At 74.0% G+C, this 44,177-nt stretch carries 40 protein-coding genes; 29 read left to right on the top strand and 11 right to left on the bottom strand.

The window, feature by feature from the left end; genetic code table 11:
- The 4 genes from ABT015_RS35120 to ABT015_RS35105 form a co-directional block, all read left to right on the top strand.
- Positions 1–96: acyl-CoA dehydrogenase family protein (locus tag ABT015_RS35120; RefSeq protein WP_157849844.1), on the top strand; the 96-nt coding region annotated here is incomplete at its 5' end.
- A gap of 73 nt (positions 97–169) precedes the next feature.
- On the top strand, positions 170–838 hold the full coding sequence (locus ABT015_RS35115) for a class I SAM-dependent methyltransferase (protein ID WP_350886542.1): 669 nt from the start codon (positions 170–172) through the stop codon (positions 836–838).
- A 122-nt stretch (positions 839–960) separates the two neighbouring features.
- Positions 961–2,553 carry an alpha/beta hydrolase gene (locus tag ABT015_RS35110; protein ID WP_350886539.1) on the top strand — a complete coding sequence of 531 codons (1,593 nt, stop codon included), beginning with the start codon at positions 961–963 and terminating at the stop codon, positions 2,551–2,553.
- An 88-nt stretch (positions 2,554–2,641) separates the two neighbouring features.
- Positions 2,642–3,091, top strand: a complete 450-nt coding sequence (locus ABT015_RS35105; RefSeq protein ID WP_063349108.1) for a MarR family winged helix-turn-helix transcriptional regulator — start codon at positions 2,642–2,644, stop codon at positions 3,089–3,091.
- A gap of 94 nt (positions 3,092–3,185) precedes the next feature.
- On the opposite strand, the gene ABT015_RS35100 is transcribed toward ABT015_RS35105, so the two are convergent.
- Positions 3,186–3,578 carry a MerR family transcriptional regulator gene (locus tag ABT015_RS35100; protein ID WP_350886535.1) on the bottom strand — a complete coding sequence of 131 codons (393 nt, stop codon included), beginning with the start codon at positions 3,576–3,578 and terminating at the stop codon, positions 3,186–3,188.
- Between the two features lie 152 nt (positions 3,579–3,730).
- Between ABT015_RS35100 and ABT015_RS35095 the strand changes: the two genes are divergently transcribed.
- The gene (locus ABT015_RS35095) at positions 3,731–4,225 is read left to right on the top strand and encodes a peptidylprolyl isomerase (RefSeq protein WP_350886533.1); all 495 of its coding nucleotides are present in this window, start codon (positions 3,731–3,733) and stop codon (positions 4,223–4,225) included.
- A 226-nt stretch (positions 4,226–4,451) separates the two neighbouring features.
- On the top strand, positions 4,452–5,009 hold the full coding sequence (locus ABT015_RS35090; protein ID WP_063349113.1) for a hypothetical protein: 558 nt from the start codon (positions 4,452–4,454) through the stop codon (positions 5,007–5,009).
- Between the two features lie 172 nt (positions 5,010–5,181).
- Here ABT015_RS35090 and ABT015_RS35085 read toward each other — a convergent pair whose 3' ends face one another.
- Positions 5,182–6,114, bottom strand: coding sequence for an LCP family protein (locus ABT015_RS35085; RefSeq protein ID WP_350886530.1), 933 nt, complete (start codon positions 6,112–6,114; stop codon positions 5,182–5,184).
- A 911-nt stretch (positions 6,115–7,025) separates the two neighbouring features.
- On the opposite strand from ABT015_RS35085, the gene ssuE reads away from it, so the two are divergent.
- The 6 genes from ssuE (at position 7,026) to ABT015_RS35055 (ending at position 15,482) form a co-directional block, all read left to right on the top strand.
- Entirely contained in the window at positions 7,026–7,580 is a 555-nt protein-coding gene (gene ssuE / locus ABT015_RS35080) for an NADPH-dependent FMN reductase (protein ID WP_350886527.1), read from the top strand.
- Between the two features lie 330 nt (positions 7,581–7,910).
- Entirely contained in the window at positions 7,911–8,699 is a 789-nt protein-coding gene (locus ABT015_RS35075; RefSeq protein WP_402456351.1) for an ABC transporter ATP-binding protein, read from the top strand.
- Between the two features lie 18 nt (positions 8,700–8,717).
- Positions 8,718–11,285, top strand: a complete 2,568-nt coding sequence (locus ABT015_RS35070; protein WP_350886524.1) for an ABC transporter permease — start codon at positions 8,718–8,720, stop codon at positions 11,283–11,285.
- Between the two features lie 208 nt (positions 11,286–11,493).
- Positions 11,494–13,494: a hypothetical protein gene (locus ABT015_RS35065; protein WP_350886521.1), complete on the top strand. Its 2,001-nt coding sequence runs from the start codon at positions 11,494–11,496 to the stop codon at positions 13,492–13,494.
- 236 nt (positions 13,495–13,730) lie between these two features.
- Positions 13,731–14,771 (top strand): glycosyltransferase family 2 protein, encoded by a 1,041-nt coding sequence (locus ABT015_RS35060; RefSeq protein ID WP_350886518.1) that lies wholly within the window; start codon positions 13,731–13,733, stop codon positions 14,769–14,771.
- 96 nt (positions 14,772–14,867) lie between these two features.
- A complete protein-coding gene (locus ABT015_RS35055; protein ID WP_350886515.1) occupies positions 14,868–15,482 on the top strand; it encodes an acyltransferase in 615 nt (204 codons plus the stop codon).
- 7 nt (positions 15,483–15,489) lie between these two features.
- Here the strand turns inward: ABT015_RS35055 and ABT015_RS35050 are convergent, their stop codons facing one another.
- The 3 genes from ABT015_RS35050 to ABT015_RS35040 form a co-directional block, all read right to left on the bottom strand.
- Positions 15,490–17,139 (bottom strand): LCP family protein, encoded by a 1,650-nt coding sequence (locus tag ABT015_RS35050; protein WP_350886512.1) that lies wholly within the window; start codon positions 17,137–17,139, stop codon positions 15,490–15,492.
- A 192-nt stretch (positions 17,140–17,331) separates the two neighbouring features.
- Positions 17,332–18,696 carry an LCP family protein gene (locus ABT015_RS35045; protein WP_350886510.1) on the bottom strand — a complete coding sequence of 455 codons (1,365 nt, stop codon included), beginning with the start codon at positions 18,694–18,696 and terminating at the stop codon, positions 17,332–17,334.
- A 36-nt stretch (positions 18,697–18,732) separates the two neighbouring features.
- On the bottom strand, positions 18,733–19,524 hold the full coding sequence (locus tag ABT015_RS35040) for a TIGR03089 family protein (RefSeq protein WP_350886507.1): 792 nt from the start codon (positions 19,522–19,524) through the stop codon (positions 18,733–18,735).
- 104 nt (positions 19,525–19,628) lie between these two features.
- Between ABT015_RS35040 and ABT015_RS35035 the strand changes: the two genes are divergently transcribed.
- Positions 19,629–20,741: a peptidoglycan recognition protein family protein gene (locus tag ABT015_RS35035; protein ID WP_350886504.1), complete on the top strand. Its 1,113-nt coding sequence runs from the start codon at positions 19,629–19,631 to the stop codon at positions 20,739–20,741.
- A gap of 14 nt (positions 20,742–20,755) precedes the next feature.
- On the opposite strand, the gene ABT015_RS35030 is transcribed toward ABT015_RS35035, so the two are convergent.
- Positions 20,756–21,247, bottom strand: coding sequence for an SgcJ/EcaC family oxidoreductase (locus ABT015_RS35030; RefSeq protein ID WP_350886501.1), 492 nt, complete (start codon positions 21,245–21,247; stop codon positions 20,756–20,758).
- 6 nt (positions 21,248–21,253) lie between these two features.
- Between ABT015_RS35030 and ABT015_RS35025 the strand changes: the two genes are divergently transcribed.
- The 5 genes from ABT015_RS35025 (at position 21,254) to ABT015_RS35005 (ending at position 23,723) form a co-directional block, all read left to right on the top strand.
- Positions 21,254–22,219, top strand: coding sequence for a DNA-3-methyladenine glycosylase family protein (locus ABT015_RS35025; RefSeq protein ID WP_502897480.1), 966 nt, complete (start codon positions 21,254–21,256; stop codon positions 22,217–22,219).
- Between the two features lie 25 nt (positions 22,220–22,244).
- The gene (locus tag ABT015_RS35020) at positions 22,245–22,499 is read left to right on the top strand and encodes a type II toxin-antitoxin system Phd/YefM family antitoxin (RefSeq protein WP_063349128.1); all 255 of its coding nucleotides are present in this window, start codon (positions 22,245–22,247) and stop codon (positions 22,497–22,499) included.
- Entirely contained in the window at positions 22,496–22,942 is a 447-nt protein-coding gene (locus ABT015_RS35015; protein ID WP_350886496.1) for a PIN domain-containing protein, read from the top strand. The genes ABT015_RS35020 and ABT015_RS35015 overlap by 4 nt, the downstream gene beginning before the upstream one ends.
- A 242-nt stretch (positions 22,943–23,184) precedes the next feature.
- Positions 23,185–23,457 (top strand): type II toxin-antitoxin system Phd/YefM family antitoxin, encoded by a 273-nt coding sequence (locus tag ABT015_RS35010; protein ID WP_350886493.1) that lies wholly within the window; start codon positions 23,185–23,187, stop codon positions 23,455–23,457.
- The gene (locus tag ABT015_RS35005) at positions 23,454–23,723 is read left to right on the top strand and encodes a type II toxin-antitoxin system RelE family toxin (RefSeq protein WP_350886490.1); all 270 of its coding nucleotides are present in this window, start codon (positions 23,454–23,456) and stop codon (positions 23,721–23,723) included. Before ABT015_RS35010 ends, ABT015_RS35005 begins: the two co-directional genes overlap by 4 nt.
- A gap of 4 nt (positions 23,724–23,727) precedes the next feature.
- Here the strand turns inward: ABT015_RS35005 and ABT015_RS35000 are convergent, their stop codons facing one another.
- From ABT015_RS35000 to ABT015_RS34990, 3 genes are all read right to left on the bottom strand, one after another.
- Complete coding sequence (locus tag ABT015_RS35000) at positions 23,728–25,020, bottom strand: coenzyme F420-0:L-glutamate ligase (protein WP_502897479.1); 1,293 nt, start codon at positions 25,018–25,020, stop codon at positions 23,728–23,730.
- Positions 25,021–25,048: 28 nt separating this feature from the next.
- Positions 25,049–26,059: a 2-phospho-L-lactate transferase gene (gene cofD, locus ABT015_RS34995; RefSeq protein ID WP_350886488.1), complete on the bottom strand. Its 1,011-nt coding sequence runs from the start codon at positions 26,057–26,059 to the stop codon at positions 25,049–25,051.
- A gap of 116 nt (positions 26,060–26,175) precedes the next feature.
- Complete coding sequence (locus tag ABT015_RS34990) at positions 26,176–26,802, bottom strand: cysteine dioxygenase (protein WP_402456387.1); 627 nt, start codon at positions 26,800–26,802, stop codon at positions 26,176–26,178.
- 628 nt (positions 26,803–27,430) lie between these two features.
- Here ABT015_RS34990 and ABT015_RS34985 point away from each other — a divergent pair.
- The 3 genes from ABT015_RS34985 to ABT015_RS34975 all read left to right on the top strand — a co-directional run bounded on the left by ABT015_RS34985 (position 27,431) and on the right by ABT015_RS34975 (position 33,500).
- Entirely contained in the window at positions 27,431–27,703 is a 273-nt protein-coding gene (locus ABT015_RS34985; protein ID WP_063349134.1) for a WhiB family transcriptional regulator, read from the top strand.
- A gap of 217 nt (positions 27,704–27,920) precedes the next feature.
- Positions 27,921–31,772 carry a glycosyltransferase family 2 protein gene (locus ABT015_RS34980; RefSeq protein ID WP_350886484.1) on the top strand — a complete coding sequence of 1,284 codons (3,852 nt, stop codon included), beginning with the start codon at positions 27,921–27,923 and terminating at the stop codon, positions 31,770–31,772.
- A gap of 6 nt (positions 31,773–31,778) precedes the next feature.
- Positions 31,779–33,500: a DUF5719 family protein gene (locus ABT015_RS34975; RefSeq protein ID WP_350886482.1), complete on the top strand. Its 1,722-nt coding sequence runs from the start codon at positions 31,779–31,781 to the stop codon at positions 33,498–33,500.
- Between the two features lie 53 nt (positions 33,501–33,553).
- Here the strand turns inward: ABT015_RS34975 and ABT015_RS34970 are convergent, their stop codons facing one another.
- Complete coding sequence (locus tag ABT015_RS34970) at positions 33,554–34,006, bottom strand: metallopeptidase family protein (protein ID WP_079135840.1); 453 nt, start codon at positions 34,004–34,006, stop codon at positions 33,554–33,556.
- An 85-nt stretch (positions 34,007–34,091) separates the two neighbouring features.
- Here ABT015_RS34970 and ABT015_RS34965 point away from each other — a divergent pair, with 85 nt between their 5' ends.
- The 7 genes from ABT015_RS34965 (at position 34,092) to ABT015_RS34935 (ending at position 41,449) form a co-directional block, all read left to right on the top strand.
- Positions 34,092–34,535, top strand: a complete 444-nt coding sequence (locus tag ABT015_RS34965; protein WP_079136306.1) for a DUF3499 domain-containing protein — start codon at positions 34,092–34,094, stop codon at positions 34,533–34,535.
- A 189-nt stretch (positions 34,536–34,724) separates the two neighbouring features.
- Positions 34,725–36,110 (top strand): phosphomannomutase/phosphoglucomutase, encoded by a 1,386-nt coding sequence (locus tag ABT015_RS34960; protein WP_350886480.1) that lies wholly within the window; start codon positions 34,725–34,727, stop codon positions 36,108–36,110.
- An 83-nt stretch (positions 36,111–36,193) separates the two neighbouring features.
- A complete protein-coding gene (locus ABT015_RS34955; RefSeq protein ID WP_063349138.1) occupies positions 36,194–36,376 on the top strand; it encodes a Trm112 family protein in 183 nt (60 codons plus the stop codon).
- A 66-nt stretch (positions 36,377–36,442) separates the two neighbouring features.
- Positions 36,443–37,726 (top strand): SIS domain-containing protein, encoded by a 1,284-nt coding sequence (locus tag ABT015_RS34950; protein WP_350886477.1) that lies wholly within the window; start codon positions 36,443–36,445, stop codon positions 37,724–37,726.
- A 77-nt stretch (positions 37,727–37,803) separates the two neighbouring features.
- On the top strand, positions 37,804–38,781 hold the full coding sequence (locus tag ABT015_RS34945) for a cation diffusion facilitator family transporter (protein ID WP_350886475.1): 978 nt from the start codon (positions 37,804–37,806) through the stop codon (positions 38,779–38,781).
- A 371-nt stretch (positions 38,782–39,152) separates the two neighbouring features.
- Positions 39,153–40,601, top strand: coding sequence for an adenosylhomocysteinase (gene ahcY, locus ABT015_RS34940; RefSeq protein WP_350886474.1), 1,449 nt, complete (start codon positions 39,153–39,155; stop codon positions 40,599–40,601).
- Positions 40,602–40,798: 197 nt separating this feature from the next.
- Positions 40,799–41,449, top strand: coding sequence for a hypothetical protein (locus ABT015_RS34935; protein ID WP_350886472.1), 651 nt, complete (start codon positions 40,799–40,801; stop codon positions 41,447–41,449).
- Positions 41,450–41,473: 24 nt separating this feature from the next.
- On the opposite strand, the gene ABT015_RS34930 is transcribed toward ABT015_RS34935, so the two are convergent.
- Positions 41,474–42,418 (bottom strand): RDD family protein, encoded by a 945-nt coding sequence (locus ABT015_RS34930; protein WP_350886470.1) that lies wholly within the window; start codon positions 42,416–42,418, stop codon positions 41,474–41,476.
- Positions 42,419–42,711: 293 nt separating this feature from the next.
- Between ABT015_RS34930 and ABT015_RS34925 the strand changes: the two genes are divergently transcribed.
- Positions 42,712–43,716, top strand: a complete 1,005-nt coding sequence (locus ABT015_RS34925) for a stage II sporulation protein M (protein ID WP_350886468.1) — start codon at positions 42,712–42,714, stop codon at positions 43,714–43,716.
- Positions 43,717–44,177 lie beyond the last annotated feature (461 nt).

Here is a 44,177-nt window from a genome sequence, read left to right as displayed (position 1 = left end):
CCGGTGGAGCGGATGATGCGGGACGCGAAGATCACCCAGATCTACGAGGGGACCAACCAGGTCCAGCGCATCGTCATGGCCCGCAACCTGCCGTAGCCGGACGGCGCCTCGGTCCCGGCCGCACCGCGGCCCCGACCGCGCCCGGCGGTGACGAGTAGGGTGCCGGACCATGACCGAGCCGGACTTCCTCACCACGACCAGGGCGTTCTACGACGCCATCGCCGTCGACTACGCCGACCGCTTCCGCGACGAACTGGCCGGCGAGCCGCTGTCCCGGGCGATGCTCGCGGCCTTCGCCGATCTGGTCCGCGCCGAGTCGGTCCGTACCGGGCGCGCCGACGGCCCGGTGGCCGAACTGGGCTGCGGCCCCGGCCGGGTGACGCGCCACCTGCACGGCCTCGGCCTCGACGTCCGCGGCATCGACCTGTCGCCGCGGATGGTCGAGCTGGCCCGTGCGACGTACCCCGGGCTGGACTTCGCCGAGGGTTCGCTGTTCGACCTCCCGCTGTGCGACGGCGAGTTGGCCGGCGCGGTCGCCTGGTACTCGATCATCCACACCCCGGCGGAGCGCCTGCCGGAGGTGTTCGCCGAGTTCGCGCGGGTGCTCGCCCCGGGCGGCCTCCTGCTGCTCGCCTTCCAGGTCGGGGACGAGCCGCTGCGGATCGACCAGCCCTTCGGCCACCCGGTGACGCTGGACTTCCGCCGCCAGCAGCCCGACCGGATCGCGGAGTTGGTCCGCGCGGCCGGCCTGCGGCTCATCTCCCGCACGCTCCGCGAGCCGGAGGAGGGCGTGCAGCCGACCCCGCAGGCCTACCTGCTCGCCCGCAAGCCCGCCTGAGCCGCCCGGGGTGGTGGTGACAGCAGCATGACAGCGGTGCCGGTGGGGTGTGAGAGGCCTGACAGCGGGTGCCCCGAGCCTTGGTGATCGCACGTCAGTTCACCGAACGGGAGGCCCTGCCCATGCCCCGACCCCGCCTCACCTCCGCGCTCAGAACCGGTGCCGCCGCGGCCGCCGGGCTGCTGCTGGCCGGTCTCGCCCCGGCCGCCTCGGCGGCGGCCGCCCCCGCGGCGCCGGTGCCCCGGCTGGACTGGCGGTCCTGCGTGCCGGACTTCGACTGCGCCCGCGCGACGGTGCCGATGGACTACCGCGACCCGGCCGGGCGCACCGTCGAGCTCGCCGTCATCCGGCACCCCGCGACCGACCCGGCGCACCGGATCGGCTCGCTGTTCTTCAACCCCGGCGGCCCGGGCGTGCCCGGCACCCAGGCGCTGCCCGCCGTGTACGGGATGCTCCCGGCGCAGGTGCGGGAGCGCTTCGACCTGGTCGGCTTCGACCCGCGCGGCGTCGGTGACTCCACCCTGCCGCAGTGCTTCCCGGACGCGGCGGCCGAGCAGGGCCTGCTCGCCGGGCTGCCGGCCGGCTACCCGGTCGGCGCCGCCCAGGAGTCGGCCTGGGCGACGACGTACGCGCGCTTCGGCCGCCAGTGCGCCGACAACGAGCGGACCGGCCTGCTCGCCCACCTGTCCACCGCCGACACGGCCCGTGACCTGGACCTGCTGCGCGCCGCCGTCGGTGACCGCCGGCTGAGCTACCTCGGCACCTCGTACGGCAGCTACCTGGGCGCCACCTACGCCAACCTCTTCCCGACCCGGGTGCGCGCGATGGTGCTGGACAGCGCCCCCGACCCGGTCGCCTGGTCCACCGGGCGCTCGCCGCAGCAGAGCGCCCTGCCGCCGTTCCTGCGCACCGGCAGCGACCTCGCCGGCGCCCGCACCCTCGACGCCTTCCTCGACCAGTGCGCCGACGCCGGCCCCGCCGCCTGCGCCTTCGCGGCGGCGGACCGGGACGCCACCCGCGCCAAGTTCGCCGAACTGCTCGACCGGCTCGGCCGGACGCCGGTGACGCTCGGCACTCCGCCGGCGGCGGTCACCTTCGACCAGGCCTCCACCGCCTCCACCGTCCTGCCGATGCTCTACGCCGCCGCTCCGGTGCCGAACGTCCCCGGCACCGGCTGGCCGGCGCTGGGCGGACTGCTCCAGCAGCTGTGGACCGCCGCCCCGGACGCCTCGGCGCCGCTGCCGACCGGTGGCCAGCCCAAGCAGGCGCAGACCCTCGGGGCGCTCTGCGCCGACACCGTCAACCCGCCCGTCTCCGGTGCCGACCCGGCCGCCGACACCACCTACCCGGCGCTGTCCGCCCTCGCCCGGGCCCGCGCGGGCGCCACCGGCCCGTACCTGGTCTGGCAGAACCAGCGCTGCGCGGCCTGGCCGACCGAGGCCGCCCGGGACCGCTACACCGGCCCGTGGAACCGGCCGACCTCCGCGCCGATCCTGGTCGTGGCCCTCACCGGCGACCCGGCCTGGCCCTACGAAGGCTCCCGCGCGCTGGCCGACACCCTCGCCCGCGGCCGCCTGCTGACCGTCCACGGCTACGGCCACACGGCGCTGGGCAACCCGAGCGCCTGCGCCTGGGACCGCGAGCAGCGGTACCTGGTCAGCGGGGAGCTCCCGCCGCCCGGCACGGTCTGCGAGCCGGACCACCAGGCGTTCTAGGCCCAGCGGGCCGCGTCGCCCGGCCCGCCCTGGTCGTGCGCGTGCGCGGAGTCCGTGCACGCGCACGCACCTCGGTACGATGAACGTCATGAACCGCGCCGACCTCTCCCTGGGCCCGCTGTCCGAGCGGGACCACGCCTTCTACGGCCTGGTCTGGGCCGGCACCACCCTCGCCGCCCAGGTGGACCGCGAGCTCACCCGGGTGCACGGGCTGTCGCTGTCCTGGTTCGAGGTGATGCTCTGGCTCAACGGGCAGCAGGAGCCGGTCGCCGCCTCCGACCTGGGCGCGAAGACGATGCTCAGCCGCAGCCAGGTCTCCCGGGTGGTCGACGCCCTGGCCGCACGCGGCCTGGTCGCCCGCACGCCCTCCGCCTCCGACGCCCGGTCGGTGCGGATCGAACTGACCGGGCAGGGCCGCGCCGCCTTCGCCGAGGCCGACGCCACCCGGCGGGCCGTCCTCGCGCCGGTCTTCACCGACCGGCTCGACGAGGGCGACATCGCGGCCCTGGAAGCGGTCTGGCGCAAGCTGAAGGCCTGAGCCCTGAGCCCCGGGCCGCCACCACCCAGGGCCTCCGCCACCCAGGGCCTCCGCCACCCCGGGCCTCCGCCACCCCGGGCCTCCGCCGTCTCGGCTACACCGCGTCGGCCTCCGCCGCTCCGGCCCGCGGTCGGCCGGAGGCGGTCGCGATCACCTCGTCCAGTACCTCGCGGGAGCGGAGCAGGTCGGTGATCATCCGGTCGATCCGGTCCCGTTCGGAGGCCAACTCCTCGACCAGCAGCGGGGTGGCGATCTCGTTCGGGCCGCCGTCGGAGTCGCGCATGCAGGGGAGGATCCTGTAGATCGTGCGGCTGTGCAGCCCGGCCGCGAACAACTCCTGGATCAGCACGACCCGATCCACCGCCGGCTCCGGGTACTCCCGGTGCCCGCCCTCGGTCCGCCGGGCGGCCAACAGGCCCTGCTGCTCGTAGTAGCGCAACGAGCGCTCGCTCACGCCCGTCCGTCGGGCCAGTTCACCGATCCGCATGCCGCCCACCCCGTCGTCGTGACCGAACGCCTGAACCAGACGCCGATGGTAGTTTCCCCGGCCCTCGCACCGACCGGATAACACGGGGCCGACACCCGGCGCCGGGCCGGGGGTGACGCGCGTCGGCCGACGGGTCGTGCCATGATCCCTGCATGGCTTCCAACGTTTTCTTCGACATCGAGATCGACGGCGCTCCGTCGGGCCGCATCGTCTTCAAGCTGTACGACGACGTCGTCCCCCAGACCGCCCGCAACTTCCGCGAGCTCGCGACCGGCCAGAACGGCTTCGGCTACGAGGGCTCCGGCTTCCACCGCGTCATCCCGCAGTTCATGCTGCAGGGTGGCGACTTCACCAACCACAACGGCACCGGCGGCAAGAGCATCTACGGCGAGAAGTTCGCCGACGAGAACTTCCAGATCAAGCACACCCGCCCGGGCCTGCTGTCGATGGCCAACGCCGGCCGCAACACCAACGGCTCGCAGTTCTTCATCACCACCATCGTCACCGACTGGCTGGACGGCAAGCACGTCGTCTTCGGCGAGGTCGTCGAGGGCATGGACGTCGTGACGGCGGTCGAGAAGCTCGGCTCGCAGAGCGGCCGCACCTCGGCGAAGGTCACCATCGCCAAGTCCGGCATCGTCGAGTAGTCACCGGTTCGCGAGAACCGGTACCGCACACCGCCCCGGCAGGGGAAGTCGGATCAGCCGACCTCCTACTCCGGGGCGGTGGCGTGTCCGGGGGCAGGATAGTCGGGTCACCGGGCGGACGGGGCGGAACCGGGCAATCCCGGCGTGCGCCGGAGCGGTCGCTCTAGGCTCTCCGTGCGCGGTCGGAGCCGCAGCGAACTCGACACTCCGGCAAGGTGGTTCACCGATGGAACAGGACGCCGACGACGGCGCGGTGACGTACGAGCAGGTGACGGTGGTCTCGCTCGCCTCGTGCGAGCCGGTCAATCCGGCGCGGATCGCGGTGCGGGTCGCCTGCGAGGTCATGACGGTCAAGCGGGTGGCGGGCTACTGGGTGCGCTGGGACGAGCGCTGGGGGCCGGAGGAGATCCGCCACCACTCGCGCTGGGTGCCGGACGAGGAGTACGTGCGGCCGGGCGCCGGCGGCGTGGACGGCGCGCTCACCGTGACGGTGGCCGCGTACTGGACGTACCGGGAGGGCGGCAGCCCGCGCCGGCCGACCACGGAGACCGCGGTGGCCTTCCGGCCGGGCGAGGCCGAGCACGAACTGGTGCTGGAGCGGCCCGACCCGCACCGCCCGGCGGCCCTGACCGTGCACCTGACCGGCGCCCGCTGGCTGGCGGGCGGCGAGGGGCGGCTGATCCACTACGGCTACGCGGGCGCCACCGAGGCCGCCGGCGGCGAGGGGGAGTGGCTGGTCCGCTTCCCCGAGTGCGGCACCGGCCTGCTCCCGCAGGCGGGTTAGGCGCGCGCGGCGCGGGCCGGTCGGGAGCCGGGGCGCCATGCCGTGGAGCGCCACCGCCTCCTGGACCAGGTGGCCCAGGAGACGGTGGACGAGCGCGGGGACGGGCGGCATCCACCCGTTGCGGCCGCGCGGCTACTTCACGTCACGGCGGGCTGCTTCACGTCGCGGCGGGTTACTTGATGTCCGGTACCGCGGTGTCGTTCTTGAAGGCGTCGAAGACCTGCTTGGACTTGGTGGCGTCCCACAGCACCGCCGACTCCCCGGTCTTGGTCCGGTAGTCCGGGTTGCCGATCGGGACGGTCAGGGTCTTGCCGCCGCCGCCGTTGACGTCCTTCATGGCGAGGAAGAGCGAGCCGAGGTCGGTGAGGCCGGCGTCGTCGTCGACGATGAGGGTGCCGAGGGCGGAGTCGACCAGCGGGTAGAAGGTGAACGGGTTCAGCACGGTGCCGGGGGAGGCCGCCTGGTGGGCGAGGGCGCCGAGGAACTTCTGCTGGTTGCGCATCCGGCCGAGGTCCTGGTCGGCCATCTGGTGGCGCTGGCGGACGAAGGCGAGGGCCTGCTTGCCGCTGAGGGTCTGGTCGCCGGCCTTGAGGTCGAGGCCGGAGTCCTTGTCCTTGAGGTCCTGGTCGATGTGCATCTCGACGCCGCCGATGGAGTCGACGATGCCGACGAAGCCGGCGAAGCCGATCTCGGCGTAGTGGTCGAGGCGGATGCCGGTGTTCAGCTCGACGGTCTGGACGAGGAGGCGGCCGCCGCCGTTGCTGAAGGCCGAGTTGATCTTCGAGGTGGTGCCCTTGAGGGTCTTGCCGCTGCTGCTCTTGTACTCGGGGATCGGCACCCAGGAGTCGCGCGGGATGCTCATCAGGGTGTTCCCGTTGTCCCCGACGTGCAGGATCATCATCGAGTCGCTGCGCTTGCCGTCGGTGTCGTGACCGGTGTGCAGGTCGTCCTGTTCCGAGTCGGTGAGGCCCTGGCGGCTGTCGGAGCCGACGATCAGCCAGTTGGTGCCCTTGCCGGCCGGCGGGCGGCCGGGGTAGTCGGCGAGCACGTTCTCGTGGTTGAGCTTGGAGTCGGCCCAGAACCAGGTCGAGACGGCGGTGACCATGACGGCGATCAGGAGGCCGAAGACCGACCACTTGACGATCCGGCGCCGCGGCCACCGCCTGGTCCGTATACCGCCCGGCTGGGCGCCGCCCGGGCCCCCGGGCCCACCCGGCCGTCCGGGACCGCCGGGACCGCCGGGGCCCCCAGGCCCACCGGGCCCACCGGGGCGGCCGCCGGGTTGTCCGCCCGGACCCTGCGGCGGGACGCCGCCGAGCCGGGACTGCTCCGGCTGTCGTGGCGCGGGCGCACCCGGCCCGCGCGGGTTCATCGACGACGGCAGCGGCGGCTCGGCCGCCCCGCCGCCCCCGCCGCGCCCGTACGCGCCGCCGTTGCCGCCGCCCCCATACGGGTTCCCGTCCCGGTACGGGTTCCCGCCGCCTCCCGGGCGGCCCTCCTGCCACGTGTTCATGTCGTCGAGGATGCCCGACCCCGCCCGTGCTGACTCCCCCCGGGGTACTCACCAGGTCGCTTGTAGCAGTTTTGATGCACGGGTCGGATCGTTCCGCCGCAACTTCCGAGCGGCCGTACGACGGTGGGGGCGGGCGGCGCGGGCGCCGGGTCGACGTGAGCCCGGTCACCACGCGTCGCGTCACCCGCCGTTCAACTGGCGAAACGATTCTTGACCGGCTCGAACGCAGCGTGTTTGCATTTCGGGTATGGATCAGCGTTGGGCACTCACGCGTCGGCGGCACGTCGACCTGCGGCGTGGTGTGGCCTGTTCGCTCTGTCGCGGCTGAAGCGCGCCCACCGGATCACCTCGGCGTCACCCCACCCGCGCCGAGCACCCCACCTCGAACGCGTCGAGCACGTCGAGCACGTCGAGCACGTCGAAACACCTTCCCGGGCTCCGACCCGCAGCGGTCCTCCCGCGCCGCGTGGCGCCGCCCCCGCTTCCAGCCAAAGGTGAACCCCATGGCCACCGTCCTGTCCGTCTCCGGCTCCCCGTCCGCCACCTCCCGCACCACCCGCCTGCTGCGCCACGTCGACGCCGGGCTGGAGGCCCGCGGCCACCACGTCGTCCCGTTCGAGGCGCGCAGCCTGCCCGCGCACGCGCTGCTGTCGGGCGACTTCGACCACCCGGAGATCGTCGCCGTGACGGAGCTGTTCGCCCGGGCGGACGGCGTCGTGATCGGCACCCCCGTCTACAAGGCCGCCTACTCGGGCCTGTTGAAGGCCCTGCTGGACGTGCTCCCGCAGTACGCGCTGGCCGGCAAGGCCGTCCTGCCGCTGGCCACCGGCGGCTCGCCCGCGCACGTGCTGGCGGTGGACTACGCGCTGCGCCCGGTGCTCAGCTCGATGGGCGCCGGCCACATCACCCAGGGCTGGTTCGTGCTCGACCGCCACATCACCACCGGGGAGGACGGGACGACCCTGGTCGAGCGCGAGACCGACACCCTGCTGGCCCCGGTCGTGGAGGGTTTCGCGCAGGCCCTGGAGCGGCTGGCCGCACCGGTGCTGACCGGCTGAGGAACCGGGGCCGGGCCCCGTACGGGGCGTCCCCGAGACGGGCCGCGGCACCCCCTAGGGGGAGGGGTGCCGCGCCCCGCAGATCCTTGGTCGGCGGCTTCATTCCGGCGGATGACGAGCGCGCCCGCCGTTGCTCATAACGTTGTGGACGTCCCCGCTCGTGCCGACGAGGGGCGAGGTTCTCCCGGGAACCGGCGCCCGCCGGGCCCGGTGGGTGGGGTCAACTCCCGGTCGACGACCCTTCCTGCGCCGTGCCCGCGTCCTGCGGCATGCCCGCGCACGGAGGGCCGGCCGGGGTCGACGGTCGGGCCCACTTCTTAGGAGACTCCAGTGACGACGGCAGCCACAGCCGTGTACGACCCCCAGCTTCCCGGCGGCACGCCCGCCGTCGCCGCCGCGGCCCGCCAGGTCAGCAAGGCGTACGGCGCGGGCGAGACCAGGGTCACCGCGCTCGACGCGGTGGACGTCGACATCCAGCGGGGCCGCTTCACCGCGATCATGGGCCCGTCGGGCTCCGGGAAGTCGACCCTGATGCACTGCCTGGCCGGCCTGGACACGGTCAGCGGCGGGCGGATCTGGATCGGCGACACCGAGATCACCGGCCTCAAGGACAAGCAGCTGACCAGGCTGCGCCGGGACAAGATCGGCTTCATCTTCCAGGCGTTCAACCTGCTCCCGACCCTGTCCGCGCTGGAGAACATCACGCTGCCGATGGACATCGCCGGCCGCCGGCCGGACCAGGCCTGGCTGGACCAGGTGGTGGAGACCGTCGGCCTGGCCGGCCGGCTCAAGCACCGTCCGGCGCAGCTCTCCGGTGGCCAGCAGCAGCGCGTCGCGGTGGCCCGGGCGCTGGCCGCCCGGCCCGAGATCATCTTCGGCGACGAGCCCACCGGAAACCTGGACTCCCGGGCCGGCGCCGAGGTGCTCACCTTCCTGCGCCGCTCGGTCGACGAACTGGGTCAGACCATCGTGATGGTGACCCACGACCCGGTCGCCGCGGGCTACGCGGACCGCGTGCTCTTCCTCGCCGACGGCGTGATCGTCGACGAGATGCACGCGCCCACCGCCGACTCCGTCCTCGAACGCATGCGCCGTTTCGACGGCAAGCGGACCAGCTGAGCGGGCGGGACGGGACAGATGCTGCTCAAGACCGCTCTGCGGAGCTTCTTCGCCCACAAGGGCCGCATGGCGCTCTCCCTGATCGCCGTGATGCTGTCGGTCGCGTTCGTCTCCGGCACCCTGGTCTTCTCCGACACCGCGACCAGCACCTTCGACAAGCTGTTCGCCGCGACCGCCTCCGACGTCTCCGTCCAGCCGCCCAAGCCGGCCGAGGACGACGACCAGCAGGTCTCCGACAAGCCGCGGACCGTCCCGGTGGCGGTCGCGCAGCAGGTCGCCGCGGTGCCGGGGGTGAAGTCGGCGGTCGGTCAGGTCATGGTCGAGAACGCGACCCTGGTCGACCCGGCCACCGACAAGCTGGTCGGCCCGACGTCCGGCGCGCCGACGCTGGTCGGCAACTGGACGCAGACCCCGCACAGCGCGGTGCACCTCACCCAGGGCCACGCCCCGCGGAACGCGGGCGAGTTGGTGCTGGACGCGGACACCGCGAAGAAGGCCGGGCTCGGCCTCGGTGCCAGGCTCCGGGTCGACAACGCCGACGGCCGGCACGAGTTCACGATCTCCGGCATCGCCTCCTTCACCACCACCAACCCCGGTGCGGCGCTGGCCTTCCTGGACACCCCGACGGCCCAGCAGGTGCTGCTCGGCGAGCAGGCGTACACCTCGGTCGAGGCGTTCGGTGACGGCAGCCGCGGCAACGACCGGCTCAAGGCCGACGCCCTGGCCGAGCTGGGCACCGGTTACCAGGTGAAGACCGCGGCCGAGCAGAAGGACGAGAACACCAAGAGCATCGGCAGCGGCCTCGGCTTCATGAAGAACGCGATGCTCGGCTTCTCGCTCATCTCGGCGTTCGTCGGCTGCTTCCTGATCATCAACACCTTCTCGATGCTGGTCGCCCAGCGCACCCGGGAGATCGGCCTGCTGCGCGCCATCGGCGGCAGCCGCCGGCAGGTGAACCGCTCGGTCCTGGTCGAGGCGCTGATCCTCGGCGTGCTCGGCTCGACCCTCGGGGTCGCGGCCGGTCTGGGCCTCGCGGTCGGCCTGATCAAGCTGATGAACGCGATCGGCATGAAGCTCGACGCGGGCGACCTGGAGATCGGTCCGACGGTGTTCCTCGCCGGGTACGCCCTGGGCATCGTGGTGACCCTGGTGGCGGCCTGGGTCCCGGCCCGCCGGGCGAGCCGGATCGCGCCGATGGCCGCGCTGCGCGACCACGGCACGCCGGCCGAGGGCCGCGCCAACCTGGTCCGCACGGTGGTCGGCCTCGTCCTGACGGCGGGCGGCGGCGGTCTGCTGGTGCTGGCCGCGCAGGCGGAGAAGGCGGCCACCGGCGGCCAGTACCTGGGTCTCGGCGTGCTGCTCACCCTGGTCGGCTTCGTGGTGCTCGGCCCGCTGCTGGCCACCGCCGTGGTGCGGGTGCTGGGCGCGCTGCTGCCGGCGCTGTTCGGCCCGTCCGGCCGGCTCGCCCAGCGCAACGCGATGCGCAACCCGCGTCGCACCGGGGCCACCGCCGCCGCGCTGATGATCGGACTGGCGTTGGTGATCGGCTCCTCGGTGTTCAGCGCCTCGACGGTCACCTCGGCCAACGCGCAGATCGACCGGTCGGTGGGCGCGGACTACATCGTCCAGGGCGGCCGCACCTCGATCACCCCCGAGATGCTGGACGCCGTCCGCCGGACCCCGGGCATCGACCACGTCACCACCCAGAAGTCCTTCAGCCCCAAGCTCCAGCTGCCGGACGGCCGGAGCGTGAAGACCAACCTCACCGCCGCGCCGCCCGCCTTCTTCGGCACCGACTTCCACCTCCCGGTCACCGCCGGTTCGGTGGACGCGATCGGGCGGGGCGAGCTGGGGATCGGCGAGGCCTTCGCGAAGGACCACGGCCTGAAGGTCGGCGACCAGGTGACCGTCGCCTACGGCAAGGGCCGCACCCAGGCGCTGCCGGTGGGCGCCGTGTTCGCGAAGGGCTCGCTGTTCGGCGACGGCTCCTTCGTCGACTTCGACACCATGGCCAGGGTCGTGCCCGCCGACGAGCAGCCGCCGGTCTGGACGTTCTTCGCCAAGGCCTCCTCCGGAGCCGATGTCGCGAAGACGCTGACCGCCCTGGAAGGCGCGCTCAAGGAGTACCCGCAGCTGACCATCAAGGACCAGGCCGGCTACAAGGAGGTCGTGCAGTCCCAGGTCGACACCCTGCTCTACCTGATCTACGGCCTGGTCGGCCTCTCCATCGCGGTCGCCGTGCTCGGGGTGGTCAACACCCTGGCGCTGTCGGTGGTCGAGCGGACCAGGGAGATCGGCCTGCTGCGGGCGATCGGGCTCTCCCGCCGCCAGCTGCGCCGGATGATCCGGCTGGAGGCCGTGGTGATCTCGGTGTTCGGCGCGGTCCTGGGCACCGGGCTCGGGCTGGCCTGGGGCGTCACCGCCCAGCGGGTGCTGCGCGACCAGGGTCTGGCCACGCTCTCCGTCCCGACCACCACGCTCGCGGTGACGCTGGTCGCCTCGGTGGTGATCGGGCTGGTCGCCGCCCTCGTCCCGGCCTTCCGGGCCGGGCGGATGAACGTCCTCGCGGCCATCGCGACGGACTGAGCGCGGCCATCGCGCCGGACGGGCCGGGACCGTCGCGACGGACCGGCCACGGCCGTCGCGCCGGACGACGGACCGACCGGGCGGCGCGGGCCGCAGGACCCGGCGGCTGGGGGGCCGCCGAGGGGGGAACGGGGGGCAGGGGCCGGGTGCGGGCAGCACCCGGCCCCTGCGGCACGGGCCGCCCCCGGCCGACTGAGATGATCGTCCGATGTTCGCCCCGGATACCCCGGACGCCCCGCCGCTGCCCAGCGCCGCGCCCCTCACCGCCGCCGCTGCCACCCGCTGGCGCGCCGCCCGCACCGCCTGGCGCCTGGACAGCCGCTGGCTGGCGCTGCTGCCGGCCGCCTTCGTCATCCTGGCCACCGCGGTGGAGCCGACCCCCGGTGACTGCAACGTCCAGGGCGTCTGCCGGGACACCTGGGGCTCCTCGCTGGCCGCCTGGTCGGTGCTCGCCGAAGTGGTCCTGCTGGCCGGCCGGTTCCGCGGCCGGGCGCTGGTCCCGCCGGCCGTCCTCGCGGTGCTCTGGTACGCCCCGCACGGCCTGGTCACCCCGCTCGGCCGCTGGACGGCCGTCCTGGTCCACCTGCTGCTCTCCGCCGTGCTGATCGGCGCCGAGCTCGGCCGCCGCCGCGCCCGCCAGCAGCTCGACGAACTGATGGCCCCGCCCGTCCCCTTCCCCTGGACCGCCGCCGGAGCGCCCTCGCCCGTCCACCCGGACGGCCCGCCGGTGCTGCGCCGCGCGCTCGGCGGCCTGCTGCTCGCCGCCGCCCTGGTGTTCCCGCTGTACGGGCTGTGGGAGCAGGCCCGGCAGCAGGCGAGCGCCGAACGGGCCGACCAGGTCACCGGCACCGCGGGCGACACCGACCAGGCCGGCGTCCTGACCGTCCGCTTCCACCCGCCCGGCGGCGGCCCGGAACGCACCGCCCGGCTGGACGTCTGGTGGGTCCGGTCGCCGCAGCCCGGCGAGGCCGTCCCGCTGCTGGTGGACGGCGACGCCGTCCGCGCCGCCGGCGACGACTACGACCTCACCGGCGCACTGACCGCCGGCGGCCTGCTCGCCCTGCCCGGCCTGCTGCTGCTCGGCTCGGCCGCCACCGCGAACGCCCGCCGCTCCCGGCCCTCCTTCGCGGGCTCCGCGCCCGCCCTCGCCGTCCGGGTCCGCGCCGACGCCCGGGGCGACCTGCTGGTGCGGCCGCTGGACGGCCCGCCGGACGGTCCCGCGCTCTGGCGGCTGGTCGAGCGCGACCGCTACCGCTGGGCCCGTTACGGCGCCCCGGGCGGCGAGGGCCCGGCCTGGGTGCCCGAGCACCTGGAGACCGAGGACGACGACGCCGACCACCTCGATCTCGGGGTCTCCTACGACGAGGAAGAGGAGGAGCTCGGGGACGTCCTCGACCGGCTGACCCCGGAGCAGGCCGCCGCCTGGCTCGCCCGCGCCGGCCGGAGCGTGCCGGCCGTGCTGTACCGGGGGCCCGACGGGCCGGAGCAGCAGCTCCTGGTCCGCCCCGGACTGCTGGACCACGACCCGCGCTGGGTGGCGGCCGTGGTCGCCCCCGCCGCCCGGGCCCCGCGGCCGGGCCGGCGCACCGAGGGCTACCGGGAGCGGGAGCTGTCCGTCGCCGCCCTGACCGCCGAGACGGTGGCCGCCGCCCCCGCGGCCGGTCCGGACGCCGAACCGGTGGCCGCCCGGCGCTGGGAGATGCCGCTGCCGCTACGGGCGGCGGCCGGTCCGGTGCCCGCCCTGCTGCTCGCGGGCCTCGTCGTGCTGCTCGACCGGAGCGGCTGGTGGGGCGGGCTGGTCCACCCGCTCGTGACCGGCACGGTGGCGATCCTCGCCTGCGGCCGCACCCTCTCCTGGCAGATGGTCGCCGACCGGGACGGCCTGCGGATGGCCACCGCGCTGCGCACCCGGACCTTCCGGTGGCACGAGATCAACGCGGCCGCCGTCCACCGCAACCTGCTCACCGTCCAGCTGCGCTCGGGCGAGGAGGTCACCGTCGGCAGCCGCCCGGCCGCCTGGCTGGCCGGACACTTCGGGGACCGCTACGACCCGGTGGAGCTGGCCCGCGCCGTCGCGACCGCCGCCCACCGGCCGGACCTGCGCCCGCACCGGTCGCTGCCGGACCGGCTGGGCGGTCCGCAGCACCTGCTGAACCGGTTGTCGCTGGTCGGCTACGCGCTCTTCACCATCGTTCACCACCTGCTCTGAACCTGCGCCGAACCTGCACCGAACCCGCGCGGCCGCCGCCGAACCCCGCCGGGGGCGCCCTCCCGGGCTCCGCCCCCTCCTCCGGAAACCGCCCGTTCCGACCCGGCTGCGGGCCCGTACGGGGAGCGGAGTACGGTGGTCGTGATCAAGGAGCCCAACCGGGCGCCGCGGGCTGCGTGCAGCGGCCCGGACCGGGACAAGACGGAGACGCGTCCGCACCGGTACGGTTGGCCCCGATGAACACCAAGGCTGCTGAGGAGCTGCCGGCTGTCTCCGTGATCATGCCGGTGCTCAACGAGGAACGACACCTGCGGACGGCGGTCCGGCGCATCCTGGACCAGGAGTACCCCGGGCCGATGGAGGTGGTGATCGCCCTCGGTCCGTCCACCGACCGGACCGCGGAGATCGCGGCCGAACTGGTGGCGGAGGACCCGCGGGTACGGACCGTGCCGAATCCCACCGGCCGCACCCCCGCGGGGCTGAACGCCGCGATCCGGGGCTCGCGCCATCCGATAGTGGTACGCGTGGACGGCCACGGCCTGCTCACCCCCGGCTACATCACCACCGCGGTCCGGCTGCTCGACGAGATGGACGCCGCCAACGTCGGCGGCATCATGCACGCCGAGGGCGAGACCGAGTGGGAGAACGCGGTCGCCGCCGCGATGACCTCCAAGATCGGTGTCGGCAACGCCGCCTTCCACACCGGCGGCCTGGCCGGCCCGGCGGACACCGTCTACCTCGGGGTGTTCCGGCGCGAGGTGCTGGAGAAGCTCGGCGGCTACAACGAGGAGTTCATCCGCGCCCAGGACTGGGAGCTCAACTACCGGATCCGCCAGGACGGCGGGCTGGTCTGGTTCACCCCGCAGCTCAAGGTGACCTACCGGCCCCGGCCGTCGGTGAAGGCGCTGGCCAAGCAGTACAAGGACTACGGCCGTTGGCGCCGGGTGGTCACCCGCTACCACCGCGGCTCGGTCAACCTCCGCTACCTGGCCCCGCCGACCGCCCTGCTGGCCGTCACCCTCGGGCTGGTGCTGGGCGTCGCCGTCCACCCGGCCCTCTTCGCGGTGCCCGGCGCGTACCTGCTGGGCATCCTCGGCGGCGGGCTGGTCGGCGGCCGCGGCCTGTCCTTCAAGGCCAGGGCGATGCTGCCGGTGGCGCTCGCCACCATGCACCTCAGCTGGGGCTTCGGCTTCCTCACCTCGCCCCGCTCACTGGCCCGCCGGGTGATAAGCAGTGTCGGCCCGGCCGCCAAGGACGTCCTCTCCCGGGCGAGTTGACGCCGACTCGACAGGTTCGTCCGACACTTTCCGCCGGGCGCGCGAAGGGTCGGACGAATCCTGGGAGTCGAGCCCGCACCGCTATCGTCGGTGCGCATGGCGACAGTTGAGAGCGGGCCCGGCGCGGCCCGGATCGAACCGAGCGCGGACGTCGACGAACGGGCCGCCATCGGCGCGGGGACGACGGTCTGGCACCTCGCCCAGGTCCGCGAGGAGGCGGTGATCGGCGCCGAGTGCGTGATCGGCCGCGGCGCCTACGTCGGCCCGGGCGTCCGGATCGGGGACCGGGTCAAACTGCAGAACCACGCGCTGGTGTACGAGCCCGCACTGGTCGAGGACGGGGTGTTCATCGGCCCCGCGGCCGTCCTCACCAATGACCGCCACCCCCGCGCGGTGACCCCGGACGGTCGGTCCAAGCGTCAACAGGACTGGCACGCCGAAGGAGTGACGCTCCGTCATGGATGCTCGATCGGCGGCCGGGCGGTCCTGGTCGCCGGGGTGACGGTCGGCCGCTGGGCGCTGGTCGCGGCCGGCGCGGTGGTTCACCGGGACGTCCCGGACTTCGCCCTGGCCGCCGGTGTCCCGGCCCGCCGGATCGGCTGGGTCGGCCGCGCCGGCGAGCCGCTGGAGTCCGTCGGCGACGGCCGCTGGCGCTGCCCCCGCACCGGCGAGCACTACCGGGAGACGGACGGAACCCTCGCGCCGGAGTAGGGCCTGGCTACTTGGCGCACGCGTCGGTGTCGTCCGCCTGCACCCGCTGGAGGTCCTTCGGCGCCTCGGTCGGGGCCGCCGCCGGAGCCGCGAGGACGTCCTTGCCCAGCACCAGCACCAGCGGGCCCTTCGGATCCGCCTTCGGGTCCGGCCGGACGGCGTCGCCCGGCAGGCCGAGCGCGGCGGCCAGGGAGGCGGCCGCGGCGTCCTGTCCGGTCGGGAAGGACACCGTGGTGGTCGCGGTGACGGGGGCGTCGGAGGCGGTCGCGGCCTTGGCGAAGCCCTTGGTGCGGAGCTTGTCCACGGTGGGCCCCGACTGCCCGCGCGTCCCGCTGCCGTTGCGCACCGTCACCCGGACGTCCTTGGGGTCCACCGTCGGGGCGGCGGTGGTCGGGGCCGCCGGTGCGGTCTCCGGCGCGGCCGTGGCGGCGTCGGCGGGGGAGGCGGTCTCGGTCAGCGAGCGGTCGCCCGCGACCATCGAGAACAGTTGCCCGGCGTCCGGCTGCTTGAGCACCAGCCGGTCCTTGTCCTTGGGGTCGTCCAGGACCGGCACGGTGGCGAAGGTGATGTTCTTGGTGTCGACCTTGCTGAGGTCCAGCGCGAGGTCCTTGAGCTTGTCGACGCTGCCGATCCCGGAGTCCACGGTGAGCGCCTTGGTGGCGGCGTCGGCGAGCTTGTAGAGCTTGCCCGGGCTGGTCAGGGTGTCGTCGCTCTTGATCTTGCGGATCATCGAGCTGATGAACTGCTGCTGGAGCGGGATGCGGGTGAGGTCGCCGCCGAAGCCGACGGCGTGCCGGGTGCGGACGAAGGCCAGCGCCTCGTCGCCCTGGACCACGTGCCGGCCCTTGCTCATCTTCAGGTGCGAGTCGGTGTCGTTGATGTCCTTGGCCGCGCAGACCTCGACCCCGCCGACGGCGCTGGACAGCGTCTTCACCGCCTCGAAGTTGACCTGCACGAAGTGGTCGACCCGGATCCCGGTCATCTTCTCGACGGTCTTCCAGGTGCAGCCCGGGTCGCGCCCCTCCTGGCCGAGGCTGTTGTTGAACATGTCCCGCGCGGAGCCGGGGATCTTCTTGCCGTCGCCGCTCTGGCACTCCGGGATCGGCACCATCAGGTCGCGCGGGATGCTGATCGCGGTCGCGTTGGAGCGGTCCTTGGAGATGTGGAACAGCAGCGTGGTGTCGGCGTGCCCGGCGCTGCCCTCGTCGCCGTACTCGCGGCCGAGGCCCTGCCGGCTGTCGGTGCCCAGCACCAGGATGTTGAGCGCGTCCCCGGCGGCCTTGGGCCGCTCCTCCTCGTTGCCCAGCTGGACCTTGACGGAGGTCAGGTTGCTGTTGAAGTGCTGGTACAGGTAGTACGCCCCGCCGCAGCCCGCGACCATCACCAGGGCGCCGGCCCCGGCGGTCCACTTGAGCGCCCGGCGGCGCCGGGTCCGCTTGGCGGCGGCGGCCGCCCGGCGCCGGGAGTCGCGGCGGCCCGGCCCGGGGGTGCCGGCGGTCCCGGACCCGGTGGCCGGCATCTCCTCGGCGGCTGTCCGTTCGGCCGTCCGGCGGCGTTGCCCGGGGATTCCGGCGGCCGGGTCGAGGCGGTACTGGCCGGTTTCCGGGTCGCGCGTCCACTGGTCGGCGGGATCGACCTCCGGTTTGTCCTGCTGCACGGGGGTTCCCTACCTCCGACCGGTCACGGCTCAGGCTCGCCCGTTCGGCGGGCCGATCCGGACACACTAGACGAGCCGAACGGCGGAATCCTTCCGGTGTGATCTGCGCCATGTTCAGGTAATGGCCCGGTAAAGTCCCCTGAGTGTGCGGGATTTCCGGAAAACCCGCGCCGACCTGCGGCGCAGCCGCGATCAGTGCTGCGCGCAGGCGTCCACGTCGGCGGTGCGTCCCTCGAAGGTGGGCGAGGCGTCCGCCGAAGGTGACGCCTTCGCCGACGCCCCCGCGGCCCCGGCTGCCCTGTCCGACCCCGCGCCCGCGCCCGCCGCCGCACTCGGGCTCGGGCTCGGGCTCGGGCCCGCCGCCACCGGACTCGGGCTCGGGCTCGCACCCGCCCCGACACCGACAGCCGCCCCAGCCTCGAAGCCCGCCCCGAAGCCCGCCCCGGCGACGGCGCCCGGCGACGGCACCGAACCGGGCGGCCGGACGGCGACCGCCCGGTCGTCCCGCAGCGCGGTGAACAACTGGGTGGTCTGCGGCTGCACGAACTCGTCCCGGTCCGAGTCGTACCGGTACGGGCGGCGCGGCGCGGTCAGGAGCACCACGTCCGCCGAGGGGATGTCCCGCAGGTCCTGGGTGAGGTCGTACAGCGCCCCGAGCGAGGACAGCCCGCCGTCCGCCTTGACCGAGGAGGTGGCCGCGTCCAGCACCGGCCACAGCCGCGCCGGGTTCAGCAGTACGCCCTGCGACTGCACCTTGCGGATCAGCGCGGCCAGGAACTGCTGTTGACGGCCCATGCGCTGGGTGTCGCTGCCGTCGCCCAGGCTCTCCCGGGCCCGGACGTAGCCGAGCGCCTGCTCGCCGTGCAGGGTCTGCCGCCCGGCGGGCAGGTCGAGTCTGGCGTCCTTGTCGTGGATCGCCTGCGGGACGCACACCTCGACCCCGCCGATCGCGTTCACCATCGTCTTGAAGCCGTTGAAGTCGAGGATCACGTAGTGGTCGATCCGGATGCCGCTGAGCTGCTCGACGGCGCGGATCGAGCAGGCCGCGCCGCCCATCTCGAACGCCCAGTTGAACTGCATCAGCCCGGCCTTGCTGCGGGTGCCGTCCGGCTTCTCGCAGGCGGGGACGGTGACCATGACGTCGCGCGGGATGGAGACCGCCGTCGCGTGCTTCCGGTCGGCGGCCAGGTGCAGCAGGATCGTGGTGTCCGAGCGCTGGGTGCCCGGCTCGCCGCCGTACGAGGAGTTGGTGCCGGAGCGGTCGTCGCTGCCGATCAGCAGGATGTTCTCGGAGCCCTTGGCCCCGGCGGTCCGGCTCGGCCGCTCGGCCTCCAGCTGGGCGAGCAGCCGGTCGGTGGCCGAGTCGGTGCGGATGTTGCCGTCCAGCGTGCGGTAGGCGATCCAGAGCAGTGCCCCGGTGGCGACCAGCAGGAACGCGACGACGCCGGCGGTGATCATCAGCCACCGCCGGCGCCGACGCGGGTGTTCGGGTTCGGAGGGGTGCGCATCCGTCGGGGGCGGGTCGGTCGGGGGGTGCGCGGTGTCGTCCTCGGCCATGGCAGGGATCCCTACCCGCCCGGCCCGACCCGGGGGTTACCCGAGGCGCAGTGTCACCCGTTCGGATTCGGTCCGCTTCTCCCACTGCTCGGGGTCGAGACCCTGCGAGTTGCGGCACAGCACCACCGAGGCGCCGGCCGCCAGCGGCGCCAGCAGGCCGGCCTCCAGGCCGGTCCAGTCGTCGAACGAGAGGGTGGACAGCACCCGGTCGCCGGGCTTGAGCCCGAGCCGGGCGGCCCCCTCCCGGGCCAGCGCGACGGTCTGCTCGCCGGTCAGCTTCAGCGGCAGCCCGTCCACGGCGGTCTCCAGCGCGTGGCCGTCCGGGGCGACGGGCGAGTACGGCGCGAAGCGGTCGCCCTGGCCGGGCACCTCGGCGGCGTAGTCGAGGAAGCCGTCGGGGCGCTGCGGGAAGCGTCCGCCGAGCGGGCGCAGGGCAAGGGCCACCCGCTCGCCCTCGCAGGCCTGGGCGGCCGCCAGTCCGTCCGGACCGCTGACCACCAGGTCGGCGTCGGCCGGGTCGCCGCCGGGCACCGCCGTCACCCCGACCGACCAGCAGGCCAGCAGCCAGACGGCGCTCTGCCAGTGGGCGGGGAGCAGCAGCACGGCCCGGTCGCCCGGGCCGGCGTTCAACTCGTCCTGGAGGAGGTTGGCCGTCTTGGCGACCCAGTTGTCGAAGGTCCGGGCGGACAGCTCCACCCGTTCGCCGGTGGCGTCGTCGTAGAAGGTGACCAGCGGGGCCGCGGGATCGACCGTGGACGTGCCGCCTCGCAGATACGCGTGCAGCAGTTCGACGGGGGTGCGGGCATCGGCAGCGAAATGCGCAGTCATGGTGCGCCCCAGCCTACGGCCTTCGAGTGGGCCGTCGGGAGGGGTGGTGGACCGGGCGCGAGGCGACGTGGCGAGCGGCTCGATTTGCCGCCACCATCCGGTTTATGCGCCTTTTCCTCCCGGCCGCCCTGCTCGTCGGCTGCACCGTCGCCCTGCTCCTCCAGCCCGCCGCCACCGCCGGCCCGGCCGACCCCGACGGCGCCCGGCGCCGCGGTTCCGCCGGCGGCGGGTCGGTCACCTCACTGCCGCTCGGCCCCGGTCCCGCCCTGGCCCCGCGCACCACCCGGCCGTTCGAACTCCTCGGCGTCGGCTGGGACGGCCCGGCGGACGCGCTGGCCGGCGGCGCCGTCCGGGTCCGCACCCGGGACGCGGCCACCGGCCGCTGGGGCGACTGGCACGACCTGGAGGCCGACACCGAGGACGGCCCCGACCTCGCCCCGCGCGGCGCCACCGCGCCCCTGTGGACGGGACGTAGCGACGGCGTCGCCGTCGAGGTGCGCCCCGGCCCCGCCGGGCCCCCGCCCGGCCTGCGGATCGACCTGGTCGACCCCGGCCAGGGCGCGCCCGCGCCCGCCGCCCGGGTCGTTCCCCGCCACCCCGCCGACGGCCCCCAGGCCCCGCGCCCGGCCATCGTCACCCGGGCCGGCTGGGGTGCGGACGAGTCCCTGCGCGACCAGACCTTCGAGTACACCGGACCGGTCCACGAGGTGTTCATCCACCACACCGCCACCGCCACCGACTACGCCTGCTCCGACGCCCCCCGGGTGATCAGGTCGATCTACCAGTACCACGTTCAGAGCAGCGGCTGGCGGGACATCGGCTACAACTTCCTGGTCGACCGCTGCGGCACCGTCTACGAGGGCCGGGCCGGCGGCGTCGACCTGCCCGTCCACGGTGCCCACACCCTCGGCTTCAACACCGACTCGGCCGGCGTCGCCGCCATCGGCACCTACGTCGGCGACGCCCCGCCCCAGCCGCTCCTGGACGGCCTGGCCGCCATCGCCGGCTGGAAGCTCGGCCTCACCGGCCACCCCGCCGACGGCCGCACCAAGCTGATCTCCTCCTCCGACGCCAGCCGCTACCCCAAGGGCACGGTCGTCGACTTCGACGCGGTCTCCGGCCACCGCGACGCCTTCAACACCGAATGCCCCGGCAACGCCCTCTACGCCCGGCTCCCCGCCCTCCGCACGGCCGCGGCCCACCTCCAGGCCCCCTGAGGTGCCGCACCGCCCTACGTCGGCCCGGGCCCCCGCCCGACCAGCCCCCGCAGCTCCGCCGTCAACGCCGCCGCCAGATCCGGCCGGAGGTCGTAGCGCGCCGGAGTGTTCTGCAGCAGTCCGATCCGCCAGCCCGCCCCGGCGTTCACCGCGATCACCGTCTGCACCGCGTTGAGCGCCGGGTCCAGGTCCTCCGCGGCGTCCGGCACCAGCCCCGCGACGGCGTCCAACTGCGCCACCCCGGGCCCCAGCGCGCGGACCCGGCGCACCCTGGCCACGTACTCGGGCGTCGCGTGGTCCGCGAAGAGCCGCCCCAGTTCGGCGGCGATCACCGACCGCCCGCAGTGCCGGGTGCCGTCGAAGCCGATCACCTCCCCGTCCTCGGCGAACGGCCCGGCGAAGGCCGAACCGTCCCGCTCGTTCCACCCCTCCAGCGCCCGGTGGTACAGCGCCCGCACCGCGCTCTCGTCCCCGGAGGACAGCTCCGGCAGCCGCGTATCGTTCATATCCCCATGGTCGACGAAGGCGGTGGAGCCGGACAGCGGAGGAGGCGCACGGCGGTGACGGGCGAGTCGGTACGGCGCTGGCGGCCGGGTTTCCCGCTGGACGTCGCCCGGACGCTGCTGCCGCTGCGCCGGGGCCCCGCCGACCCGGCGTACCGCACCACCGGCGACGGCGCGCTCTGGCGGGCGTCCCGGACCCCGGCCGGGATCGGCACCCTGCGGGTGCTGGCGCGCCCGGCCGCCGGCGAGGTGGAGGCGACCGCCTGGGGGCCGGGCGCGCCGTGGCTGCTGGAGCGGCTGCCGGCGCTGCTGGGCGCGCAGGACGACCCGCAGGCCCTGGTGCTGCCGCCCGGCCCGCTGCGGGACGCCCAGCGCCGCACCGCCGCGGTCCGCCTCACCCGCACCGGGCTGGTCCTGGAGTCCCTCGTCCCGGCGATCCTGGAACAGAAGGTGACCACCGACGAGGCCTACCGCGCCTGGCGCACCCTGCTACGGGACTTCGGCACCGCGGCGCCGGGCCCGGCCGAGGGTATGCGGGTGGCGCCGTCGGCCCGCGAGTGGGCGCTGGTGCCGAGCTGGGAGTGGCACCGCGCGGGGGTGGACCCGAAGCGCTCGGCGACGGTCGTGCGCGCCGTCCGGCTGGCGCCCCGGCTGGAGGAGGCCGCCGCGATGGACCACGCCGAGGCCTTCGCCCGGCTCACCGCAGTCCCGGGGATCGGCCCCTGGACGGCCGCCGAGACCCTGCAGCGCAGCAACGGCGACCCGGACGCGGTCTCGGTCGGCGACTTCCACCTGCCCAACCTGGTCGGCTGGGCCCTGGCCGGCCGCCCCCGCAGCGACGACGCCCAGATGCTCGCCCTGCTGGAGCCCTACCGCCCGCACCGCCACCGCCTCTGCCGCCTCCTGCTGGCCACCACCCCCCACGCCCCCCGCTACGGCCCCCGCCTCACCCCCAACGACCACCGGCGGCGATGAACTACGCCGTAGTACACTGCCTCGCATGGAAGCAACCATGCGGGAGCTGAACCAGCAGACGGCCAGGGTGATAGGAGCCGTCGAGCGGGGCGAGACCGTCACCGTCACCAAGGACGGCAGGCATGTGGCGACCATCCTGCCGCCGAGCCTGGCCGCACCCGTCTACCCCTTCCGGACCGATCCGATGGGGGAGGAGCTCGACGACATGCCGGTCATCCCCGGCGGCGGCGGGCGCATTCTGGCCGACCTCGACCAGCACATGGAAGGATTCGGCAGGTGACCGACGTCGCGGTGGTCGGTGACACCGGCGCCCTGCTCGCCGCATACGCCGGTGAGGAACCCGACCATGACGCCTGCCTGAAGGCCTTGCGTACGGTCGGCCATCTGGTCATCTCGCCCCTGGTGCTGGCCGAGCTGGACTACCTCGCGCACCGGACGCTCGGAGCCGCGATGGCGATGCGCGTTCTGGACGACATCATCGACCGATGTGCGATCGGCCGCTTCGAGGTGCCCGAGGTGGGTGCGCACCTTGCCACCGCGCGGGCGGTCATGCGGCAGTACCCGGACCTGAACATCGGCCTGACGGACGCCATCAACGTCGCGCTGGCCGCAGCGTTCAGGACCGACGCCGTGTTGACCGTCGACCGTCGCCACTTCCGTGCGATCAGGCCGCTGACCAACCACGAGGCCTTCCGGCTGCTGCCGGACGACCTCGACGGCTGATCCTCACCGCACCTCGATGAAGGTGTCGGCGCTGCGGTCCGGGCGTTCGCGCGGGGGTTCGGCGGGGCGGCCGACGGCGACGGCGCGGCGCGACCGCCCGCACCGCCACCGCCTCTGCCGCCTCCTGCTGGCCACCACCCCCCACGCCCCCCGCTACGGCCCCCGCCTCACCCCCAACGACCACCGGCGGCGATGAGCCGGAAGCGCTGTGCGGTGTACACGCCGGTGTGTACGCTTGATGCATGACTGACGCACTGAGCATCCGGGAACTGCGTGCGAACATCGCCGAGGTGGTCAACCAGGCCGAGGCCGGCGAGATCACCGTGATCACTCGGAAGGGCGAGCGGGTCGGAGCGGTCGTGCCGATCGAGATCCTCGATGCCATAGAGGATGCCGCCGACGAACTGCTCGCCCGTGAGGCCGAGCAGCACCGGAACGATCCCACCGTGACCATGGCCGAGCTCCTGGCCGACCTGTTCGACTCGCCCGAGGACTCCTCCGGGAGCGCTGCGTGAAGTACGCGTTCCGCTTCACCGCGCATGCCAAGCGCCAGCTGCGTGACATCAGCCAGGTCGATGCGATGCGGATCCTCACCGCACTCACCGTTCTCGGTGAGGACCCGTACGTCGATGGCCCGGATGTCAAGAAGCTGGCGGGTCACGTCGGCCTCTACCGTCTCCGCGTCGGCGTCTACCGCGTGGCCTACGAGATCCACGACGGCGTGTTGGTGATCCTCGTGGTGGCCGTCGGAAATCGCCGCGAGATCTATCGCGGTCTCTGAACCGTTACCGCACCTCGATGAAGGTGTCGGCGCTGCGGTCCGGGCGTTCGCGCGGGGGTTCGGCGGGGCGGCCGACGGCGACGGCGCCCATCGGGTCCCAGTCGTCCGGGAGGTCGAGGGCCGCGCGGACGGTGTCGCGGCAGAACATGGTGGACGACACCCAGGCGGAGCCGTAGCCCTCGCCGGTGAGGGCGACCAGGAGGTTCTGCACGGCGGCGCCGGCGGCGACGGTGAACATCTCCCGTTCGGCGGCGGCGCGCCGCTGGTCGGGGTAGTGGTGCGAGCCGTCCATGACGAGGCAGGGCACCACCAGGTAGGGCGCGTCGCGCAGGACGTCGCCGCGGGCGGTGCGGCGGGCGATCCGGGCGTCGTCCCAGCCGTCGAGTTCGCGCAGGTCGCGCTGCCAGGCGGCGAGCATCGCGTCGAGCAGCCGGGTGCGGGCCCGTGCCGTCTCCAGCAGGACGAACCGCCACGGCGTGGTGTGGTGCGGGGCGGGCGCGGTGACGGCGGCGGCGACGGCGCGGCGCACGGCGCCGGGGTCGACCGGGGCGTCGGTGAAGGAGCGGACGGTGCGCCGCAGGGTGACGGCCTGGCGCAGCGCCTCGGAGGTGCCGAGCCGGAACATGTCGTCGACGGCGCGGCGGACCAGCGGCCGGGCGCCGTCGCCGTCCTCGGCGGTGACGAGGTGGCCGAGCCCGCGGACGACGGCGACCGGCACGCCGCTGGTCTTGCCCTTCACCAGGTCGGCCGCGGCGGCGAGTTCGTCGGCGGTGGCGGTGACGGTGAGCGTCAGCTCGTTGCCGTGGCTGTCGGTGCGCCCGCGGTGGTCCTCCAGCACGGACAGCCCGGCGGCGCCGATGGCGACGTCGGTGAGCCCGCTGCGCCAGGGCCGGCCGAAGGTGTCGGTGACGACGACGGCGAGCCGGCGGCCGGTGAGCTGCTGGAGCTGCCCGCGCAGGGCGCGGGCGGAGGCGTCCGGGTCCTCGGGCAGCAGCAGGACGGTGCCGGGGGCGGTGTTGGAGGCGTCGACGCCGGCGGCGGCCATGACGAAGCCGTTGCGGTTCTCGACGATCCGGGCGGGGCCGCGCCGGGCGACCACCCGGACGGTCTCGGCCTCGATCGCGGCGTCGCGGTCGGCGGCGTACAGCAGCCGGCCCTCGGCCTTGCTGACGACCTTCGAGGTGACGATCAGGATGTCGCCGTCCTGGTACTCGCCGGCCTTGGCGAGCAGCGCGGCGAGGTCGGTTCCGGCGTCGATCTCCGGCAGCCCCTCGACCGGGAGGATCCGCAGGCTCATGCGCCCTCCCCGCTGCGCTCGCGCCCGCTCACTTGCGCACCTGCTCGGCGAGGGCGAGGGCGGCCCGGGCCATCTCGGCGGTGGCCTTGACGTCGGTCATCAGCAGCGGGACGGCCCGGCAAGCGATCCCGGCGGCCTCGACGGCGGCGACCGAGGCCTGGTCGGCGGTGTCGACGAGCCAGCCGTCGATCAGGCCCTCCGGTCGCCCGCCGCCACCCTTGTCCGAGTTGCTTCGTAGCACTGCCCTGCTGCCGTAGTTCAGCGCGACCGCCTCCGCGGTGGCCTCGACGCCGACGGCGGCGAGCACCTTGTCGGCCATGCCGCGCACCGGGGCGCCGCCGATGATCGGGGAGAGCCCGACGACGGGGGCGGGGGCGGCGGCGACGGCCTCCCGGATGCCGGGGACGGCGAGGATGGTGCCGATGGAGACGACCGGGTTGGACGGCGGGAAGAGGATGACGTCGGCGGCGGCGAGGGCCTCCAGGACGCCGGGCGCGGGCTTCGCGGTGTCGGCGCCGACCGGGATGATCGCCTCGGCGTCGACGGCGGCGTGCAGCCTGACCCAGTACTCCTGGAAGTGGATCGCCCGGGTGCCCTGCTCGTCGGTGATCCGCACGTGGGTCTCGACCCGGTCGTCGCTCATCGGCAGCAGCCGTACGCCGGGCTTCCAGCGCACGCACAGCGCCTCGGTGACCTGGCTGAGGCTGTAGCCGGCGGTGAGCATCTGGCTGCGGACGAGGTGGGTGGCGAAGTCGCGGTCGCCGAGCCCGAACCACTCGGGGCCGACGCCGTACTCCTTCATCTCGGCCTTGATCGACCAGGTCTCGTCGGTGCGGCCCCAGCCCTGCTCCTCGTGGATGCCGCCGCCGAGGGTGTACATCACGGTGTCGAGGTCGGGACAGACCTTGAGGCCGTAGAGGTGGATGTCGTCGCCGGTGTTGCCGATGACGGTGATCTCGTCCTGCGGTCCGACCGCCGCGAGGAGTCCGCGCAGGAAGCGCGCTCCGCCGATTCCGCCTGCCAGTGCCACGATGCGCATGGGTTCATCCTGCCACGGTCCGACTGCCCGTCAGCCCGCTCATCAGCCCGCTCATCAGCCCGGTCGCCTGCCCGGCCGCCGGCGGGTGCGACGGCCGGGTTGACGCGGGCGGGTGCTCAGTGCGCCTCGGCCTGGGCCTGCGGGTGCTGCTCGGGGACGGCGGTGCCGCCGTACTGGTTCATCTCGGTGAGGCCCGGGGTGTAGAGGTGGATGGAGACGGCGGGTTCGAGCGTGCCGTTGACCACCTCGTGCAGGTAGCCGGAGGAGAAGACCCGCTGCCCGCCGGGGCGCAGGGTGCGGGCTCCCTCGCCGGCGCGGGTGAGCGAGCGTTCGATCAGCTCGCCCTGGACGACGGTCATCACGCCGGAGGACTCGCCGTGGTCGTGGAAGCCGCTGCTCTGGCCGGGCAGCCAGCTGAGCAGCCAGACCTCGTAGCCGGGGCCGGTCTCCAGCCGGGCGTACCAGCGGGTGAGCGCGTCGTAGCGGACCAGGGGTTCCCAGCGGGCGCGGTCGGCGGCGATCTCGCGGATCAGCCGGGCGTGGCCGGCCACGGTGGTGGGGTGGCGGGGCAGGTCGGTGCGGGCCAGGTGCGGGAAGGCGAGCGGGTCGCCGGCGATGGAGACGTCGCTGAGGCCGTCGGTCCAGCCCCGGCCGGGCGTGGTGGGGGCCGTGGGCGCGGTGGGCGCGGGGCTTCGGCGGGCGAGTTTGCTGCGGTCGCGGTTCCGCTTGCGGATACGGGTCATACGCACGGGAGTCGTCCTCGGAGTGGCGGCTGTTCGTCGGGGATCAGCCGGATCCGGGATGTCCTGGGACGGGAATCGCGGGCGGCCTCTGTGCTTCCTGGGGGCGGCGCGCGGTGGGACGCGGGCGCCTAGATACAGCAGGAACAGAGGCGACAACAAGAGTTCACGGCACGGCGGAGCGTGGAACCGCTCCGGGGGCTGGCGAACTCTGACATAGGGGAAAGGAGACCGCATCCGTGGGGCCGGTGTCAAACACAGAGATGTGGCATTCGAGGGGGTTACGCCAAGAAGTTGCCCGGATGGGGTGATAAATCACGCTCTATGTTTCGATGGGAAGATCGCCGGGAAGGCAGGGCGATGACCGGCCTGTGACGGTGACCGAGCGTCACCCGCCGAAGGGTTGTGGCTGGTTCGACGCCGTTCGGGGCTTTCGGATCGAAGGTCCTATGTGTCCGAATATGTACACTATTCGTAACGGCTTGGTGCCGGGGAGTGAATCCTCGCCCCAATACCAGAGCTCGGCTTGACTGAGCCAGAGTGACGCAACTGTAATTTCACTCGTGTCGTCGGCCGCACGAGGCAACGGCAACCACGGGGACGCCAAGTAGGGGCAGAGGAGGCGCGCCACATGAGCGAGCTCTTTGAGCTGTTGATCGGTGACGGCATCGCGGAGGAGGAAGAGGAACTCGGCTGGCAGGAGCGCGCGTTGTGCGCCCAGACCGACCCCGAGTCCTTCTTCCCCGAGAAGGGCGGCTCCACGCGCGAGGCCAAGAAGGTCTGCCTCGCCTGCGAGGTCCGTTCGGAATGCCTGGAGTACGCCCTCGCCAATGACGAGCGGTTCGGCATCTGGGGCGGCCTCTCCGAGCGCGAGCGCCGCCGGCTCAAGAAGAGCGCGGTCTGACCGGGGCGGCCGCAGGCCCCCGCTGACCCTTCGACAACCACACGGCAGTACGGGCGCCTCACCGCGGCGGTGGGGCGCTTTCGTGTTCCCTGCCGGCTCTTCACCGGTCCCGCACCGGCACCGCGGACGAAGCCGCCATCCGGAGCCGTTAGTGTGGTGCGCCATCCGGTTGCCGTTCACCGGCTGTGTCCACCGAGAACTGGGGCCCGCGCACTCGATGACCGTCTACAGCCACCAGAGCGGCTTCACCGCTGCCAGGCCGCCCGCCTACCCGCGCCACCTGGTCACCGCGGTGATCGTCTCGCACGACGGGGCCCGCTGGCTGCCGCAGGCCCTCGCCGGCCTGCTCGGCCAGGACCGCCAGGTCCAGCGGGTGCTCGCGGTCGACACCGGTTCCACCGACAACTCTCCGCAACTGCTGGCGGACACCCTCGCCGACTGGCTGCCCGAGAGCGGCCCGCTGCTCCTCGGCCGCCGGGCGGGCTTCGGCACCGCCGTCGCCGAGGCCGTCTTCGGTAGCCCGCCGCTGCGCCCGGAGGACCTGCCCTACCGGCTCGACCCCTCCGGCTACGACCCGGTCACCGGCGGCTGGGACGACTTCGGCGACCCGCTCGCCCAGGAGGACGACCTCGGCCGCGGCGGCCCGCGCGAGACCCAGCCCGTCGAATGGCTCTGGCTGCTGCACGACGACTGCGAGCCGCAGACCGACGCGCTGCGCCGGCTGCTCCAGGTCGCCGACTCCACCCCCAGCGCCGCCGTGGTCGGCCCCAAGCTGCGCAGCTGGTACGACCGCCGCCAGCTGCTGGAGGTCGGCGTCACCATCGCCCGCTCCGGCCGCCGCTGGACCGGCCTCGACCGCCGCGAGCAGGACCAGGGCCAGCACGACCAGGTCCGCCCGGTGCTCGCCGTCTCCAGCGCCGGCATGCTGGTGCGCCGCGACGTCTTCGAGGAACTCGGCGGCTTCGACAAGGCGCTGCCGCTGATGCGCGACGACGCCGACTTCTGCTGGCGGGTCAACGCCGCCGGCCACCGCGTGGTGGTCGCCCCCGACGCCGTGCTGCGGCACGCCGAGGCGGCCAGCCGCGAGCGCCGCGCCGTCGACTGCGGCCCCGCCCACCCGCACCGGGTGGACAAGGCCGGCGCCGTCTACACCCTGCTCGCCAACTGCAAGGGCGCGCTCTTCCCCTACGTCCTGCTGCGGCTGGTGCTCGGCACCCTGCTGCGGGCCGTCACCAACCTGCTCGGCAAGGACCCGCGCCAGGCCTTCGACGAGCTCACCGGCCTCGGCCACGAACTCGTCCGCTTCCCCCGGCTGCTGGCCGCGCGCAAGCAGCGCGCCCGCACCCGGGCCGCCGACGCCCTGGACGACCGCACGCTCTTCCCGCCGCCCGGCGCCACCGCCCGGCTCGCCGTCGAGGGCGTGATCGGCTCCCTCGGCATAGGGGGAGGGGACGACACCGGCCGGCACGGCTCGGTCGAGGCCGGGCCGGGCGGCGAGGACGACGAGGACCTGGTCGTCGAGCAGTTCACGCTGATCAAGAAGCTGGCCCGGCGTCCGGCGCCGGTGCTGTTCGCGGCCCTGCTGGTGTTCGCCCTGATCGCCTGCCGCGGCCTGTTCGGCAGCGGCGAGCTGTTCGGCGGCGCCCTGCTGCCGGCCACCGACGGCGCCGGCGGCCTCTGGTCGATGTACGCGGACGCCTGGCACCCGATCGGCACCGGCTCCACCGCCGCCGCGCCGCCGTACCTCGGCGTGCTCGCGGTGCTGTCCTGGGTGCTGTTCGACCACGCCGACCTCGCGCTCACCCTGCTGGTCGTGCTCACCGTGCCGCTGTCCGCGGTCAGCGCCTACCTGGTGTCCCGGCCGCTGCTGGACTCCAAGCTGGTCCGGGCCTGGGCCAGCGCCGCCTACGCGCTGCTGCCCGCCGCGACCGGCGCGCTCGCCCAGGGCCGGATCGGCACCGCCGTCCTCGCCGTGCTGCTGCCGCCGCTGGCCCGCGCCGCCGCGATCGCGGCCGGTCTCGGCATCCGCGACGAGAGCGCCGCCAAGGGCGCCCGCCCGGGGTGGCGGCCGGTCTGGATGACCGTCCTGCTGCTCACCCTGGCCACCTCCTTCGTGCCGTTGACCTGGGCGCTCGCCCTGCCGCTGTGCCTGGCGACGCTGGTCGTCGCGGTGGTCCGCGGCGGCGCCTTCGGCTCGGGCGGCGCCGCGCTGCGCCTGCTCGGCCTGCGCGTCCTGGTGATCCTCGCGCTGCCCGTCCTGGTGCTGGCGCCGTGGTCGCTGACGGTGCTGACGCACCCGCAGTGGCTGCTGCTGGAGGCCGGCCTGCCCGGTCTGCACGGCACCGGTGCGAGCGCGGCCGGCCTGCTGCTGGTCAACCCCGGCGGCGCCGGGGTGCCGCCGGTCTGGCTGTCCGCCGGCGTGGTGCTCGCCGCGCTCGCCGCACTGCTGCGCGCCGACCGCCGCCGTGCGGTGCTGGCCGCCTGGGGTGCGGCCGGTGCGGGCCTGGTCTTCGCGGTCGCGGTGGCGGGCACCTCCGTCACCCCGGCCTCCGGCGGCCCGGCGGTGCCCGCCTGGGCCGGCCCGGCCTCGCTGATCGCCGGGATCGCCCTGCTGGCGGCCGCCGCGATCGGTGCCGACGGCGCCAACGCCCGCGTGGCCGGGATCGCCTTCGGCTGGCGCCAGCCGGTGGCCGCGCTGGTGGTGGCCGCCGCGGTGCTGGCCCCGCTGGGCACCGGCCTGTGGTGGGCGCTCACCGGCGCCGGCAAGCCGCTGCACCGGGCCCAGGCCGGCCAGGTGCCCGCGTTCATCGCGGAGGAGGCCGGCACCACCGACCGGTCCCGCACCCTGGTCGTCACCGGTGATCCGGGCGGCGGCGCGGTCCGCTACACCGTGGTCCGCGGCGCGGGCCTGACGCTCGGCCAGGCCGAGTCCACCGTCGACCCGTCGACCGGCACCCAGGACGGCCTGAACAAGATGGTCGGCAGCCTGCTGGCCGGTTCCGGCGCCGACCAGGCCGGTGCGCTCTCCGGCTACGGCATCGCCTACGTGCTGGTCCAGCAGTCGGTGATCGCCACCTACAAGGACGTCCTGGACACCACCCCCGGGCTGGTCAAGGCCAACCAGGACGGCGACTCCGCGCTCTGGCAGGTCACCGGCGCCCCCGCCGTCCGCGCGGTGATCACCGCCCCGGGCGCCGCCCCGGTGGTCGTCCCGGCCGGGGCCCGCGACCTCACCGCCACCGTCCCGGCCGGTCCGGACGGCCGGGTGCTGCGGCTCGCCGAGTCCGCCGCCCCCGAGTGGAAGGCCACCGTGGGCGGCACCGCGCTGGAGTCCGTCACGGTCGACGGCTGGGCGCAGGGCTTCAAGCTCCCGGCCGGCGGCGGCAAGCTGACCGTCACCCGGGAGGACGGCTTCGCGCACACCGGCTGGATCTGGGCCCAGGTGCTGCTCGGCCTGACCATCCTCGTGCTGGCCCTGCCCGGACGCCGCAGCCACAAGGACGACGACCTGCCCGAGGAGGTGGTGGCCGCCGCCGCGCTGGCCGCCGCGGCCCAGGCGCAGACGCCCGCCCCCGGCAGCCGCCGGGCCCGCCGGATGGCCGAGCGCGGCGAGGGCGGCGAGGACGGCGGGGTGTACGAGGGCCCGCCGGGCGCGATCCCGGCGCAGCCCGCCGGCGAGCCGGTGGCCGAGGCGGTCCAGGCGGCCGCCGCCGTCCAGGAGACCGAGCCGTACACCGACCCGTACCAGACGTACCAGCAGGCCGACCCGTACAGCTACGACCAGTACGCGGCCCAGCAGCCGGTGGCCGCGCCGTACGGCGGCCAGGGGTACGACGGCCAGGGCTACGAGGGCTACCAGCCGCAGGCGTACCCGCAGCAGGGCTACGAGCAGCAGCCGTACCCGCAGGAGCAGCAGTACGGCTACGAGCAGCAGCCCTACCAGCAGACGGAGCACCAGCAGCCGTGGGTGCCGGGGCAGCCGCAGGCCGAGCCCTACTACGACCCCAACGACCCGAACGACCCCAACGGCACGGGCCGGTACCCGCACCAGCACGGATCGGGGAGCTGACCCGCGATGAAGAAGCCCGCATTCAGGAAGAAGTCCGCGCCCGAGGCCGTCGAGCCGACGGAGTCCGCCGAGTCCGCCGAGGCGGGGCAGTCCGGGCCCGCCCCGGCCCAGGCGCCGGAGCCCGCGGCCTCCGCCCGGCCGGCCGGGCGGTCCGGGGGCACCAGGACCACGCAGTCCCTGCTGGCCGCGGCCGTCGTGCTCGCGGCGGTGTTCGGGATCGCCGAGACGCGCCCGCCGGCCACCCCCGCCAAGGCGGACGGCGGCGTCGCCCCGACCACCGCGCAGGTCGAGCGGACGGCGGCGGTCTGCCCGCAGCCGCTCCAGGGCCTGACCGGCTCGACCACGCTCACCGCCTACACCCCGCCCGGGACGGGCGGCGCCACCGGCGGGGCCGGCTGGCTCTCCGACGCCGCCGCGCCCGCGACCCCGCCGACCACCGCCCCCTCCGCCCCGGCCCCCAGCGCTCCCGCCGCGCCGTCCGGCTCGGCCGCCCCGGCCGCCCCGGACAAGGGCGCCGCGCCCGCCGACGCCCGGCTGACCCTGGCCAAGCCCGGCACCCCGGCCACCGGCCCGGCCGCCAACGGCGACACCGCGCCCGGCACCGGGGCCGTCGCCACCGGCGCCCTCGCCCCCGGCTTCACCGTCACCCAGACCACCGTGGTCACCGAGCAGCGCGGCCTCGGCCTGTCCGGCCTCACCTGCACCCCTGCCGGGACCAGCTTCTGGTTCGCCGGGGCCAGCACGGCCGGCGACCGGGTCGACTACGTCAGCCTGGTGAACACCGAGTCCTCCGCCGCCGTGGTCGACATCAAGCTGTACGGCGACAAGGGCCTGATCGAGAACGACGCCGCCAACGGCATCACCGTCGCCCCCGGCAGCTCCCAGTCCGTGCTGCTGCCGACGATCAGCAAGGGCGCGGTCAACGACCTCGCCGTGCACGTGGTCGCCCGCAGCGGACGGGTCGGCGCCGCGCTGCACGCCGCCGACGGTGCCAAGGGCGCCGACTGGATCCCGGCCTCGGCCGAGCCGGCGGCCACCCAGGTGCTGCCCGGCCTGCCCGCCGACACCTCCGCCGCCCACCTGGTGGTCTGGGCGCCGCCGGAGGACGACGCCGACCTGAAGATCCAGCTGTCCGGCAAGAACGGCTGGTTCACCCCGGCCGGCAACGAGTCCATCCACATCAAGGCGGGCATGGTGGCCGCCGTCGACCTCGGCAAGGTCACCCGCGACGAGGTCGCCGGGCTGCGGCTGTCGCCCACCGACGACAAGCACCCGACCCGGGTCGTGGCCGGCCTGCGGGTCGACCGGGCCGGGGGCGGCGGCAAGAGCGACGCGGCCTGGCTCACCGGCACGGGCCCGGTCGGTGCCCGCGCCACGGTCGCCGACAACCGGGCCGGCGCGTCCACGCTGTTCCTGACCTCCGCCGGCGACGCCGCCACCGTCCGGGTCACCGCCTCGGCCGGCAGCGGCGGCGGCACCCCGGTGAGCAAGGACGTCCAGTTGCCGGCCGGCGGCACGGTCGCCCTCCCGGCGCCCGAGCCCGGCGGGCTGAACGGCAGTTTCGCGCTCACCGTCGAGACCGTCTCCGGCGGCCCGGTGATGGCCGCCCGGATGCTCTCGCTGCCCGCCAAGGACGTGCCGATGTTCACCATCCAGGCGCTGCGCGACGACCACAGCACCGTCAGGGTCCCGCGGGCCGGCCAGGATCCGGGCGTCGTCCTGCGCTGACCAGTCGGACGGGGCGGTACCCGGCAGGCCCGGGTACCGCCCCGTCCGCGTGCTCAGTCCTCGTCGTAGCGCGGGTCGATGGCGTCCGGGGAGAGCCCCAGCAGCTCCGCCACCTGCTCGATCAGGATCTCGTGCACCAGCGCCGCGCGGTCCTCCCGGGTCTTCGCCCGGATCTCCACCGGCCGCCGGTACACCACGATCTGGCTCTTGCGCCCCTGCTTGCCCGGCAACACCCGCCCCAGCGGCACGCCGTCCTCGCCGTCGGCCGCGTCGGGCTCGTGCAGCGGCACCTCCTGGACGGCGAACTCCACTTCGATCAACTGCGGCCAGCGCCGTTCAAGACGCTCCACCGATTCGCGCACGTAGTCGTCGAACAGTTCGGAGCGGGTGAGCGAGATCGGCACCTGGGGCGGCGCCAGCGGGCCGCGCAGCCCCCTGCCGTGCCGGTCGCGATGCCGGGGACGGCGCGAGGGTCCCGTCGATGACTGCGGTGCAGAGCTGTCCATATCACTGCCGAGGGTAGTCCTTGGACGGTCGGAAGTGGACTACTCCGACGGGGAAACGCCCGAGGCGGCGGAGGCGCGGACCGGCGTGCGGACCGCGACACGGCACACCCGCCGGACAGGCGGTCTTCGCTCCCCGGCGAGGAGTGCGGTACCGTCCACCCTCGTGAGCTCTGTACGTCGTTGTTCGCGGACCGCGTGCGGCCGGCCGGCCGTCGCGACGCTGACGTACGTCTACGCGGACTCCACCGCCGTCCTGGGCCCGCTCGCCACCTACGCCGAGCCGCACTGCTACGACCTGTGCGCCGAGCACGCCGAGCGCCTCACCGCCCCGCGCGGCTGGGAGGTCGTCCGGCTGGCCGCCGAGGCCGGGCCGCTGCGCCGCAGCAGCGACGACCTGGAGGCCCTCGCCAACGCCGTCCGCGAGGCCGCCCGGCCGCAGACCCCCCGTCAGGGCCGCGGGTCCGAGGGCGAGTCCACCGAGGGCGGCCGCCGCGGCCACCTGCGCGTCCTGCGCTCGCCGGACAACTGACGCCGCACCGCCGACGCCCTACCCCGCCCGGGCCCGCACCGGGCGTTCGTCCGACTTGGGTACGCTGCCCGTCTACCGTCACCGCGACCGTCGACCGAACGGGCGGTGACCCCGACGTATCGTGACCGTGGGCGGCCAGCCGCCGATCACACGCACACCGACCAGTACAGAGACCAGGGTGGAGCCGCAGTGCGCGACCTCAAGCAGCTCGTGAAGGCCTACGACGTCCGAGGCGTCGTCCCGGACCAGTGGGACGAGCACCTGTCCCGGGCCTTCGGCGCCGCGTTCGTGCAGGTCACCGGCGCGTCCGCGATCGTCGTCGGCCACGACATGCGCCCCTCCTCCCCGTCGCTCACCCGGGCGTTCGCCGAGGGCGCCGCCGCCTACGGCGCCGACGTGGTCCAGATCGGCCTCTGCTCGACCGACCAGCTCTACTACGCCAGCGGCAAGCTCGACCTGCCCGGCGCGATGTTCACCGCCAGCCACAACCCGGCCCAGTACAACGGCATCAAGCTGTGCCGGGCCGGCGCCGCCCCGGTCGGCCAGGACACCGGCCTCGCCGAGATCCGCGAGCTGGTCGAGTCCTGGACGGGCGAGGACGACACCGTCACCGTCCCGGCGAAGGACGTCAAGCCGGGCGCGCTGTCCGAGCAGGACACCCTGCGCGGCTACGCCGACCACCTGCTGGGCCTGGTCGACCTCACCGCGATCCGCCCGCTCAAGGTCGTCGTGGACGCGGGCAACGGCATGGGCGGCCACACCGTGCCGACCGTCTTCGACGGCCTGCCGATCGAGCTCGTCCCGATGTACTTCGAGCTGGACGGGACCTTCCCCAACCACGAGGCCAACCCGCTCGACCCGAAGAACATCGTCGACCTCCAGGCCCGGGTCCGCGAGGTCGGCGCCGACCTCGGCCTGGCCTTCGACGGCGACGCCGACCGCTGCTTCGTCGTCGACGAGCGCGGCGAGCCGGTCTCCCCGTCCGCCATCACCGCCCTGGTCGCCGCCCGCGAGATCGCCCGCGCCCAGGCCGCCGGCGAGGCCGAGCCGACCGTCATCCACAACCTGATCACCTCCTGGACCGTCCCCGAGGTGGTCCGCGCGCTCGGCGCCAACCCGGTGCGCACCCGGGTCGGCCACTCCTTCATCAAGCAGGAGATGGCCGTCACCGACGCCGTCTTCGGCGGCGAGCACTCCGCGCACTACTACTTCCGCGACTTCTGGCGCGCCGACACCGGCATGCTGGCCGCGCTGCACGTGCTGGCCGCGCTCGGCGGGCAGCCCGGCACGCTGTCCGCGCTCACCGCCGAGTACGACCGCTACGCCGCCTCCGGCGAGATCAACAGCACCGTCGCCGACCAGGCCGCCAGCACCGCCGCCGTCCGTGCCGCCTACGCCGGCCTGGAGGGCACCACCGTCGACGAGCTGGACGGCCTCACCGTGGCCGGCCCGGACTGGTGGTTCAACCTGCGCGCCTCCAACACCGAGCCGCTGCTGCGCCTGAACGCCGAGGCCAAGGACCCGGCGAAGATGGCCGAGCTGCGCGACGGCGTGCTCGCCATCGTCCGCGCCTGACCGAGGCCCGCTGTGCCCCGGCCGGTAGGGTTGCCTATCGGCCGGGGCACCGCCGTGCCACCCCCCGACTTTTGGAGAGCCCCATGAAGCTCGAATCCTTCCTGCTGGAGATCCTGGTCTGCCCGCAGTGCCGGGCCGCGCTCACCGAGGGCGGCACCGAGGAGCAGCCCGAGCTGCTCTGCACCGGCGCGGACTGCGGCCTCGCCTACCCGGTCCGGGACGGCATTCCGGTCCTGCTGGTGGACGAGGCCCGCCGCCCGGCCTGATCCTTGGGGCGAAGCCCCCACCCCGTCAGCCCAGCGCGCACAGGACAGCAGCCGGAGGCCCGCCGCATGCTCGACGACACCCTGCTCGACGACCCGGCCGCCCTGCAGCGCGCCGACCGCGACCGCGCCCTGCTGGCCCTGGCCGGCGCCGGCGCGCGGGTCCGCACCGCGCTGCGGCTGGCCGACGCGGCCGGCCTGGACCGGCTGCGCCCGGACGGCCGCCCGCGCGCCGTCCTGGTCGCGGGCCACGGCAGCGCCCTGACGGCGGGCGAGATCCTGACCGCGCTGGCCGGCAACGCCGGCCTGATCACCACGCTGCCGCCGACCGAGGCGGTCGCCCCGCGCGCCGACCGGGCCGGCGCGCCGCCGGCCTTCACCGCCGGGCTCGGCTGGCAACTGCCCGGCTGGGCCGGCCCGCTGGACCTCCTGGTGGTCAGCTCCGCCGACGGCGGCGAACCGGGCCTGGTCAGCCTCGCCGAGCAGGCCTACGCGCGCGGCTGCGCGATCGCGGTCACCGCCCCGGTGGGCAGCCCGCTGGCCGAGGCCGCGTTGCAGGTGCGTGCACTGCCGCTGCCGTACGTGACCTCCGTGCTGCCCGAGGACGAGGCGCCCGCCCGCCCGGCCGCCGAGCCGGACCTCCCCGCCGAGGACCCGGCCGCGCTGTGGTCCCACCTCACCCCGCTGCTCGCGCTCGCCCAGAAGATCGGCATCACCCAGCTGCCGTACGACGCGCTGCCGGCCGTCGCCGACCTGCTGGACGCGACCGCCGTCCGCTGCCGCCCCGACGCCGCCGCGTACACCAACCCGGCCAAGGGCCTGGCCGCCCGGCTGGCCGGGACGGTCCCGCTGCTGTGGGCCGAGGGCCCGATCGCCGGGGCCGTCGCCACCCGCTTCGCCGCCCAGCTCGCCGAACGGGCCGGCCGCCCGGCGCTGGCCGGGCCGCTGCCTCAGGTGCTCACCGCCCACCGCGGCATGTTCACCGGACAGTTGGGCGCGGGCGCGGACCCGGACGACTTCTTCCGCGACCGGGTCGACGAGCCGGATCCGCTGCACCTCCAGGTCCTGCTGCTGCGGCACGTCCCGGGGGCGCCCGGCGGTCGGCCCGTGGCCCAGCCCGGCGGCGTGCCCGGTGTGCCCGACGAGGCGGACGGGCCGGTCGAGGTACCGGAGGACGACGCGGGCCCGCGCAGCTTCGGCGTCACCCGCGCGCACCGGCTGGCCGGCGCCCACGACGTCCGGCTGACCGAGTACGCGACCACCCGGCCGGACCCGCTGCACGCGCTCGCCGACCTGGTCGCGCTGACCGACTTCGCCGCCGTCTACCTCGGGCTCGCCGCCGCGCAGTCCTGAGTCGGCGTCGCACGGCCGGTACGGTAAGCGCTCGACGGAGCAGCGCGACCGGCCATTGCGGCGGAGGGACCCGGAGCATGAGTACAGAAGGCGGCACCAAGGCACTGGTCGCGGCACTGTCCGCGAACCTGGCGATCGCGGTGGCCAAGTTCACCGCCTTCGGCTTCACCGGCTCCTCGTCGATGCTGGCCGAGGGCGTGCACTCGGTCGCCGACTCGGGCAACCAGGTGCTGCTGCTGATCGGCGGCAAGCGGGCGCGCCGGGCGGCGGACGAGGAGCACCCGTTCGGGTACGGCCGCGAGCGCTACGTCTACGGCTTCCTGGTGGCGATCGTCCTCTTCAGCGTCGGCGGCCTGTTCGCGATCTACGAGGGCTGGCACAAGGTCAACCACCCGGAGAAGCTGGACTCCTGGGGCTGGGCGGTCGGCGTGCTGATCTTCGCCGTCGCGATGGAGGGCTGGTCCTTCCTCACCGCGATGCGCGAGTCGGCGAAGGCCAAGGGCGGTCAGGGCTGGGTGCAGTTCATCCGCACCGCCAAGGCCCCGGAGCTGCCGGTGGTGCTGCTGGAGGACGCCGGCGCGTTGATCGGCCTGGTGCTCGCGCTGCTCGGCGTCTCGCTCACCGTGATCACCGGCGACGGTGTCTGGGACGGCGTCGGCACCCTGGGCATCGGCGTCCTGCTGGTGCTGATCGCGGTGGTGCTCGCGCTGGAGACCAAATCGCTGCTGCTCGGCGAGTCCGCCGACCGGGATTCGGTGCGCCGGATCCGCGAGGCGCTGGTGGACGGCGAGGCCGTCACCGGCGTGATCCACATGCGCACCCTGCACCTGGGGCCGGAGGAACTGCTGGTCGCCGCCAAGATCGCCGTGAACGCGGAGGACAGCGCGGCCCGCGTCGCGCGGGCGATCGACGCGGCGGAGGAGCGGGTCCGGGCCGCCGTCCCGATCGCGCGGGCGATCTACCTGGAGCCCGACGTCTACAGCGCCGAGAAGGCCGCCGCGGGCGAGGACCCGGCGGCCACCCCCGGCGGGCCCGGGCCCGCCGCCCCGCACTGACCGGCGCCGGGCCGACCCTGGCCGGGCCGGCCGACCCTGGCCGGGGTCGGCTGGGATCCGCTTGAGGACCCGTCCGGTCCGAGGCCGAAATCGCTCATCGGCGGACGGCCGGTGGGGCCGCCGGTGTAGATTCGTCACCAGAGCCAGAACGTCGCTGCTGATGGCGGTTGATCGGCGGTCCGCCCCCGTGGGGTGTGCCCCGGTCGAGGGAGAGAGGTCCTCCGACGGTTTGTGCTGCGCAGCAGGGAACCGGTCCACCACCACGGATCCGGGCGCCCCGGCGTAGCCGTGCACCCGTACGGCCCCGCCCCCGCTGCGACCGCACACACAGGACCTTGGCCACGCCCACCCCATCAGCGAGGAGCAGACGCATGTCGACCGACACCACCGGTGACTTCAAGGTCGCCGACCTTTCCCTGGCGCCGTTCGGCCGCAAGGAGATCCAGCTGGCCGAGCACGAGATGCCCGGCCTGATGTCGATCCGCGCCGAGTACGCCGAGTCGAAGCCGCTGACCGGCGCCCGCATCACCGGCTCGCTGCACATGACCGTGCAGACCGCCGTCCTCATCGAGACCCTGACCGCCCTGGGCGCCGAGGTCCGCTGGTGCTCCTGCAACATCTTCTCCACCCAGGACCACGCGGCCGCCGCCATCGCGGTCGGCCCGGAGGGCACCCCGGAGAACCCGCAGGGCGTGCCGGTCTTCGCCTGGAAGGGCGAGACCCTGGACGAGTACTGGTGGTGCACCGAGCAGGCCCTGACCTGGCCGGGCGGCAAGACCCCGAACATGATCCTGGACGACGGCGGCGACGCCACCCTGCTGATCCACAAGGGCGTCGAGTTCGAGAAGGCCGGTGCCGCGCCGGACCCGTCCACCGCGGACAACGACGAGTTCCGGATCATCCTGGAGCTGCTCAACCGCACCCTCAAGGACTCCCCGAACAAGTGGACCGAGGTCGCCGCCACCATCAAGGGCGTGACCGAGGAGACCACCACCGGTGTCCACCGCCTGTACGAGATGCACCGTGACGGCCAGCTGCTGTTCCCGGCGATCAACGTCAACGACTCGGTCACCAAGTCGAAGTTCGACAACAAGTACGGCTGCCGCCACTCGCTCATCGACGGCATCAACCGCGCCACCGACGTCCTGATCGGCGGCAAGGTCGCCCTCGTCTGCGGCTACGGCGACGTCGGCAAGGGCTGCGCCGAGTCGCTGCGCGGCCAGGGCGCCCGCGTCATCGTCACCGAGATCGACCCGATCTGCGCGCTCCAGGCGGCGATGGACGGCTACCAGGTCGCCACCCTGGAGGACGTCGTCGAGACGGCCGACATCTTCATCACCACCACGGGCAACAAGGACATCATCATGGCCTCCCACATGGCCCGGATGAAGCACCAGGCCATCGTCGGCAACATCGGCCACTTCGACAACGAGATCGACATGGCCGGCCTGGCGCAGCTGCCCGGCGTGGTGAAGACCGAGGTCAAGCCGCAGGTCCACGAGTGGCGCAAGGCCGACGGCCGCACCATCATCGTCCTCTCCGAGGGCCGCCTGCTGAACCTGGGCAACGCGACCGGCCACCCGTCGTTCGTGATGTCCAACTCCTTCGCGAACCAGACGATCGCCCAGATCGAGCTGTTCACGAAGACCGAGCAGTACCCGATCGGCGTCTACGTGCTGCCCAAGCACCTGGACGAGAAGGTCGCCCGGCTGCACCTCGACGCGCTCGGCGTGAAGCTGACCACCCTGAGCCAGGACCAGGCCGACTACATCGGCGTCCCGGTCGAGGGCCCGTACAAGGCGGAGCAGTACCGCTACTGATGCGGTGAGCCGTACGCCGGTGGCCGGCACCCCCGCACGGGGGTGCCGGCCACCGGCGCGTTCGGTCGGCCGTCGGCGGTTCAGGGCACGATGACGTCGGTGGTCCAGTCGGTGGCGCTCGTGCACGCCGTCCACCCCCCTGATGCGGGCACCCGTCCCGAACGTTGCACGCGAAGTGCACACGTAGGCTTTCGGGCATGCCCAACGGCCGGTACTCGCTCCATACAGCCATGACTCCTCTGGGTCACGACCGCGTGCTGCTCGGGGAGGAGCGCTTCAGCTGCGCCCCCGGGGCGGCCGGCTGGCGGTACGTCTCCAAGACCTACGCGCCGGACGGGCGGGTGATCGGCAGCGTCGACCTCACCCTGGACTCGCGGGCCCGCCCGCTGCGGATGGAGCTGCGGGCCGGCGGCTGGCAGGTGCGCGGCGGCGCGGTGGACGGCGTCGCCTGGGTCCGGACGGACGCGGCGGACCCGGGCGGCGAGCACAGCGTGGAGGGGCACGACCGGGCGCACGGGTTCACCGGTGGCTCGCCGGCCTTCCTGGTCGCCACCGCCCGGCTGCTGCGGCTGCGGGAGGGGGCGAGTGCGCGGGTGCGGCTGGTCGCGTTCACCGAACCGGTGCTGGCGCCGCGCACCTTCGACCAGGGGTGGCTGCTGGAGGGTGTCGACACGCACCAGACCGACTCCGGGCCGCTGCTGGTCGAGCGGTACCAGGTCGCGGACCTGGAGACCGGCGAGCAGCAGGTCGTGCACCTCGCGGGGGACGTGGTGCTGGCGGCCGACGGGATCGAACTGGAGGAGCTGGCGTCGCCGCCGAACGCCTGGCCGGCGCAGTTCGGGGAGTAGGCCCCGTGGAGCAGTGCGGTGAGCCTAGGCGGGCGGCGCGAAACCGGTGCCGGGGGCCGGTGTCGAGGACGGGGCCGGTGTCGGGGCCGGTGTGGGGGACGGCTGGTCGGCGGTGGGCGGGGCGGGCTTCTCGAAGGACGGGGCGGCCGGCCGGGGCGCGGGAGTCGGCTGCGCGGCGGGTGCGGGTGCGGGTGCCGCGGTCCGCTGCCACTGGGCCTGGGCCCGCGTCCACTCCCGGCGCTGGCGCTCGGTGAGTACCGCGCCCAGGTATGCCGCCGGGTGCAGCCCCTGCGCCACCGGGTGACCGGTCCGGGCGGCCAGGTCGCCGGCCAGCCGGGTGGACATCTGGAGTGCCACCGTCGGATCCAACTGGCCTATGCGACCCAGCAGTTGGCGGATAGCCAGCCAGAGCGGCTCCGGCACGGCGGACAGGTCCATCGCGACCAGCTCCCGGCCCATCGTCTGGAGCAGGTGCGGGTGCACGGGCGGCAGCGGTGGCGTCCCACCGCCCGGGGTGCGCTCGCGGACGACCACCGTCCCGGCGAAGATGTCGCCCAGCCGCTTGCCGTCCACGTTCACGGCCGAGGTGATCACCGCCGGCACGCCGGTCATGGCGACCAGTTCCATGAAGCCGACCAGCCCGCGCACCAGCGAGTGCCGGAACCGCACCGGGCCGCCGTCGGTGCGCACCACCCGCAGGCCGAGCGCGGCCTTGCCGAGCGAGCGTCCGTGGGTGAAGGTCTCGACCATCACCGGCACGGCCACCAGGAAGAGCACCAGCAGCCCGATCAGGGTGGCCGCCAGCGCCGCACCGTCCAGTCCGATCAGGGCGACGCTCAGGGTGAGCGAGACCAGGAACAGGGCGGCGAACTCCACGAGCAGGTCCAGCGTGATCGCCAGCGCCCGGCTGGGAAGCTTCGCCGTCTGCAGGTCGAGGACGACCGCCTCACCCGTCACCAGGTCGCTCAAGACACCTGTCCGTTCACGTTCGTGGAGCCGTACAGCTCACTCATGGAGGCCGCCGAGGGCGGCACGGACGAGGGGAGGGGCGCGATCCGGACCGGCCCCCACGACCTGCTCTCCGCAGTCTGATCCGCAGCCGCAAACATACGGCGCCCGGTGGCCGCACGGGAAGTGAGATCCCGGCGGCCGGGGTGCCCACCGCTGCTGGCATGCTGGGCCGCGCGTGTCCGTACGTACCCGCCCGTCCACCCGCCCGCGACCGGGCCCCTCGGGCCCACCGCCGACCATGGAGCCGCCGAATGGACCTGGACGTCTTCGTCGCCACCCACCAGGGGGAGTGGGCACGGCTGGACGCCCTCGCCCGACGGCGCCGGCTCAGCGGGGAGGAGGCCGACGAACTGGTCACCCTCTACCAGCGCGCCACCGGCCACCTGGCCAAGGTTCAGGCCGCCGCACCGGACCCGGCCCTGCTCAGCCGGCTGACCGGTCTGGTCTCGCGGGCCCGCAGCGCGGTGACCGGATCGCGCAGCAGCGGCTGGCACGACGTCGCCCGGTACTACACGGTGAGCTTCCCGGCCGCGCTCTACCGCGCGCGCCGCTGGTGGGTGCCGGTCGCGATCGTCTCGCTGCTGGCCACCGCGGTGCTCGCCTGGTGGATGGCCACCCACCCCGAGGTCCGCAACAGCCTGGTCGCCCCGGACCACCTGCGGGAGATGACCCGCCCCGGCGGGCAGTACGAGTCGTACTACTCGGACCGCCCGGCGAGTTCGTTCGCCGCGCAGGTCTGGACGAACAACGCGTGGATCGCCGTGCAGTGCCTGCTGTTCGGGATCGCGCTGGGTCTCCCGGTGCTCTGGGTGATGTGGACCAACGTGGTCAACCTCGGTGTCGGCGTCGGGCTGATGGCCTCCGCCGGGCGACTCGACGTCTTCCTCGGCCTGCTCATCCCGCACGGCCTGCTGGAGCTGACCGCGGTGTTCGTGGCCGGCGGCCTCGGTCTGCGCCTCGGCTGGACGGTCATCGACCCCGGCCCGCGCACCCGGGGAACGGCCCTGGCCGAACAGGGCCGCTCCATCATCGGCATGTCCATCGGCCTCGCGACGGTGCTGGCCGTTTCCGGTGTGCTCGAAGCGTTTGTCACCCCTTCCGGGCTGCCCACCTGGGCACGCATCTCGATCGGCGTGCTGGCCGAGACGGCATTCCTCCTCTACGCGCTGGTGTGGGGCCGAAAGGCCGCCGAGGCCGGCGAAGTCGGTGATCTGGACGCGGCCGATCGGGCGGATCTACAGCCCGTCGCGGCCTGAGGTGAGGTGATCCACATGCCTCTGACCTGGTACTCTTCTCGCATCCCGACCAAACCATTGACGTGGTGAGGGTGGGCTAGTAGGTTTGAACGGTTGGGACAGACTGGACAACGGTCAGTCCCGGGCGTTAGTGTCTACGACACCGCCAAATCGAGGTGAGCGCGTTTTATGAATGCGCATCCTTCGACGAAGCAAAATCCCGCGGACTGAGCACAACGAAGGCTTTGATAAGCTTCGGAGCGAAGTTCGAAGGAAATCCCCCCAGCGGGAATTCGGAGAAACGAAGCCGGTAAGAACGGCCGCGAGGATCTGATAAGCTGGAAACACGAAAGAACGAAGCGCCCGGAGGGCCCGCTGGAAGGCGGACCGAAGGAAGTGTCCGTTCCTTGAGAACTCAACAGCGTGCCAAAAGTCAACGCCAGATATGTTGACATCCCCGGCCTCGATCGTCTGATCGGGGT

This window comes from Kitasatospora sp. NPDC094016, from assembly GCF_040304045.1.
In the GTDB taxonomy this organism is placed as follows: Bacteria; Actinomycetota; Actinomycetes; order Streptomycetales; family Streptomycetaceae; genus Kitasatospora.
Note: the sequence above shows the minus strand (reverse complement) of the source record. Positions and strands in the feature narration are given on the sequence as shown.

What these genes read in the sequence shown, in the direction of transcription:
- ABT015_RS34970 (WP_079135840.1), bottom strand. Translation starts at nt 34,006, where the DNA reads ATGGACAGCTCTGCACCGCAGTCATCGACGGGACCCTCGCGCCGTCCC.
- ABT015_RS35045 (WP_350886510.1), bottom strand. Translation starts at nt 18,696, where the DNA reads ATGGCCGAGGACGACACCGCGCACCCCCCGACCGACCCGCCCCCGACG.
- ABT015_RS34990 (WP_402456387.1), bottom strand. Translation starts at nt 26,802, where the DNA reads ATGACCCGTATCCGCAAGCGGAACCGCGACCGCAGCAAACTCGCCCGC.
- ABT015_RS34955 (WP_063349138.1), top strand. Translation starts at nt 36,194, where the DNA reads ATGAAGCTCGAATCCTTCCTGCTGGAGATCCTGGTCTGCCCGCAGTGC.
- ABT015_RS35065 (WP_350886521.1), top strand. Translation starts at nt 11,494, where the DNA reads ATGTTCGCCCCGGATACCCCGGACGCCCCGCCGCTGCCCAGCGCCGCG.
- ABT015_RS34975 (WP_350886482.1), top strand. Translation starts at nt 31,779, where the DNA reads ATGAAGAAGCCCGCATTCAGGAAGAAGTCCGCGCCCGAGGCCGTCGAG.
- ABT015_RS35010 (WP_350886493.1), top strand. Translation starts at nt 23,185, where the DNA reads ATGACTGACGCACTGAGCATCCGGGAACTGCGTGCGAACATCGCCGAG.
- ABT015_RS35020 (WP_063349128.1), top strand. Translation starts at nt 22,245, where the DNA reads ATGGAAGCAACCATGCGGGAGCTGAACCAGCAGACGGCCAGGGTGATA.
- ABT015_RS34985 (WP_063349134.1), top strand. Translation starts at nt 27,431, where the DNA reads ATGAGCGAGCTCTTTGAGCTGTTGATCGGTGACGGCATCGCGGAGGAG.
- ABT015_RS35000 (WP_502897479.1), bottom strand. Translation starts at nt 25,020, where the DNA reads ATGAGCCTGCGGATCCTCCCGGTCGAGGGGCTGCCGGAGATCGACGCC.
- ssuE (WP_350886527.1), top strand. Translation starts at nt 7,026, where the DNA reads ATGGCCACCGTCCTGTCCGTCTCCGGCTCCCCGTCCGCCACCTCCCGC.
- ABT015_RS34945 (WP_350886475.1), top strand. Translation starts at nt 37,804, where the DNA reads ATGAGTACAGAAGGCGGCACCAAGGCACTGGTCGCGGCACTGTCCGCG.
- ABT015_RS35035 (WP_350886504.1), top strand. Translation starts at nt 19,629, where the DNA reads ATGCGCCTTTTCCTCCCGGCCGCCCTGCTCGTCGGCTGCACCGTCGCC.
- ABT015_RS35070 (WP_350886524.1), top strand. Translation starts at nt 8,718, where the DNA reads ATGCTGCTCAAGACCGCTCTGCGGAGCTTCTTCGCCCACAAGGGCCGC.
- ABT015_RS34935 (WP_350886472.1), top strand. Translation starts at nt 40,799, where the DNA reads ATGCCCAACGGCCGGTACTCGCTCCATACAGCCATGACTCCTCTGGGT.
- ABT015_RS34950 (WP_350886477.1), top strand. Translation starts at nt 36,443, where the DNA reads ATGCTCGACGACACCCTGCTCGACGACCCGGCCGCCCTGCAGCGCGCC.
- ABT015_RS35090 (WP_063349113.1), top strand. Translation starts at nt 4,452, where the DNA reads ATGGAACAGGACGCCGACGACGGCGCGGTGACGTACGAGCAGGTGACG.
- ABT015_RS35025 (WP_502897480.1), top strand. Translation starts at nt 21,254, where the DNA reads ATGGTCGACGAAGGCGGTGGAGCCGGACAGCGGAGGAGGCGCACGGCG.
- ABT015_RS35110 (WP_350886539.1), top strand. Translation starts at nt 961, where the DNA reads ATGCCCCGACCCCGCCTCACCTCCGCGCTCAGAACCGGTGCCGCCGCG.
- ABT015_RS35105 (WP_063349108.1), top strand. Translation starts at nt 2,642, where the DNA reads ATGAACCGCGCCGACCTCTCCCTGGGCCCGCTGTCCGAGCGGGACCAC.
- ABT015_RS35095 (WP_350886533.1), top strand. Translation starts at nt 3,731, where the DNA reads ATGGCTTCCAACGTTTTCTTCGACATCGAGATCGACGGCGCTCCGTCG.
- ABT015_RS35030 (WP_350886501.1), bottom strand. Translation starts at nt 21,247, where the DNA reads ATGAACGATACGCGGCTGCCGGAGCTGTCCTCCGGGGACGAGAGCGCG.
- ABT015_RS35085 (WP_350886530.1), bottom strand. Translation starts at nt 6,114, where the DNA reads ATGGTCACCGCCGTCTCGACCTGGTTCTGGGCCGACTCCAAGCTCAAC.
- ABT015_RS34925 (WP_350886468.1), top strand. Translation starts at nt 42,712, where the DNA reads ATGGACCTGGACGTCTTCGTCGCCACCCACCAGGGGGAGTGGGCACGG.
- ABT015_RS34980 (WP_350886484.1), top strand. Translation starts at nt 27,921, where the DNA reads ATGACCGTCTACAGCCACCAGAGCGGCTTCACCGCTGCCAGGCCGCCC.
- ABT015_RS35115 (WP_350886542.1), top strand. Translation starts at nt 170, where the DNA reads ATGACCGAGCCGGACTTCCTCACCACGACCAGGGCGTTCTACGACGCC.
- cofD (WP_350886488.1), bottom strand. Translation starts at nt 26,059, where the DNA reads ATGCGCATCGTGGCACTGGCAGGCGGAATCGGCGGAGCGCGCTTCCTG.
- ABT015_RS35060 (WP_350886518.1), top strand. Translation starts at nt 13,731, where the DNA reads ATGAACACCAAGGCTGCTGAGGAGCTGCCGGCTGTCTCCGTGATCATG.
- ABT015_RS35055 (WP_350886515.1), top strand. Translation starts at nt 14,868, where the DNA reads ATGGCGACAGTTGAGAGCGGGCCCGGCGCGGCCCGGATCGAACCGAGC.
- ABT015_RS35100 (WP_350886535.1), bottom strand. Translation starts at nt 3,578, where the DNA reads ATGCGGATCGGTGAACTGGCCCGACGGACGGGCGTGAGCGAGCGCTCG.
- ahcY (WP_350886474.1), top strand. Translation starts at nt 39,153, where the DNA reads ATGTCGACCGACACCACCGGTGACTTCAAGGTCGCCGACCTTTCCCTG.
- ABT015_RS35040 (WP_350886507.1), bottom strand. Translation starts at nt 19,524, where the DNA reads ATGACTGCGCATTTCGCTGCCGATGCCCGCACCCCCGTCGAACTGCTG.